This is a genomic window from Pseudomonas sp. BNK-45 (assembly GCF_047456255.1).
In the GTDB taxonomy this organism is placed as follows: Bacteria; Pseudomonadota; Gammaproteobacteria; order Pseudomonadales; family Pseudomonadaceae; genus Aquipseudomonas.
This window is the reverse complement of record NZ_CP179909.1, coordinates 6,283,432-6,339,981: the sequence shown is the minus strand read 5'-3', so window position 1 is coordinate 6,339,981 and position 56,550 is coordinate 6,283,432. Positions and strand designations below refer to the sequence as shown.

50 protein-coding genes (2 of these 50 cut by a window edge) are annotated in these 56,550 nt (G+C 62.6%); 31 read left to right on the top strand and 19 right to left on the bottom strand.

Features of this window, described 5'->3' with window-relative positions:
* The 3 genes from ACMGG8_RS28835 to ACMGG8_RS28825 form a co-directional block, all read right to left on the bottom strand.
* Window positions 1–128, bottom strand: the beginning of a protein-coding gene (locus ACMGG8_RS28835; RefSeq protein WP_016967759.1) for an OmpA family protein. 661 nt of this gene lie to the left of the window's left edge; 128 of the gene's 789 nt are visible here — the first part of the coding sequence; the start codon lies at window positions 126–128; the stop codon falls past the left edge of the window.
* Between the two features lie 50 nt (window positions 129–178).
* Entirely contained in the window at window positions 179–592 is a 414-nt protein-coding gene (locus ACMGG8_RS28830) for a DUF4398 domain-containing protein (RefSeq protein ID WP_016967758.1), read from the bottom strand.
* 284 nt (window positions 593–876) lie between these two features.
* Window positions 877–1,221, bottom strand: coding sequence for a hypothetical protein (locus ACMGG8_RS28825; protein WP_060837735.1), 345 nt, complete (start codon window positions 1,219–1,221; stop codon window positions 877–879).
* 205 nt (window positions 1,222–1,426) lie between these two features.
* Between ACMGG8_RS28825 and ppc the strand changes: the two genes are divergently transcribed.
* The 7 genes from ppc (at window position 1,427) to ACMGG8_RS28790 (ending at window position 8,675) form a co-directional block, all read left to right on the top strand.
* Window positions 1,427–4,057 (top strand): phosphoenolpyruvate carboxylase, encoded by a 2,631-nt coding sequence (gene ppc, locus ACMGG8_RS28820; RefSeq protein WP_060837736.1) that lies wholly within the window; start codon window positions 1,427–1,429, stop codon window positions 4,055–4,057.
* Between the two features lie 289 nt (window positions 4,058–4,346).
* Window positions 4,347–4,994, top strand: coding sequence for an adenylate kinase (gene adk, locus ACMGG8_RS28815; RefSeq protein ID WP_060837737.1), 648 nt, complete (start codon window positions 4,347–4,349; stop codon window positions 4,992–4,994).
* 90 nt (window positions 4,995–5,084) lie between these two features.
* Window positions 5,085–5,759, top strand: coding sequence for a tRNA (adenosine(37)-N6)-threonylcarbamoyltransferase complex dimerization subunit type 1 TsaB (gene tsaB, locus ACMGG8_RS28810; protein ID WP_060837738.1), 675 nt, complete (start codon window positions 5,085–5,087; stop codon window positions 5,757–5,759).
* Window positions 5,760–5,945: 186 nt separating this feature from the next.
* Window positions 5,946–6,242, top strand: coding sequence for a hypothetical protein (locus tag ACMGG8_RS28805; protein ID WP_060837739.1), 297 nt, complete (start codon window positions 5,946–5,948; stop codon window positions 6,240–6,242).
* Window positions 6,239–7,099, top strand: a complete 861-nt coding sequence (locus tag ACMGG8_RS28800; RefSeq protein WP_060841880.1) for a DUF72 domain-containing protein — start codon at window positions 6,239–6,241, stop codon at window positions 7,097–7,099. Before ACMGG8_RS28805 ends, ACMGG8_RS28800 begins: the two co-directional genes overlap by 4 nt.
* A 33-nt stretch (window positions 7,100–7,132) precedes the next feature.
* Window positions 7,133–7,963, top strand: a complete 831-nt coding sequence (locus ACMGG8_RS28795) for an isocitrate lyase/PEP mutase family protein (protein ID WP_060837740.1) — start codon at window positions 7,133–7,135, stop codon at window positions 7,961–7,963.
* Between the two features lie 13 nt (window positions 7,964–7,976).
* A complete protein-coding gene (locus tag ACMGG8_RS28790; RefSeq protein ID WP_060837741.1) occupies window positions 7,977–8,675 on the top strand; it encodes an extensin family protein in 699 nt (232 codons plus the stop codon).
* Window positions 8,676–8,683: 8 nt separating this feature from the next.
* On the opposite strand, the gene ACMGG8_RS28785 is transcribed toward ACMGG8_RS28790, so the two are convergent.
* Entirely contained in the window at window positions 8,684–9,301 is a 618-nt protein-coding gene (locus ACMGG8_RS28785; RefSeq protein WP_060837742.1) for a hypothetical protein, read from the bottom strand.
* A gap of 94 nt (window positions 9,302–9,395) precedes the next feature.
* On the opposite strand from ACMGG8_RS28785, the gene ACMGG8_RS28780 reads away from it, so the two are divergent.
* The gene (locus ACMGG8_RS28780) at window positions 9,396–10,178 is read left to right on the top strand and encodes a class I SAM-dependent methyltransferase (RefSeq protein WP_060837743.1); all 783 of its coding nucleotides are present in this window, start codon (window positions 9,396–9,398) and stop codon (window positions 10,176–10,178) included.
* An 81-nt stretch (window positions 10,179–10,259) separates the two neighbouring features.
* Here the strand turns inward: ACMGG8_RS28780 and ACMGG8_RS28775 are convergent, their stop codons facing one another.
* The gene (locus tag ACMGG8_RS28775; RefSeq protein ID WP_414158845.1) at window positions 10,260–10,895 is read right to left on the bottom strand and encodes a TetR/AcrR family transcriptional regulator; all 636 of its coding nucleotides are present in this window, start codon (window positions 10,893–10,895) and stop codon (window positions 10,260–10,262) included.
* Window positions 10,896–10,988: 93 nt separating this feature from the next.
* Here ACMGG8_RS28775 and ACMGG8_RS28770 point away from each other — a divergent pair, with 93 nt between their 5' ends.
* Both ACMGG8_RS28770 and ACMGG8_RS28765 read left to right on the top strand, forming a co-directional pair.
* Entirely contained in the window at window positions 10,989–12,077 is a 1,089-nt protein-coding gene (locus ACMGG8_RS28770) for an efflux RND transporter periplasmic adaptor subunit (protein WP_060837745.1), read from the top strand.
* Between the two features lie 5 nt (window positions 12,078–12,082).
* Window positions 12,083–15,139: an efflux RND transporter permease subunit gene (locus ACMGG8_RS28765; protein ID WP_414158844.1), complete on the top strand. Its 3,057-nt coding sequence runs from the start codon at window positions 12,083–12,085 to the stop codon at window positions 15,137–15,139.
* A gap of 121 nt (window positions 15,140–15,260) precedes the next feature.
* Here ACMGG8_RS28765 and ACMGG8_RS28760 read toward each other — a convergent pair whose 3' ends face one another.
* From ACMGG8_RS28760 to plsB, 3 genes are read right to left on the bottom strand one after another with little or no spacing between them, the layout of a single operon-like run.
* Window positions 15,261–15,950, bottom strand: a complete 690-nt coding sequence (locus tag ACMGG8_RS28760; RefSeq protein ID WP_060837747.1) for a DUF4197 domain-containing protein — start codon at window positions 15,948–15,950, stop codon at window positions 15,261–15,263.
* 24 nt (window positions 15,951–15,974) lie between these two features.
* Window positions 15,975–16,373: a YbaY family lipoprotein gene (locus ACMGG8_RS28755; protein WP_060842595.1), complete on the bottom strand. Its 399-nt coding sequence runs from the start codon at window positions 16,371–16,373 to the stop codon at window positions 15,975–15,977.
* 51 nt (window positions 16,374–16,424) lie between these two features.
* Entirely contained in the window at window positions 16,425–18,929 is a 2,505-nt protein-coding gene (gene plsB, locus ACMGG8_RS28750) for a glycerol-3-phosphate 1-O-acyltransferase PlsB (protein ID WP_060842596.1), read from the bottom strand.
* 259 nt (window positions 18,930–19,188) lie between these two features.
* Between plsB and ACMGG8_RS28745 the strand changes: the two genes are divergently transcribed.
* On the top strand, window positions 19,189–19,398 hold the full coding sequence (locus tag ACMGG8_RS28745) for a cold-shock protein (protein ID WP_011059510.1): 210 nt from the start codon (window positions 19,189–19,191) through the stop codon (window positions 19,396–19,398).
* A 99-nt stretch (window positions 19,399–19,497) separates the two neighbouring features.
* On the opposite strand, the gene ACMGG8_RS28740 is transcribed toward ACMGG8_RS28745, so the two are convergent.
* From ACMGG8_RS28740 to ACMGG8_RS28725, 4 genes are all read right to left on the bottom strand, one after another.
* Window positions 19,498–19,875 carry a hypothetical protein gene (locus tag ACMGG8_RS28740; protein WP_092320004.1) on the bottom strand — a complete coding sequence of 126 codons (378 nt, stop codon included), beginning with the start codon at window positions 19,873–19,875 and terminating at the stop codon, window positions 19,498–19,500.
* An 87-nt stretch (window positions 19,876–19,962) separates the two neighbouring features.
* Window positions 19,963–20,772, bottom strand: coding sequence for a putative RNA methyltransferase (locus ACMGG8_RS28735; protein WP_060837752.1), 810 nt, complete (start codon window positions 20,770–20,772; stop codon window positions 19,963–19,965).
* A complete protein-coding gene (gene dapE / locus ACMGG8_RS28730) occupies window positions 20,772–21,923 on the bottom strand; it encodes a succinyl-diaminopimelate desuccinylase (RefSeq protein WP_060837753.1) in 1,152 nt (383 codons plus the stop codon). The genes ACMGG8_RS28735 and dapE overlap by 1 nt, the downstream gene beginning before the upstream one ends.
* Window positions 21,924–22,156: 233 nt before the next feature.
* Window positions 22,157–24,748: a glycosyltransferase gene (locus ACMGG8_RS28725; protein ID WP_060837754.1), complete on the bottom strand. Its 2,592-nt coding sequence runs from the start codon at window positions 24,746–24,748 to the stop codon at window positions 22,157–22,159.
* A 211-nt stretch (window positions 24,749–24,959) separates the two neighbouring features.
* On the opposite strand from ACMGG8_RS28725, the gene tcdA reads away from it, so the two are divergent.
* Window positions 24,960–25,775 carry a tRNA cyclic N6-threonylcarbamoyladenosine(37) synthase TcdA gene (tcdA, locus tag ACMGG8_RS28720; RefSeq protein WP_082729180.1) on the top strand — a complete coding sequence of 272 codons (816 nt, stop codon included), beginning with the start codon at window positions 24,960–24,962 and terminating at the stop codon, window positions 25,773–25,775.
* Window positions 25,776–25,899: 124 nt separating this feature from the next.
* On the opposite strand, the gene ACMGG8_RS28715 is transcribed toward tcdA, so the two are convergent.
* The 4 genes from ACMGG8_RS28715 to ACMGG8_RS28700 all read right to left on the bottom strand — a co-directional run bounded on the left by ACMGG8_RS28715 (window position 25,900) and on the right by ACMGG8_RS28700 (window position 29,019).
* On the bottom strand, window positions 25,900–26,310 hold the full coding sequence (locus tag ACMGG8_RS28715) for a SufE family protein (protein ID WP_060837756.1): 411 nt from the start codon (window positions 26,308–26,310) through the stop codon (window positions 25,900–25,902).
* Window positions 26,307–27,512: an aminotransferase class V-fold PLP-dependent enzyme gene (locus ACMGG8_RS28710; RefSeq protein WP_414158843.1), complete on the bottom strand. Its 1,206-nt coding sequence runs from the start codon at window positions 27,510–27,512 to the stop codon at window positions 26,307–26,309. The genes ACMGG8_RS28715 and ACMGG8_RS28710 overlap by 4 nt, the downstream gene beginning before the upstream one ends.
* A gap of 76 nt (window positions 27,513–27,588) precedes the next feature.
* The gene (dapD, locus tag ACMGG8_RS28705; RefSeq protein ID WP_015634328.1) at window positions 27,589–28,623 is read right to left on the bottom strand and encodes a 2,3,4,5-tetrahydropyridine-2,6-dicarboxylate N-succinyltransferase; all 1,035 of its coding nucleotides are present in this window, start codon (window positions 28,621–28,623) and stop codon (window positions 27,589–27,591) included.
* 33 nt (window positions 28,624–28,656) lie between these two features.
* The gene (locus ACMGG8_RS28700) at window positions 28,657–29,019 is read right to left on the bottom strand and encodes an ArsC family reductase (protein WP_011059519.1); all 363 of its coding nucleotides are present in this window, start codon (window positions 29,017–29,019) and stop codon (window positions 28,657–28,659) included.
* A 237-nt stretch (window positions 29,020–29,256) separates the two neighbouring features.
* Between ACMGG8_RS28700 and ACMGG8_RS28695 the strand changes: the two genes are divergently transcribed.
* Window positions 29,257–30,903 carry a Na+/H+ antiporter gene (locus ACMGG8_RS28695; protein ID WP_060837758.1) on the top strand — a complete coding sequence of 549 codons (1,647 nt, stop codon included), beginning with the start codon at window positions 29,257–29,259 and terminating at the stop codon, window positions 30,901–30,903.
* Between the two features lie 72 nt (window positions 30,904–30,975).
* Here the strand turns inward: ACMGG8_RS28695 and dapC are convergent, their stop codons facing one another.
* Genes dapC through map form a run of 3 tightly spaced genes read right to left on the bottom strand, consistent with a single transcriptional unit; the run spans window position 30,976 to window position 35,747 of the window.
* Window positions 30,976–32,175, bottom strand: a complete 1,200-nt coding sequence (gene dapC / locus ACMGG8_RS28690) for a succinyldiaminopimelate transaminase (RefSeq protein ID WP_060837759.1) — start codon at window positions 32,173–32,175, stop codon at window positions 30,976–30,978.
* Window positions 32,176–32,213: 38 nt separating this feature from the next.
* Window positions 32,214–34,916, bottom strand: coding sequence for a [protein-PII] uridylyltransferase (locus ACMGG8_RS28685; protein ID WP_060842600.1), 2,703 nt, complete (start codon window positions 34,914–34,916; stop codon window positions 32,214–32,216).
* A 48-nt stretch (window positions 34,917–34,964) separates the two neighbouring features.
* Entirely contained in the window at window positions 34,965–35,747 is a 783-nt protein-coding gene (map, locus tag ACMGG8_RS28680) for a type I methionyl aminopeptidase (RefSeq protein ID WP_047302039.1), read from the bottom strand.
* A 407-nt stretch (window positions 35,748–36,154) separates the two neighbouring features.
* Here map and rpsB point away from each other — a divergent pair, with 407 nt between their 5' ends.
* The 18 genes from rpsB to tilS all read left to right on the top strand — a co-directional run.
* The gene (rpsB, locus tag ACMGG8_RS28675) at window positions 36,155–36,892 is read left to right on the top strand and encodes a 30S ribosomal protein S2 (RefSeq protein ID WP_011059524.1); all 738 of its coding nucleotides are present in this window, start codon (window positions 36,155–36,157) and stop codon (window positions 36,890–36,892) included.
* Window positions 36,893–37,095: 203 nt separating this feature from the next.
* Window positions 37,096–37,962 carry a translation elongation factor Ts gene (gene tsf / locus ACMGG8_RS28670; protein WP_060837761.1) on the top strand — a complete coding sequence of 289 codons (867 nt, stop codon included), beginning with the start codon at window positions 37,096–37,098 and terminating at the stop codon, window positions 37,960–37,962.
* Window positions 37,963–38,170: 208 nt separating this feature from the next.
* Window positions 38,171–38,914, top strand: a complete 744-nt coding sequence (gene pyrH, locus ACMGG8_RS28665) for a UMP kinase (RefSeq protein ID WP_011059526.1) — start codon at window positions 38,171–38,173, stop codon at window positions 38,912–38,914.
* Window positions 38,911–39,468, top strand: a complete 558-nt coding sequence (frr, locus tag ACMGG8_RS28660) for a ribosome recycling factor (RefSeq protein ID WP_011059527.1) — start codon at window positions 38,911–38,913, stop codon at window positions 39,466–39,468. The genes pyrH and frr overlap by 4 nt, the downstream gene beginning before the upstream one ends.
* Window positions 39,469–39,483: 15 nt before the next feature.
* A complete protein-coding gene (gene uppS / locus ACMGG8_RS28655; protein WP_047302041.1) occupies window positions 39,484–40,239 on the top strand; it encodes a polyprenyl diphosphate synthase in 756 nt (251 codons plus the stop codon).
* The gene (locus ACMGG8_RS28650) at window positions 40,239–41,045 is read left to right on the top strand and encodes a phosphatidate cytidylyltransferase (protein WP_060837762.1); all 807 of its coding nucleotides are present in this window, start codon (window positions 40,239–40,241) and stop codon (window positions 41,043–41,045) included. The genes uppS and ACMGG8_RS28650 overlap by 1 nt, the downstream gene beginning before the upstream one ends.
* Window positions 41,042–42,232 carry a 1-deoxy-D-xylulose-5-phosphate reductoisomerase gene (gene ispC, locus ACMGG8_RS28645; RefSeq protein ID WP_060837763.1) on the top strand — a complete coding sequence of 397 codons (1,191 nt, stop codon included), beginning with the start codon at window positions 41,042–41,044 and terminating at the stop codon, window positions 42,230–42,232. The genes ACMGG8_RS28650 and ispC overlap by 4 nt, the downstream gene beginning before the upstream one ends.
* Window positions 42,233–42,280: 48 nt before the next feature.
* Entirely contained in the window at window positions 42,281–43,633 is a 1,353-nt protein-coding gene (gene rseP / locus ACMGG8_RS28640) for a sigma E protease regulator RseP (protein ID WP_414158842.1), read from the top strand.
* A 74-nt stretch (window positions 43,634–43,707) separates the two neighbouring features.
* Window positions 43,708–46,095 carry an outer membrane protein assembly factor BamA gene (bamA, locus tag ACMGG8_RS28635; RefSeq protein WP_060842602.1) on the top strand — a complete coding sequence of 796 codons (2,388 nt, stop codon included), beginning with the start codon at window positions 43,708–43,710 and terminating at the stop codon, window positions 46,093–46,095.
* A 45-nt stretch (window positions 46,096–46,140) separates the two neighbouring features.
* Window positions 46,141–46,644 (top strand): OmpH family outer membrane protein, encoded by a 504-nt coding sequence (locus ACMGG8_RS28630; protein WP_016964695.1) that lies wholly within the window; start codon window positions 46,141–46,143, stop codon window positions 46,642–46,644.
* A gap of 3 nt (window positions 46,645–46,647) precedes the next feature.
* Window positions 46,648–47,703 (top strand): UDP-3-O-(3-hydroxymyristoyl)glucosamine N-acyltransferase, encoded by a 1,056-nt coding sequence (gene lpxD, locus ACMGG8_RS28625; protein ID WP_060842603.1) that lies wholly within the window; start codon window positions 46,648–46,650, stop codon window positions 47,701–47,703.
* Between the two features lie 109 nt (window positions 47,704–47,812).
* Window positions 47,813–48,253 carry a 3-hydroxyacyl-ACP dehydratase FabZ gene (gene fabZ, locus ACMGG8_RS28620; protein ID WP_007924058.1) on the top strand — a complete coding sequence of 147 codons (441 nt, stop codon included), beginning with the start codon at window positions 47,813–47,815 and terminating at the stop codon, window positions 48,251–48,253.
* Window positions 48,250–49,026, top strand: a complete 777-nt coding sequence (lpxA, locus tag ACMGG8_RS28615) for an acyl-ACP--UDP-N-acetylglucosamine O-acyltransferase (protein WP_060837767.1) — start codon at window positions 48,250–48,252, stop codon at window positions 49,024–49,026. The genes fabZ and lpxA overlap by 4 nt, the downstream gene beginning before the upstream one ends.
* Before the next feature lie 2 nt (window positions 49,027–49,028).
* Window positions 49,029–50,159: a lipid-A-disaccharide synthase gene (gene lpxB / locus ACMGG8_RS28610; protein ID WP_414158841.1), complete on the top strand. Its 1,131-nt coding sequence runs from the start codon at window positions 49,029–49,031 to the stop codon at window positions 50,157–50,159.
* A gap of 11 nt (window positions 50,160–50,170) precedes the next feature.
* Window positions 50,171–50,803 (top strand): ribonuclease HII, encoded by a 633-nt coding sequence (gene rnhB, locus ACMGG8_RS28605; protein ID WP_060837769.1) that lies wholly within the window; start codon window positions 50,171–50,173, stop codon window positions 50,801–50,803.
* Window positions 50,804–50,872: 69 nt separating this feature from the next.
* Complete coding sequence (gene dnaE, locus ACMGG8_RS28600; RefSeq protein ID WP_060837770.1) at window positions 50,873–54,394, top strand: DNA polymerase III subunit alpha; 3,522 nt, start codon at window positions 50,873–50,875, stop codon at window positions 54,392–54,394.
* A 139-nt stretch (window positions 54,395–54,533) separates the two neighbouring features.
* Window positions 54,534–55,481: an acetyl-CoA carboxylase carboxyltransferase subunit alpha gene (locus ACMGG8_RS28595; RefSeq protein WP_016964689.1), complete on the top strand. Its 948-nt coding sequence runs from the start codon at window positions 54,534–54,536 to the stop codon at window positions 55,479–55,481.
* Window positions 55,482–55,617: 136 nt separating this feature from the next.
* A protein-coding gene (gene tilS / locus ACMGG8_RS28590) for a tRNA lysidine(34) synthetase TilS (protein WP_414158840.1) crosses the window boundary here: on the top strand, window positions 55,618–56,550 show its 5' portion. Its footprint extends 384 nt past the window's final position; the window shows 933 of its 1,317 coding nt (coding positions 1–933); the start codon lies at window positions 55,618–55,620; the stop codon falls past the right edge of the window.

Here is a 56,550-nt window from a genome sequence, read left to right as displayed (position 1 = left end):
TGCGGGTTGGCTTGCAGGCCGGAGAAGTTGGTGCGGGCGTTTTCCAGGTTGGCGTTGGGTGGGGTGGAGCACGCCGCCAGGGCTACGCTCATGGCCAACAGGGCAGGGATCATCAGTTGTTTGCGCATAATGGTTCGTCCTTTCAATCAAATACGAGTACGTGGGAATCGGCGGCGGCTTACTGCACGCTGCGCATACCTTCCTGACGCAGTTCCTGAACGCCTTTCTGCGAGTCCTTCAGCGCCTGCTCGGCCTTGGCGGCCTGGGCCTTGCGCTCGGCGACACGGGCATCCCACTCGGCTTGTTCGGCCAGGCGGCGGGCTTCGTCGTACTTCTTGTCGTGCATGGCAATCTCGGCTTGCTTGAGCTTGTCCTGGGCCGACTTCATTTCCACGGCGGCGAACTCGGTGCCGCCTGCGCTCACTGCGCTATTGACCGCAGATTGCGTGACCGCGTACTGCTCGGAAGGCGGGTTACCGGCACAACCGGCCAGTACCATGCTGCTACCGAGGGCCAGCGCGGCCAGCTTCAGCCCGCGCAGAGAGGTGAACGAGGATTTGGCAGTGCTGATCTTCATGGTCTTCAACTCCATTGGGTAACTCCTGGAAAACATCAATGTCCATCCCGGTCCTGGCGCCGTGGTGCTGAGTGACGAGCGCTGATGGCAAAATTTGAAACGGCCGTTCCAGTGATGGCTACTGGGTGTGACCCGAGGCTTTTTTGAATAGTTCAGAGAAAGATGGCGATTGGCCGGAAAAAAACTGACGACTCGGACAAGGCTCTAAATCCGGAACTTTTGCCGTGCAGCGGGGTATCCCCGACCCTGTTCAGGGCCGGGGACGATGAAGTTCAACGGGAGTTGGAGAGGGCGCCGACTCAGTGCTTCGGCTTGTCGGACTGGCTGGCCATGAGCTGCAGATGCTGGCGTGACAGGGCCAGGAAGCGCGGGGTCGGACCGATATCCTCGTAGAGCGGATCGCCTTCCTCGTCGGTGGCCACCACCTGCCGACCCTGGATGTAGGGGAAGCTGGCTTCCAGCTCTTCCAGGGCGGCGCCAATCAGTTCGCCGAGCAGTTCCTCGGTCTGGCGTTTGGGGTACATCTCGGAGAGGGCGGCCAGGCGGGCGGCGGCTTCCACGTCCAGGTGAATCCGGTAGGCGGTTTTGCTCAGGCGCCCCTTGGCGTTTTCTTCCCAATGTTGTGCCAGTTCACGGATTTTCATGTTGACCTCGATGAACGCCTGCTTGTGGCAGGTTGGGTTGAGTAACCGGCCGGGGCCGGTGCGTGGCCCTTGTGCGGCCTACCCTTGAGACTAGTCCCATCGGCCAGGGTTGGCCCGGGGTGAGGTTGCACGCTTGCTAAGGCAGGCGTGCAAGCGGCACTCTTGAGCCTTCCGTGCCGCCTTGAGTCTGCTGGAGACCACCTCGATGACCGATATTGATGCGCGCTTGCGCGAAGACGTTCACCTCTTGGGAGAACTGTTGGGCAATACCATCCGAGATCAGTACGGGGAGGCTTTCCTCGATAAGATCGAGCAGATCCGCAAGGGCGCCAAGGCCGATCGCCGGGGCTCGCCCGGTGCCGAATTGAGCGCCAGTCTCGATTCGCTGAGCGAAGACGAACTGCTGCCGGTGGCCCGGGCCTTCAACCAGTTCCTCAACCTGGCGAACATCGCCGAGCAGTATCAGTTGATTCACCGTCGCGACGAGTCGCAACCGGCGCCCTTCGAAGCCCGGGTACTGCCGGAGCTGCTGGCGCGCCTGCGGGCCGAGGGCCACTCCGCCGATGCCCTGGCCCGGCAATTGGCGCGTCTGGAGATCGAGCTGGTGCTCACCGCTCACCCCACCGAAGTGGCGCGCCGCACCCTGATCCAGAAGTACGATGCGATAGCCGCGCAGCTGGCGGCCCAGGACCATCGTGATCTCACCAGCGCCGAGCGCGGGCAGATTCAGGAGCGCCTGCAACGGCTGATCGCCGAGGCCTGGCACACCGAGGAAATCCGCCGCACCCGGCCGACCCCGGTGGATGAGGCCAAGTGGGGGTTTGCGGTGATCGAGCACTCGCTGTGGCAGGCGATCCCCAATTACCTGCGCAAGGCCGACAAGGCGCTGTTCGAAGCCACCGGCCTGCGTTTGCCCCTGGAGTCCGCGCCGATCCGTTTCGCTTCGTGGATGGGCGGCGACCGTGACGGCAACCCCAATGTCACTGCCAGCGTGACCCGCGAAGTCCTGCTGCTGGCGCGCTGGATGGCCGCCGATCTGTATTTGCGTGACGTCGATCACCTGGCCGCCGAGCTGTCCATGCAGCAGGCCAGCCCGGCCCTGCTGGCCAAGGCCGGGGACAGTGCCGAACCCTACCGTGCGTTGCTCAAGCAACTGCGCGAGCGCCTGCGGGCCACCCGCAACTGGGCCCAGGCGGCGCTTGGCGCGGCCGTGCCGGCCGGGCCCGAGGTGTTGCAGAACAACCGCGAGCTGCTTGAGCCCTTGCAGCTGTGCTACCAGTCGCTGCATGAATGCGGGATGGGCGTGATTGCCGATGGCCCGCTGCTCGATTGCCTGCGCCGGGCGGTGACGTTCGGCCTGTTTCTGGTGCGTCTGGATGTGCGTCAGGACTCCAGCCGGCATACCTCGGCCATGACCGAGATCACCGATTACCTGGGCCTGGGGCGCTATGCCGACTGGAGCGAAGAGGACCGCATCACCTTCCTCAATCGCGAACTGGCCAGCCGGCGGCCGTTGCTGCCGGGCTACTTCAAGCCTTCGGCGGACACTGCCGAAGTGCTTGCCACTTGCCGCGAGATCGCCCAGGCGCCGGCGGCGTCCCTGGGTTCCTACGTGATTTCCATGGCGGGGGCGGCCTCCGATGTGCTGGCGGTGCAGTTGCTGCTCAAGGAGTCCGGGGTCCTGCGGCCGATGCGCGTGGTGCCGCTGTTCGAAACCCTGGCGGACCTGGACAACGCCGGCCCGGTGATGGAGAAACTGCTGCACTTGCCGGGCTACCGCTCGCGGCTGCAGGGGCCTCAGGAGGTGATGATCGGCTACTCGGATTCGGCCAAGGACGCCGGGACCACCGCGGCCGCCTGGGCGCAGTATCGGGCGCAGGAGCGGCTGGTGGATATCTGCCGTGAGCAACAGGTGGAGTTGCTGCTGTTCCACGGCCGCGGCGGTACTGTGGGACGCGGCGGTGGTCCGGCCCACGCGGCGATCCTGTCGCAGCCGCCGGGTTCGGTGGCGGGGCGCTTCCGCACCACCGAACAGGGGGAAATGATCCGTTTCAAATTCGGCCTGCCGGACATTGCCGAGCAGAACCTCAACCTCTACCTGGCCGCCGTGCTGGAGGCGACCCTGCTGCCGCCGCCGCCACCGGAACCGGCCTGGCGTCACCTGATGGACGAACTGGCCAGCGACGGGGTCCAGGCCTATCGCGCGGTGGTGCGCGACAATCCGCAATTTGTCGAGTACTTCCGCCAGTCCACCCCGGAGCAGGAGTTGGGCCGCCTGCCCCTGGGCAGTCGCCCGGCCAAGCGCCGGGCCGGTGGGATTGAAAGCCTGCGGGCGATTCCGTGGATCTTCGGCTGGACCCAGACCCGCCTGATGCTGCCGGCGTGGCTCGGCTGGGAGGCGGCCTTGAGCAAGGCGCTGGCCCGGGGCGAGGGTGAGTTGCTGGGGCAGATGCGTGAACAGTGGCCGTTCTTCCGCACCCGCATCGATATGCTGGAAATGGTGCTGGCCAAGGCCGATGCGGACATTGCCCGCTCTTATGACGAGCGCCTGGTGGAGGCGGAACTGCTGCCATTGGGTGCGCATTTACGCGACCTATTGTCGCAGGCCTGCGCGGTGGTCCTGGGGTTGACCGGACAGTCGCAATTGCTGGCCCACAGCCCCGATACCCTGGAGTTCATCCGCCTGCGCAATACCTACCTGGATCCGCTGCACTTGCTGCAGGCGGAGCTGCTGGCGCGCTCGCGCCAGCAGGAGGCGCCGCAAGGAAGCCCCGTGGAACAGGCGTTGCTGGTCTCCGTGGCCGGTATCGCCGCCGGTTTGCGCAACACCGGCTGAGGCGGCAGAGGGCTGTTTGCCTGCTCTGGCGCAGCCCTGATCAGGACAAACCCAAGGTGTCGCTCAGATTCATCTGGCGACACTTTGTTATGGGGTTGCGACTTGTTCTACCCGGTCAAAGTGGCATAAAAAGGCCGGGTTCCTCCGACTTTCGACTGCTTGTGCGGGCTGTGTCGGCTGTGTATCTTGATCAGCCTTTGGCCGTTTGGGCGGTCATCACCCTATTTTTGAGATTGGCCCCACGAGGCGAATCCGAGCGTTTCTAAATAAAAAATTGAGGAGCACATCGATGCGCGTAATTCTGCTGGGAGCTCCCGGGGCCGGTAAAGGTACTCAGGCAAAGTTCATCACCGAAAAGTTCGGCATTCCACAGATCTCCACCGGCGACATGCTGCGTGCTGCGGTCAAGGCCGGCACCGAGCTGGGCCTGAAGGCCAAGAGCGTGATGGACAGCGGCGGCCTGGTGTCCGACGACCTGATCATCAACCTGGTCAAGGAACGCATCAGCCAGCCTGACTGCGCCAAGGGTTTCCTGTTCGACGGTTTCCCGCGCACCATTCCTCAGGCCGAAGCACTGGTCAAAGCCGGTGTGGAACTGGACAACGTGGTGGAAATCGCTGTCGACGACGAAGAGATCGTCCAGCGTATCGCCGGTCGCCGTGTACACGAGGCGTCGGGCCGTGTGTACCACACCGTCTACAACCCGCCGAAGATTGCCGGCAAGGACGACATCACCGGTGAAGACCTGGTGCAGCGCAAGGACGACACCGAAGAAACCGTGCGTCATCGCCTGTCGGTCTATCACTCCCAGACCAAGCCGCTGGTGGAGTTCTACCAGCAACTGGCCTCGACCCAGGGCAAGCCGAAGTACAGCCACATCCCGGGTGTGGGTTCGGTGGAAGTGATCACTGCCAAGGTACTTGAAGCCCTGAGCTGAATTACCTGATCGTTTGATCGTTCAACGGCCCGCTTGCGGGCCGTTGCTGTTTATAATGCGTCACTTTTTTCAATGCCGATGGAACCCCGAATGAGCACCTTGCTGGCCCTGGACACCGCGACTGAAGCTTGCTCCGTTGCTTTGCTGCATGACGGCAAGGTCACGAGCCATTACGAGGTGATCCCGCGCCTGCATGCGCAGAAGCTGTTGCCGATGATCAAGGAACTGCTGGCCAATGCCGGTACCACCTTGCAGGCGGTGGATGCCATTGCCTTCGGCCGTGGGCCGGGCGCCTTTACCGGTGTGCGCATCGCCATTGGCGTGGTGCAGGGGCTGGCCTTCGCCCTGGAGCGTCCGGTGCTGCCGGTGTCCAACCTGGCGGTGCTGGCCCAGCGCGCCCTGCGTGAGCACGGTGCGACTCAGGTGGCCGCGGCCATCGATGCGCGCATGGATGAAGTCTATTGGGGCTGTTATCGGGAAACGGCCGGCGAGATGCGCCTGGTCGGGGCCGAAGCCGTGCTGGCGCCGGAAGTCGCGAGCTTGCCGGCAGGCGCCAGTGGTGACTGGTTTGGCGCGGGCACGGGCTGGGGGTATGGCGAGCGCATTGCCGTCACGCTCAGCGCTCGGGATGCGGGCATGCTGCCCCATGCCGAAGACCTGCTGACCCTGGCGAAATTTGCCTGGGAGCGGGGCGAGGCGATCGTCGCCGACGAGGCTCAGCCGGTCTATCTGCGGGATAAGGTGGCCACGCCCAAAGCCCGTTGAGGGTGCTCCAAGTGTTTGCGGTTGTTCAGATTTTTTCTGCCGACAGCCGCCAATCGTCTGTTTTTCAGCATCCTTCCTGCCCGGTTTTAAACCTTTTGGCTTTTCTGTGTTCTAGTTATCACTCGGGCATTTGCTAAGTCGCAGCAGTGCCGCTAAATTGCCATCATTGATCCCGGGCTTTTCAGTATGCGCATAGACGGCATCTCCTCGCAGTCCTACCCCATCAAGCGCAAGCCTCGCAAAGGCCCGGTGCTGGTAGACGAGTCCCTGGACGATGCCGATGCGGTCGAAGTCCAGCCCGAATCCCAAAGCCGTTCCCAGGCTTCTGCCTCCCGCACCGGTAATCTCCCCGCCCGTCCTCAGGACATGATCTTCCAGCGCGCGATGAAAAAGAGCGTGGCCAATGCTCTGGCCAGCTACTTGACCACCGCCGGCTTTGTCGATTGGGACCTGGAAGTGGTAGGGCTCGACCTGCACATCTGATGCTGCCTTATTTCCTCGGTTGTCCTTCCTGGAGCGAAAACGCCTGGCGTGAGTACCTGTATCCGCAAGATGCCCGAGCGAATGATTTCCTCGGCCTGTATTCCCAGGTCTTCAACGCCGTCGAAGGCAACACCACCTTCTATGCCCGTCCCGCGCCAACCACGGTGCAGCGCTGGGCCGAGATCATGCCCGAGCACTTTCGCTTCACCGCCAAGTTTCCCGGCGATATCAGTCACGGCGGTGACCTGCGCCAGCAGTTGAGCGCAGCCGAGACCTTTGTTCAGTTGCTCAGCCCGTTGGGTGAGCGGGTCTCGCCCCTGTGGTTGCAACTGCCGGCCAGCTTCGCGCCCCAGCGCCTGGCGGAGCTGGCGGGGTTTATCGATGGTCTGCAGCGGCCGCTGGCGGTGGAGGTCCGGCACCCGGAATTCTTTGCCAAGGGCGATGCCGAGCGCAGGCTCAACCGATTGCTGCGCGAGCGGGGTGTCGAGCGCATCTGCCTGGATCCGCGGGCCCTGTTCAGTTGTACGTCCAGCGCTCCGGCAGTGCTGCATGCACAGTCGAAAAAGCCCCGTGTGCCGCCACGGCCGGCGGCCTTCACGCAGTTTCCCCAGGTGCGCTTTATCGGCCATCCGGAGCTGGAGGCCAACGATCCGTTCCTGCTGCCCTGGATCGACAAGGTCGCCACCTGGATCGAGGAAGGGCGCACGCCCTATGTGTTCCTGCACACCTCGGACAACCGCCTGGCAGCGGAACTGGCCCGACGTTTTCACGCTCGGCTGATGCAACGTTTGCCTGGCTTGCCCGCGTTGCCTGAGTTATACAGAGAGCCCGCCGCGGAGCAGCTCGGCCTGCTCTAAGGCGGTTTCACCGCCTTTTTCAGGAGCGAGCAAATGGACGCGCAATCCCTTCGAGCCAACGTTTTCAAGGCCCTGCACGAGCGTGCCGGAGCCTTTGTCATCCCCAATCCCTGGGATGCCGGTTCCGCGAGGATGCTGGTCGGCCTCGGTTTCGAAGCGCTGGCCACCACCAGCGCGGGCAACGCCTTCTCTCTGGGGCGCCCGGATGCCGAGGGCGCGGTCAGCCTGGAAGACACCTTGAACAACGTCCGCGGGATCGTCGACGCCAGCAGCCTGCCGGTGGCGGCGGACCTGGAAAACGGGTTTTCCGACAGCCCTGAAGGCTGCGCCCAGGCGCTGTTGCTGGCCGCGGCCAGTGGCGTGGTGGGCGGTTCGATCGAGGATGCCAGCGGGCGTGCCGACGAGCCCATTTATGACTTCAATCTGGCCGTGGAGCGCATCGAGGCCTGTGTCGTGGCAGCCCGTAGCCTGCCATTTCCCTTCACCCTGACGGCTCGGGCGGAGAATCTGCTCCACGGTCGTGACGATCTGCCTGACACCATCCGCCGTTTGCAGGCCTTTGCCGAAGCCGGGGCCGATGTGCTCTATGCGCCGGGGTTGCGCAGTGCCGAGGAAATCCTGCAAGTGGTGCGGGCCGTGGCCCCCAGGCCGGTGAACGTGCTGATGTCCGGCGGCCTCAACCTGAGCGTGGCGCAACTGGCGGAGCTGGGGGTCAAGCGCATCAGCGTCGGTTCCGCCCTGGCTCGGGCAGCCTATGGCGCCTTCTACCGCGCGGCTGAGGACATTCGCGATCACGGCCGCTTCGATTTTGCCGAGCGGGCGATGCCGTTTAGGCAGATCAATCAATTGTTCAAGCAGCCATGAACAGGGGGGGCATGTGCGGAGGCTGAAAGTATTGGGCGCCGTGTTGCTGTTGTGCGCCCTGTTGTTGCTTGGCATCCGCTTGGGCTGGTTGCCGGTGGCTGATGCGTGGAACCCCTGGGCGCCGTTGGATGTGCAAGCCAAGCCCAATCTGCTGACCCGTTTCAAGCTGGCGCGGCTGCGGGACGATCCGCAGCTGTGCGATGAGGTGCTGGGGCGCTCCGGTTTGCGCACCAGTCGCCAACCCGACAGTCGTGGCGATGTCGCCTGTCCGCTGAGCAATACCTTGCGGGTGCAAGGTGGATCGGTGGCGTTGAGCAGCAGCTTTCTCGCCAGTTGTCCGCTGGCGGTGGCGTTTGCCCTGTACGAGCGCCATGGACTGCAGCCGGCGGCGCAGGCGGTGTATGGGCAGCGAGTGGCGCGGGTCGATCATCTGGGCAGCTTTGCCTGCCGCAATATGTACAGCCGCGAGAAAGGGGCGCGCAGTCAGCATGCCAGCGCCAACGCCCTGGATATTGCCGGCTTTCGTTTGAGCGATGGACGCAGTATCAGCGTGCTGCGGGATTGGCCCAAGGACAGCAGTGAAGGGCGCTTCTTGCGATTGGCCCGGGACGGCGCCTGTGATGCGTTCAATGTGGTGCTGGGGCCGGACTACAACAGCGCGCACCGCAACCATTTCCATCTGGATGTGGGGCCTTGGTGGGTGTGTCGCTAAACAGCGGCTCAGGCGGCGATGCGCAGGTTCTGCAGAATCAGCGGGCGTGCCCAGCCGATGTCGAAATCCATCTGCCGTTGCTGTTCGATGAGCTCCTCCGGCGGGAACGGTTCGGCCGGCTTGTCCAGCAGATCCAGCTCGAATTCGGCAATCGGCAGGTGCAGCGGGCGCGGCTCCGGCGCAGGACCTGGAGCAGGCACTGGCTGACCGGCGTTGAGCACGAGCGGCCGTACCCAGCCACTTTCGAAATCCTGCTGGCGTTGCTGGGCGACGATTTCTTCTGGCGGGAAAGGCGTAGCGGGTTTGTCCAGCAGCTCCATTTCGAATTCGGCAATCGGCAGGAACAGCGGCTCGGGAGGGCGAACTTCGGTTTCCTGCACGTCGCAGTGGCGCTGATTGACGATCTGCGCCAGCACGTCGCTACCGCCCGCCGGTTCTACCGGTCCATCGACGGCAACCGCCGGCAGCCCTTCAACGCTCGCGCCATCTCCCCGTTGCTCGGCCAGGGCCTGGGCAAAGAAGTCCTGCCACAGATGGCTGACGCCGCTCAGTGCCTGGGAGTTGCGTAGGCCATAGTCGCCGTGGCGAGAGATATAACCTATCGATGTGCGTTGAATGTCTGACATTGCTCTCGGTCGACGCTTGAGCTCTGGCAAAATGGCCGATAGTTCTGTTATCGGCAGTTTTTGCCGATCATTAATTTTTTGAGTGTGGTTTCAGATGAATGAGCAACCCGCGGCCTGCCGCATCCAAGTCGAGGCCCTGGGCGCTGGCTTCGAGCCCCTGGCGCGGCAATGGGCCGAGCGCCTGGGCCTGCCCTTGCAGATCGACGAGCCGGAGTTCGCGCTGCAGGTCGGTGAGCAGGGCCTGCAATTGCAGCAGTTGGGGGCGGATGCGCCGGGGCCGGTACGGGTCGACTTCGTCGAAGGCGGCGCAGCCCATCGACGCCTGTATGGCGGCGGCAGCGGACAGATGATCGCCAAGGCGGTTGGGGTGGCTCAAGGCGTGCGCCCCCGCGTGCTGGATGCGACGGCGGGGTTGGGCAAGGACGGGTTTGTCCTCGCCACCCTGGGGTGCGAGATGAGCCTGATCGAACGTCAGCCATTGATTGGCGCGCTATTGGAGGACGGCCTGGCCCGTGCCGCGCTGGACGCCGAAGTGGCGCCGATCGTGGCTCGCATGCATTTGCTAAAGGGCAACTCCATCGAACTGATGCGCAACTGGGAAGGCGAGCCGCCTCAAGTGATCTACCTCGATCCGATGTTTCCCCATCGGGAGAAAAGCGCGCTGGTGAAAAAGGAAATGCGCCTGTTCCGCCCGCTGGTGGGGGACGACAACGATGCGCCGGCGCTGCTGGCGGCGGCCCTGGCCCTGGCCAGCCACCGGGTGGTGGTCAAGCGCCCGCGCAAGGCCCCGTGCATTGACGGGCCCAAGCCGAGCCACGGGCTGGAGGGCAAGTCCAGCCGCTACGACATCTACCCGAAGAAGGCCCTCAAGGCCTGATCCCCCCTGGGCCCGGCTTGCCGGCGAAGGCTGTCTTCACGGCCCGTTCGCTGGCAGGCCAGGGCCTGCTCAACCCAGCTGCTACGGCCTGTAGGCGCGGATGAACAGCGCCACCACTTCCTGCACGTGCTCTTCCGCCGCGTCGCCCCTCAGCGGCTCGCCGCAGCCATAGAGCAGGCGGAAGTTCGCCCCGCCCTTGAGCATGCAGAAGAAGTGCTCGGCGGCATTGCGCGGCTTGTCGATGTGCAAGGTGCCCAGCTCATTGATTCGCCTCAGCAGCCGTTCCATGCCTTGCAACACGCGTTCTGGGCCGGCTTCGATGAACATCTGCGAGAGCTTGGGATCCTGACTGCCCAGGGCCATGATCAGGCGATGCAGGTTCACCGACTCGTCGCTGTTGATCAGTTGGTGAAAGCCTCTGGCGATGTTCAGCAGGACGCTTTCCACCGATGTGTCGGGCGTCAGTTCGTAGATCAGCGTCGGCAACTGCTCTTCGCACTTGGCCACCACCGCGGCGGTGAACAGGGTCTCCTTGTCATTGAAGTGGCTATACACCGTGAGCTTTGAAACGCCGGCTTCGGCGGCGACCGCATCCATGCTGGTACTGGCGTAGCCATTGCTCAGAAACAGGTTTTTCGCTGCATCGAGAATGGCCTGGCGCTTGGCCAGATCTTTGGGCCTGCCTGGCCCAACGTTTGCGGAAAGATTGTCGGACATTTTTCGCTGTTAATACTGGACTGGTGAGTTTGCTATTAATAACATACCGGCCAGTATAATTATTCAAAGCACCATTAGCGAAGGGTCGCCGCCATGTTCCGCTATGCCTTGCCAGTCAGCCTGGCTTTTTTTCTGTCTGCTTGTGGGCACGAAGAGCCCGTTCAAATTGGCATCCGACCGGCCATGGTGGTCCAGCCAGAGCCTTCGGCACGGGCTTCGGACAGTTATCCCGGCGAGGTGCGCGCCCGTTACGAACCCGAGCTGGCATTCCGCATTGGCGGCAAGGTCAGTCGACGACTGGTTGAGGAAGGCGAGCGGGTCAAGGCCAATCAACCCCTGGCCGAACTCGACCCGCAGGACGTGCGCCTACAGCTTGAAGCCACCCGGGCCCAGGTCACGGCGGCCAGCGCCAACCTCAATCTGGTGCGTGCCGAGCGCGATCGCTACAAGACCCTGCTGGACCGGCAGATGGTCAGCCGCTCCCAGTACGACAATGCCGAAAACCTCTACCGCGCCGGTGAAGCGCGGCTGAAGCAGATCAAGGCCGAGTTCGACGTGGCCAACAACCAGGCCGGCTATGCCGTGCTGCGTGCGCCGCAGGACGGCGTGGTGGCCAAGCGTGCGGTGGAAGTGGGGCAGGTGGTGGCGGCCGGGCAGACGGTCTTCACCCTGGCCACCGATGGCGAGCGCGAGGTGCTGATCAGTTTCCCCGAGCAGAATTACGGTCGCTTCAAGGTCGGCCAGCCCGTGTCGGTCGAACTCTGGACCCAGCCGGGCCAGCGCTTCGACGGACGTATCCGCGAGCTGTCGCCGGCTGCCGATCCCAAGTCCCGGACCTTCGCCGCGCGCATTGCCTTCACTGCCGGCAAAGTGCCCGCCGAGCTGGGCCAGAGCGCCCGGGTGTTTATCCAGAACGCCGATGCGCTGTCGCTGTCGGTGCCGTTGTCGGCCTTGACTGCTGAAGGTGGCGCGACCTTCGTCTGGCGGGTCGATGCCAACAACACCCTGCACAAGACCCCGGTGCGGGTCGGCGCCTTTGGCGAGAAGAGCGTGCCGGTGCTCGAAGGCTTGAGTGCCAGCGATTGGGTGGTGGCTGCCGGCGTGCATGTGCTCCATGAGGGCTTGCAGGTGCGCCCGGTGGATCGTGACAACCGTATGGTTAACCTGGCGGCCAAGGAGTAGTCCCGATGGGTTTCAACCTTTCCGCCTGGGCGTTGCGCAATCGCCAGATCGTCCTGTTCCTGATGCTGTTGCTGGCCATTGTCGGCGCCTTGTCCTACACCAAGCTGGGCCAGAGCGAAGACCCGCCTTTCACCTTCAAGGCCATGGTGATCCGCACCAACTGGCCCGGGGCCACGGCCCAGGAAGTGTCGCGCCAGGTCACCGAGCGCATTGAAAAGAAACTGATGGAAACCGGCGAATACGATCGCATCGTTTCCTTCTCCCGCCCCGGGGAATCCCAGGTGACCTTCATCGCCCGGGACTCGATGCATTCCAACGAGATTCCCGATCTCTGGTACCAGGTACGCAAGAAGATCAGCGATATCCGCCAGACCTTGCCGCCGGGCATCCAGGGTCCGTTCTTCAACGATGAGTTCGGCACCACCTTCGGCAATATCTATGCGCTGACGGGCAAGGGCTTCGACTACGCCGTGCTCAAGGATTACGCCGACCGCATCCAGATCCAGCTGCAACGGGTCAAGGACGTGGGCAAGGTCGACCTGCTGGGCCTGCAGGACGAAAAGATCTGGATCGAACTGTCCAACGTCAAGCTGGCGACCCTGGGACTGCCGTTGGCGGCGGTGCAGCAGGCGCTGGAGGAGCAGAACGCCGTCTCCACCGCCGGGTTCTTCGAAACCCCCAGCGAGCGGGTGCAATTGCGGGTATCGGGCAATTTCCAGACGGTGGAGCAGATTCGCAATTTCCCGATCCGGATCGCTGACCGTACCTTCCGCATCGGCGATGTGGCGGAGGTGCGCCGTGGTTTCAATGATCCGCCGGCACCACGCATGCGCTTCATGGGCGAAGACGCAATCGGCCTGGTGGTGGCGATGAAGGAAGGCGGCGACATCCTGGTGCTGGGCAAGGCCCTGGAAGGCGAGTTTTCGCGCCTGCAGAACAGCCTGCCGGCAGGGATGGAGCTGCGCAAGGTGTCCGACCAGCCGGCGGCGGTGAAGACCGGGGTCGGCGAGTTCGTGCGGGTGCTGGCCGAGGCGCTGATCATTGTGCTGCTGGTGAGCTTCTTCTCCCTCGGTGTGCGTACCGGGATGGTGGTGGCCCTGGCGATTCCCCTGGTGCTGGCGATGACGTTCGCCACCATGTACTACCTGGGGATCGGTCTGCACAAGATCTCCCTCGGTGCTCTGGTGCTGGCCCTGGGGCTGTTGGTGGACGACGCGATCATCGCGGTGGAGATGATGGCGATCAAGATGGAGCAGGGCTTCGACCGGATCAAGGCCGCCAGCTTTGCCTGGACCAGTACCGCCTTCCCCATGCTCACCGGCACCCTGATCACCGCCGCAGGCTTTTTGCCGATTGCCACGGCCCAGTCCGGCACCGGCGAGTACACCCGCTCGATCTTTCAGGTGGTGACCATCGCCCTGGTGGCCTCGTGGATCGCCGCCGTGGTGTTCGTCCCCTACCTGGGAGAGAAGCTCCTCCCGGACCTGGCCAAGATCCATGCCGCCAAGCACGGCGCCGAGTCCAACCCCCACGGCACGCCGTTTTATCAGCGCGTGCGCCGCGTGGTCGGCTGGTGTGTGGAGCGGCGCAAGACCGTGATCGTCCTGACCATCCTGGCGTTTGTCGGCTCGGTCGTGCTGTTCCGCTTCGTGCCGCAGCAGTTCTTCCCGGCCTCGGGACGCCTGGAACTGATGGTCGACCTGAAGCTGGCGGAGGGCGCGTCCCTGAGCAATACCGCCGACGAGGTCAAGCGTCTGGAGGCGATGCTCAAGGATCACCCGGGCATCGATAACTACGTGGCCTATGTGGGCACCGGTTCGCCGCGTTTCTACCTGCCGCTGGACCAGCAACTGCCGGCCACCAGCTTTGCCCAGTTCGTGGTGCTGGCCAAGTCCATCGAGGAGCGGGAAAGCCTGCGGGGTTGGCTGATCTCCACCCTCAATGAACAGTTCCCGGCCCTGCGCTCGCGGGTCACGCGGCTGGAAAACGGTCCGCCCGTGGGCTATCCGGTGCAGTTCCGGGTCACCGGCGAGCACATCGAGGAGGTTCGCGCTCTGGCCCGCAAGGTGGCGGCCAAGGTGCGGGAGAACCCCCATGTGGTCAACGTGCATCTGGACTGGGAGGAGCCGAGCAAGGTGGTTTACCTGAACGTCGATCAGGACCGGGCCCGGGCCCTGGGCGTCAGCACCGCCAACCTGTCGAAGTTCCTGCAGAGCTCACTGATCGGCTCCACCGTCAGCCAGTACCGCGAGGACAACGAGCTGATCGAGATCCTCCTGCGGGGTACCCGGCAGGAGCGCACCGAACTGGCATTGTTGCCGAGCCTGGCGGTGCCTACCGACAACGGCAAGAGCGTGTCGCTGTCCCAGGTCGCGACCCTGGAGTACGGCTTCGAGGAAGGGGTGATCTGGCACCGCAACCGCCTGCCCAACGTCACGGTACGGGCCGATATCTACGGCAAGGAACAGCCGGCGACCCTGGTGCAGCAGATTCTGCCGACCCTGGAGCCGATCCGCGCCGAACTGCCGGATGGCTACCTGCTGGAGGTGGGCGGCACCGTCGAGGACTCGGCCCGTGGCCAGAACTCGGTGAAGGCGGGCGTGCCACTGTTCATCGTGGTGGTGCTGACCTTGCTGATGATCCAGCTGCGCAGTTTCTCGCGCACGGCCATGGTGTTTCTCACCGCGCCCCTGGGGCTGATCGGGGTCACCCTGTTCCTGCTGGTGTTCCGCCAGCCGTTCGGCTTCGTGGCCATGCTCGGGACCATTGCCCTGTCGGGAATGATCATGCGCAACTCGGTGATCCTGGTGGACCAGATCGAGCAGGACATCAAGGCCGGGCACACGCCCTGGGATGCGATCATCGAAGCCACGGTACGGCGTTTCCGGCCCATCGTGCTGACGGCCCTGGCGGCGGTGCTGGCGATGATCCCGCTGTCGCGCAGCGTGTTCTTCGGGCCGATGGCGGTGGCCATCATGGGCGGGCTGATCGTGGCGACGGCGCTGACCCTGCTGTTCCTGCCGGCACTTTATGCGGCGTGGTTCCGGGTCAAGAAAACCTAGCAAGCGCTACGCAGGGTTGCATCCAGCAGGAGCCGGCTTGCCGGCGAAGAGGCCTTGAGGCCGGCGTCTGTCGGCAGACGCCTTCGCCAGCTAGCTGGCTCCTGCGGGTGAGGGGAAGGTCTTACAGGGTGCCGAAGACTTTCTTGGCCAGGCTGGTGGCCGCGGCCGCCGGGTTCTGGCGAATGGCTTCTTCCTGCTTGCCGATCATTTCGAACAGGCCATTGAGGGCTTGCTCGGTCACGTAGCTTTCGATGTTGGCGCTCTTGGCATCCAGCACACCCAGGGTCGCGGCCTGGCCGGCGAAGGAGTTGTACTGCTTGGCCAGACCCACCTGGTCGGTGGCTTGCTTGACGATAGGCAGGAACTTGGCGCGGATCTGCTCGCGGCTGCTCTTGTCCAGGTACTGGGTGGCAGAGTCCTTGCCTCCGGCGAGAATGCCCTTGGCGTCCGCCACGGTCATTTTCTTCACCGCATCCACCAGCAGCGCCTGGGCTTGCGGCACTGCCGCTTCGGCGGCCTTGTTCATGCTGGTTTCCAACTGATCGACCTGGTCACCCATGCCGAACTGTTTCATTTTCTTCGCCACTTTGCCGAGGTTGCCCGGCAGTTCGATGCGCACATCGGGGTTGTTGCTGAAACCGCCAGGGGTCCCCAGCTGTTTCACGGCGATCTGCGCGCCTTGGGTCAGGGCGTCCTTGAGGCCGCCGCTGGCGTCACCCTGGGACAGGTCGCTGAGGGACAGGGCCAGAGCACTGGCGGAGATCATCAGGCCAGCGCACAGGCTGGTGAAGCGGAGCGAAGTACGGAGCATGGCGGCTTCCTTGGACAATGAGAGTTAACGTACAGCGTCGACACGGAGTTTCAGCGGCTGGGGATCCTTGCCGTCCAGATTGACTCCGTTGTGTTCGGTGGTGATGAACATCAGCTTGCCGTCCAGTTCGATCCGCGCGCTGACCGCGTAGCGGTGGCCTGGCTTGACCTGGGCCGGGTCGTAGCTGAGGTGGAAGGGCAGCGGCACCTGGCCCTTGATCGGACCGCTCTGCTCGGCCAGGACTTGCGCCGGCGCATCTGCCAGGGACACGTCCTGCAGGCTCACGCTCAGGGTGGCGGTGGGCGGCAGGGCGATGCGCTGCAGGTAGAAGACTTCACCATCGAGGCTGGCCTTGGCCGCAGGCTGCATGGCTTGGCAGGCGCCGAGCAACGCAGTGGCTGCCAGCAGGGTGAGTTTTTTCATTGCGGATCTCCGTATCGGGGGCGCCGCAGATTCTGCGGCGCCGATAAGAATCTAGTCGCTTTGCACCGGTGCCGCGAGCTGCTCGGCGGCATCTTCGCTGCGGTGCAGGGCGACCTGGCGGATCGACAGGCGAATCTCCGCCGGCAGCACGCGCTTGGCGGCGCCTTCGGCCAGGTCCCCCAGCAGTGGGTGGTAGCTCAGCTTGCCGGCTTCGTCGCGGCGCAATACGCCCTGGTCCAGCAGGGTCTGGATGAAGTGGCGGAACAGACTCTTGTCGAAGAACTCCGGGGCATTGAGGCCATGCAGGATCGACAGGCGCTGGGCCATGACCGTGCACAGGTCTTCCAGCTCCTCGGCGCTGATGCTGTTCTGGCCGCTGTTGAGCAGCAGGGAAATGGCCATGTAGAAGCGTTGCAGGGTCTGGGCGATGCTCTTGGACAGCAGCGTCAGCAGGACAAAATGCCGCGAGCTGGGGGCCGGGCGCAGGTACAGGTCCTTCTCGAAACGCAGCAGGCCCTGTTCGACGAAGGCCTCCAGCCATTGATCCACCACCGCGTCGAGTTCCTCCAGCGACCAGCGAATGAACAGCTCCGCCTGCAGGTAGGGATACAGCGCCCGGGTGTAGCGCAGGATCTGTTCGCGGCTCATGCGCGACGAACTCTGGAAGAAGCTCGCCAGCAGGGCCGGCAGGGCGAAGATGTGCAGCACGTTGTTGCGGTAGTAGGTCATCAGGACGGCGTTCTGCTCGTCCAGGTAGAGGATCTTGCCCAGGGCGTCGCTTTGCTCGGCCAGCAGGTCCATGTCCTTGACGTGCTGGATCAGCGCCCGGCCATCGCCTTCCGGCAAGGTGGTGTGGGGCGAGTAGGGCACGCGGCGCAGCAGTGCCAGGTACAGGTCCAGGACCCGGGCCATGGCGCGTTCGTCCAGGGCCAGGCGGCTGGTGGAGAGCAGGGCCAGGGCCACCAGGTTCACCGGGTTGATCGCCGCGGCTTCATTGAGGTGCTGGGCCACCCGCTCGCCCAGGCGGTTGGTGGTTTCGTTGAGCCAGGCCGGGCGGTACTGCGGGCCCAGCTCCTGGGAGCGCCAGTCTGGTTGCTCCTGGTCGAGGAACTCCGCCAGCTTGATCGGTTCGCCGAAGTTCACCGCCACCTGGCCGAAGCGCTGCTTGAGGGCACCGATGACCTTGAAGATGTCGAAGATCGACTCCTTCTTCTTGCTCGCGCCGCGTAGCTCGCCCAGGTAGGTGCGGCCTTCCAGGACCCGCTCATAGCCGATGTACACCGGCACGAAGACGATGGGCATGCGCGACGAGCGCAGGAAGCTGCGCAGGGTGATGGCCAGCATTCCGGTCTTGGGCTGCAGCATGCGCCCGGTGCGCGAACGCCCGCCTTCGACGAAGTACTCCACCGGGAAGCCCTTGGTGAACAGGGTGTGCAGGTATTCGTTGAACACTGAGGTGTACAGCGGGTTGCCCTTGAAGGTGCGGCGCATGAAGAAGGCCCCGCCGCGGCGCAGCAGGCTGCCGATCACCGGCATGTTGAGGTTGATCCCGGCGGCGATGTGCGGCGGCGTCAGGCCGTTGCGAAACAGCAGGTAGGACAGCAGCAGGTAGTCGATATGGCTGCGGTGGCAGGGCACGTAGATCACTTCGTGACCCTGGGCGATCTTCTGCACGCCTTCCAGATGGTTGACCTTGATCCCGTCGTAGATCTTGTTCCAGAACCAGCTGAGCACCACTTCCAGGAAGCGGATCGCGGTGTAGGTGTAGTCCGAGGCGATCTCGTTGCCGTAGCGCAGGGCCTGGGCCTTGGCTTTTTCCGGGGAGATCTTCTCGCGCTCGGCCTCGTCGAGGATCGCCTGTTTCACCAGGGGCTGGTTGAGCAGGCCCTTGACCAGGTTGCGTCGGTGGGAAATGTCCGGGCCGATGACCGCGGCCTTGAGGTTGCGAAAGTGCACCCGCAGGATGCGCTGGGCCATGCGCACGGTGCGTTCGTGGCCCTTGTTGTGTTCGATCAGTTCCCGCAGGTTGATCGGCGCGGAGAACTGCACCCGGGTCTTGCGCCCCAGGATCATGATGCTCAGCAGCCGGCGCAGGCGCCCGGTGACTGCCCAGCTGTCGGCGAACAGCAGTTTCCACGGGCTCGATTCACTGTCCGGGGACTGGCCCCAGAACACGCTGACCGGAATGATCTGCGCGTCTTCGGCGGCGTTCTGGGCCAGGGCGCTGACCAGTCGGGTCAGGGTCGGCGGCGCGCCGCGCTTGTCCTGGCGGCCGAGCCAGTCGGGCTCCGGGGTCAGGTAGAAGAAGGCCGCAGGCTCCAGCAGATTGCCCACCGACACCGGCAGCACCGGGCGTGGCAGCCCGGCCTTGGTGCATTCGCTATCGACCACGGCCAGGTCAGTCAGGGACGGGTTTTGCAGGACGTAGAACACCGGCCGGCTGCGGTCGAGGTCGAGGGTGAAGGACGACTGGTTGATGGTTTCCGAGCGCACCCAGAGGTACAGCAGGCGGCGCAAGGTGCCAAACACGAGACGGCGGATCGGGGAGCGGGTCATACGGCTTCTGCGTGAGTGAATATGTGGATGAACACAAAACCGAGCAACTGCTCGGGGCCGGTAGTGTGCCGGATTCGCCGAAAATCGGCAAAAAAGCGCCGAAACAAGATTGAGTTGAGAGTTTTTACGCCTGTCATATACTCGGCCGACTCTCTCGCGGCCGTGTTGCCTCCTGTCATAGAGACACAGGTCGGGGGAAAGTTCTCAAGGTTTGGTTGCAGTGCGCCAATCCAATAATAAAAAAATGAGGTATGGATTCATGACTACTCGTGAGACCGGCAACGTGAAGTGGTTCAACGACGCCAAGGGCTACGGCTTTATCCAGCGTGAAGGTGGGGCGGACGTGTTTGTCCACTATCGAGCGATCCGTGGCGAAGGCCACCGCTCCCTGACCGAAGGCCAGCAGGTGGAGTACGCCGTGGTCGAAGGCCAGAAAGGTCTGCAAGCCGAAGACGTCGTCGGCCTGTAACCAACCCGGTAGGAGCTGGCTTGCCAGCGAACAGGGGCACTGGCGATGCAAGCTTTGGCGGCGCCTTCGCCGGCAAGCCGGCTCCTACGGGTTCAATGTTCAGGCGGTGCGCCAGGTAATCTCTTCTTCACCGTCGGCGCTGATGCGAATCCAGCGATCGGCGGACTCTTCACCTTCTTCCTCGACCCAGCTGCCCGGTGCGCAGCGCACTTCCACGTTCAAGGCGGCAAAGGCGGCGCGGGCGCAGGCGATGTCGTCATCCCATGGGGTCTGGTCGCTTTCCAGGTACAGGCTGTTCCACTTGCCCACCGCTTTGGGCAGCCAGGTCACTGGCACGTCGCCTGCGCTGCATTTGTAGGTCTGGCCTTTCTGCACCCAGTCGCTGCAAGGGCCGAGCACGGCACCGAGCCAGGCGGCGATGGCCTTGTAGTCGACGTCGGCGTCTTTCAGGTAAATCTCGATATCGGGCTGGCGCATGGATGTCCTCATTGCCGGTCTGAAAAATCCATTCGCGGATTTCTTCGACCCCGGGCCGCTGCCCGAAGTCGTGGGTTCTAGTGGGGTTTATTGCAGCACGAAGTAATCGTAGCGCATCGACACGCTGACCTCGAAAGGCTCGGCCTGCTCGATCACCGCGGCCCGGCGTTCGGCGCTGGCGCGCCAGCCGTGAGGGGTCATGGCCAGCAGGTTGGCGCGATCTTCCGGGCGTTCCAGGCACAGCTTGAACGCCAGGGTTTCGCTGTGGGCCAGGGCCATGCCTTCAGGTACCAGGGCCAGGTGCTTGTCGTCGGTGTACTCGCGCACCTCGTCGTACAGGCGCTCGCGCAGCTCCATCAGGTGACCGCTGGTGGGGCCGACTTTCATCAGCCCGCCGCCGGGGCTCAGCAGACGCTTGGCTTCCTGCCAGTCGAGGGGGCTGAAGACGCTGGCGAGGAACTGGCAGCTGGCATCGGCCAACGGAATGCGCGCCATGCTGGCGACCATCCAGGTCAGTTGCGGCGCGCGGCGGCAGGCGCGTTTCACCGCTTCCCGGGAAATATCCAGGGCATACCCGTCGGCGCCAGGCAAGGCCTCGGCCAGTTGCGCGGTGTAGTAGCCCTCGCCACAGCCGATGTCGACCCAGCGCTGGGGCGCGCGTTCCGCCGCCAGCTCTGCCAGGCGCCGGGCCACCGGGGCGTAATGCCCGGCGTTGAGGAAGTCGCGGCGGGCCTCGACCATGGCCTGGTTGTCACCCGGGTCACGGCTGTTCTTGTGCTGCACCGGCAGCAGGTTCAGGTAGCCCTGGCGGGCCCGGTCGAAGCGATGCCCGGCCGGGCAGGCCACGCCGTTGTCCACGGCATTCAGCGGGGCGCTGCAAAGAGGACAGGCGAGCATCAGGCAAGCAACTTGACGAGAGTCTGGTAGTAGATCTCGGTCAGCACATCCAGGTCGCTGGCCAGGATCCGCTCGTTGACCTGGTGGATCGTGGCGTTGACCGGGCCCAGTTCCACCACTTGGGTGCCCAGGGTGGCGATGAAACGACCGTCGGAAGTCCCGCCGCTGGTGGATGCCTTGGTCTCGCGGCCGGTGACCTGCTTGATGCTGGCCGAAACCGCGTCCAGCAGGGCGCCGGGTTCGGTGAGGAATGGCAGGCCGGACAGGGCCCAGTCCACGTGCCAGTCCAGGCCGTGCTTGTCGAGGATCGCCGCGACCCGCTGCTGCAGGCCTTCCACGGTGGATTCGGTGGAGAAGCGGAAGTTGAACACCGCCACCAGATCACCGGGGATCACGTTGGTGGCGCCGGTGCCGGAGTTGAGGTTGGAGATCTGGAAGCTGGTGGGCGGGAAGAAGGCATTGCCGTCGTCCCAATGTTCGGCCGCCAGTTCCGCCAGGGCCGCTGCCGCCAGGTGGATCGGGTTCTTGGCCAGATGCGGGTAGGCCACGTGGCCCTGTACCCCGCGGACCGTGAGCTTGGCGCCGAGGGAGCCGCGACGGCCGTTCTTGACCACGTCGCCCACCAGGCTGGTGCTCGAAGGCTCGCCGACGATGCACCAGTCCAGGCGCTCCTTGCGTGCTGCCAGGCGTTCCACCACCGCCTTGGTGCCGTGGTGCGCCGGGCCTTCTTCGTCGCTGGTGATGAGGAAGGCCACCGAGCCCTTGTGGTCCGGGTAGTCGGCGACAAAGCGCTCGGCGGCCACCAGCATGGCGGCCAGACTGCCTTTCATGTCCGCCGCGCCACGGCCGCAAAGCATGCCGTGTTCATCGATCAGGGCTTCGAACGGATCGTTCTGCCAGGCCTGGACCGGACCGGTGGGCACCACGTCGGTGTGCCCGGCGAAGCACAGCACCGGGCCGTCATGCCGGCCATGGGTGGCCCAGAAATTGTCCACGTCCTCGATGCGCATCGGTTCCAGCTTGAAGCCGGCATCGCCCAGGCGCTGCATCATCAGCTTCTGGCAGTCGGCGTCGACCGGCGTCACCGAGGGGCGGCGGATCAGATCACAGGCAAGTTGCAGGGTCGGCGAAAGCTCGGCGTGGGCCGTCATGGGAAACTCCGGTGCAAGGCAAGATCAGGCGCGGCTCTTTTCTTGTTGTAGCAGCGAGCAAGCTCGCGATGGACTCAAGAGCGGCGCAGAGCCTCAGGTGCTTGCGTCATTCTTGACATCTATCGCGAGCAGGCTCGCTCCTACAGGGAGAGCTGCGGGCTAGGCGCGCAAAATGGCGGATATCTTAAAGCAAAACGGCGGCCTGAGGCCGCCGTTTAGTGCTTTGCATCGATTTAGGCGGCTGGAGCCGGCTCGGGGTGTTCCGCAGGTTTTGGCAGCGACGAAAGGAAGGCCATGACCAGTGCCGCCACATAAGGCAGCGACTGCACCAGGAGCATGGTCACCCAGAAGCGCATGTCGTTGCTCGGCAGGCCCTGCACCAGGAAGATCCCCAGCGCCGCGCCCCACAACAGCAGCATGATGAACAACTCTTCCCGGGCTTCGGAGATCGCCACCCAGAAGCCGTGGTTATCGGCGTTCTTCGGGGTGCGGAAGAACGGGATGCTGCTGGTGAAGAAGCCGTACAGCACCGCCTTGGCGATGGTGTGGGACAAGGCCAGGCCCGCCAGGGCCGCACAGAACGCGTCCTTGAGGTTGACCCCCACGGCCCGGCGGTAGAGGAAGATGATCTTGCCGACCTTGAACACGAACAGCGCCAGCGGCGGGATCGCGAAGATCAGCAGCGGCGGGTCGACCCGTTGCGGCACGATGATCATCGCCGCCGACCACAGCAGGGCGCCGACGGTGAAGAAGATGTTCATGCCATCCGCCACCCACGGCAGCCAGCCCGCGAGGAAGTGGTAGCGCTGGCCGCGGGTCAGCTCGGTGTCCTTGCCGCGCAGCAGGCTGGCGGTGTGGCGCTTGATGATCTGGATCGCGCCATAGGCCCAGCGGAAGCGCTGCTTCTTGAAGTCGATAAAGGTGTCGGGCATCAGGCCCTTGCCGTAGCTTTCGTGGTGGTACGCCGCCGACAGGCCCTTCTCGAACACCCGCAGGCCCAGCTCGGCGTCTTCGCAGATGCACCAGTCGGCCCAGCCCAGCTCTTCCAGCACTGTGCGCCGGGTCATGGTCATGGTGCCGTGCTGGATGATCGCGTCACGGTCGTTGCGGGTGACCATGCCGATATGGAAGAAGCCCTTGTACTCCGCGTAGCAGAGCTTCTTGAAGGTGCTTTCGTTCTGGTCGCGGTAGTCCTGGGGCGACTGCACGATGGCGATCTTCGGATCGGCGAAGTGCGGCACCATGTGTTTGAGCCAGTTGCGGTCGACGCAGTAGTCGGAGTCGATCACCGCGATCACTTCGGCATCCTTGGCGGTGTGCGGCAGCAGGTAGTTCAGCGCACCGCCCTTGAAACCGGCCAATGGCGCGACGTGGAAGAACTTGAAGCGCGGGCCCAGGGTCTCGCAATAGGCCTGCACCGGCTCCCAGACCGCCGGGTCCTTGGTGTTGTTGTCGATGATCAGGACTTCGAAGTCCGGGTAATCGAGGTTGGCCAGGGCATTGAGGGTCTGTTTGACCATCTCCGGCGGCTCGTTGTAGCACGGCACGTGGATCGAGACTTTCGGCCGGTAGCTGGAGTCGCCTTCCACCGGCAGGAACTCGCGCCGGCGCTTGTGGATCCACACCGCCTCGGCCAGCTCATGGGCCTCGGTGAGCAGCACGATGAACACCCCCAGCGCACCGAGCGCGAGGAGAAAGCCCACGGTCAGGCTGAACCAGGTGCTGTATTGCTGGCTGTAGTCGTAGCCGATCCACACCAGCACCGAACCGCAGAGGAAGGCGATGAAGGTCAGGAAGGTGCGGCCACGCTGGCGCAGGGCCGAGCCGTCGATCATCAGCAGGGTCAGCGACAGCAGCGCCAGCACCACCGAGCCGATGGCCAGCACCCGCCATTGCGGGATCGCCACTACCGGGCCTTCGAAGTTGAATTTCTGCTGGCGCGCGGCGTTGAACACGCCCCAGTAGGCGCCCACCGAACCTTCGTCGCTGGCCTTCCACGGCTGGTCGAAGGCTTCGATGACGAAGTAGTTGTAGCCCTGGCGGTTGAGCTTGTTGACCAGGGTGCGCAGGTAGATCGCCTGGTCCGCCGGACTGGCGTCGGCGCCACCGCGCATGCGGCCGTTGCTCGGCCAGCCCACTTCGGACAGCAGCAGCGGCTTTTTCGGGAACATCTTCTTCAGGTCGCGGGCGCGATCGAGGACGAACTGCTGGGCCTTGTCCACCGGGATGAACTCCCAGTACGGCAGGATGTGCGCGGCGATCAGGTCGACGTGCTTGGCCAGCTCCGGGTGTTCTTCCCAGACGTGCCACTGTTCCGAGGTGGTGACCGGGACTTTCACCGCAGCGCGGACCCGGTCGAGAATCACCGACAACTGGTCGGCGGTGATTTCCTTGCGGAAGATCGCTTCGTTGCCCACCACTACCCGCACCACGCTGCGCGAGCTGTTGGCCAGTTCGATGGCGCGCATGATTTCCCGCTCGTTGCGCTCCAGGTCCGGGCTGATCCAGATGCCCAGGGTCACGCGCAGGCCGAACTCTTCGGCCAGCTTGGGAATATCCTGCAGGCTGCCATCCACCGAATAGGTACGGATGTTGTCCGTCAGCTTGCTCATGATCTCCAGGTCGCGACGCATTTCATCGTCGGACGGGTACTGGTCCTTCTGCGGGAACTGGCCCTGCTGGAAAGGCGAGTATGAAAAACCGGAGATCTGTTCCGGCCAGTCGGGGGCCGAGACCGGGCGATTGATCAGCGCCCAGAAGCCGGTGAACAGCGCGGCAATGGCCAGCACTATCACCAGGTTGAGTCCAAATTTACGCGATGACATAGCTATTTCGGGTTCCAAAGGGTGTGGAACGAGGGAAGGGTTGGCAGGCGCCAAACGGCGGGCATCCTACACCGGCCCTCAACTGAGCGTACAGCGCACAGAGGAAAGCCAGACCTTGGGCACTGTAATTGCGTTTAAGTTCTTTACTTGTAGCTGGCGGCTTAAAACTTGTCGCTTCCCAGCCCTATAATGCGCGCCGGTTTTTTAGGTGATGGTCATGAGTACAGAAGATCCACGGTTTGCCGGCGTCGCTCGTTTGTATGGCATTGAAGGCTTGGAGCGGCTGCGGGCGGCCCATGTGGCGATTGTCGGGGTCGGCGGTGTCGGTTCCTGGGCGGCGGAAGCCATTGCCCGCTGCGGGGTGGGCGAGATCTCGCTGTTCGACCTCGACGATGTCTGCGTCAGCAACAGCAACCGGCAACTGCATGCCCTGGACAGCACCGTGGGCAAGCCCAAGGTCGAGGTCATGGCCGAGCGCCTGCGCGGCATCAATCCGGACTGCCGCGTGCATGCGGTGGCGGATTTCGTCACCCGCGAGACCATGGCCGAATACATCACCCCGAACATCGACTGCGTGATCGACTGCATCGATAGCGTGAATGCCAAGGCGGCGCTGATCGCCTGGTGCAAGCGGCGCAAGATCCAGATCATCACCACCGGCGGTGCCGGCGGGCAGATCGACCCGACGCTGATCCAGGTCTGCGACCTGAACCGCACCTTCAACGATCCATTGGCCTCCAAAGTGCGCTCCACGTTGCGCCGCGACTATGGTTTCTCGCGCACCGTGACCCGGCACTACAGCGTGCCCTGCGTGTTTTCCACCGAGCAACTGCGCTACCCGAAGCCGGACGGCAGTATCTGCCTGCAGAAAAGCTTTGTCGGTGATGGGGTCAAGCTCGACTGCGCCGGCGGTTTTGGCGCGGTGATGATGGTGACCGCGACCTTCGGCATGGTGGCGGCGACCAAGGCGGTGGACAAGATCGTCGCCGGCGTGCGCCGCCCGTCCGAGCGCAGCAAGCCCCTGTAGCCGCTGCCGCAGGCGGCGAGCGGCCCGGCGGCCCGTGGGGGCTTGAGGCCGCTAGGGGGGCTGGCGGGAGAGCGCCAGGCAAGGTCCTGCGGACCTTTTCGCAGCCTCGCAGGCTCGACAGCGGCTACAGGGGGCCGGCCAGTTCGTTCATGCGCTGCAGCACCGCGTTCAGGCCGTTGCTGCGCGATGGCGAGAGCTGGCGCGACAGGCCCAACTGATTGAACCAGTCCGCCAGGTCCACCTCGCGCAATTGCTGCGCCGTCAGGCCGTTGACCCGCGCCAGCAGCAAGGCGACCAGGCCGCGAATCAGCCGCGCGTCGCTGGCGGCGGCAAATTGCCAATGATCATTTTCCAGGCTCGCCACCAGCCAGACCTGGCTTTCGCAGCCGTGCACCCGATTGGCTTCGACCTTGTCGGCCTCGCTCAGGGCTGGCAGGCGTTCGCCCCATTGCATCAGCAGGCGTGCCCGCTGTTCCCAGCCGGCAGCGCCCTGGAACACCTGCAGGGCGGCGACGGCATCCGCCGGCAGGCTCATCGCAGCAACTCCAGGGCCTGATCCAGGGCCTCGAAGAAGCGCTCCAGGTCTTCGGAGTCGTTGTACAGCGCCAACGACACCCGGATCGCTCCGGCCAGCCCCAGGCTTTTCATCAGCGGCATGGCGCAGTGATGCCCGGCCCGCACGGCAATGCCCTGTTCGGTCAGCAGGTGCGCCAGGTCGGCGTTGTGCACGCCGTCCACGACGAAGCTGACCAGGGCCAGTTGCGGGGAGCCCAACAGGCGGATGCCGTTGCGTGCCTGCAAGCCCTGCAACAGATAGGCGTGCAACGCGGCTTCGTGCGCGGCCACTGCCGACTGATCCAGGCCGCCGAGGTAATCCAGGGTCGCACCCAGGCCGATGACCCCGGCAATCGGCGGGGTGCCGGCCTCGAAGCCCAGCGGCGCCGGGCGGAAGCTGGCGTGATGGTAGTCGGCGTTCTGGACCATCTCGCCACCAAACTGCCAGTGGCGCAGCCCCTTGAGCGCCTCGTGGCGGCCAAAGAGCACACCGACCCCGTCCGGGCCGTAGAGTTTATGGCTGGAGAACACATAGAAGTCGCAGCCCAGGGCCTGCACGTCATGGCGGCCATGCACCACGCCCTGGGCGCCGTCGATCACGGTCAGTGCGTCCCGGGCCCTGGCCATGGCCAGCAGCGGGCTCAAGGGCTGCCATGCACCGAGCACGTTGGACAGCTGGCTCAGCGCCAGCAGCCGCGTTCTTGGGCCGATCAGGTGGCCGGCCGCCTCGATATCGATGATTCCGTCGGCATCCAGCGGCAGGACGATCAGCTTGAGTTGACGACGTTCGGCCAATTGCTGCCAGGGCAGCAGGTTGGCGTGGTGTTCCAGGGCGCTGATGACGATTTCATCGCCCGCTGTGAATTGGTGTTCCAGGCCGTAGGCCAGGAGGTTCAGCGCGGAAGTGGCGCCGTGGGTGAAGACGATCTGTCCGCTGTCACCGGCATTGAGCCACTGGCCGACCTTGCTGCGGCTGTCTTCGAAGGCCTGGGTGGCGTGGGCGCCGGGCAGGTGTTGCGCGCGATGCACATTGGCCGCGCCATTGGCGTAGTAGTGGGCCAGGGCGTCCAGCAGGGCTCGGGGTTTTTGCGTGGTGGCGGCGTTGTCCAGGTACGTCTGGTCCTGGCGATGCAGGGCGGCGATGGCCGGGAAGTCGGCGCGCCAGGGGGAGGCTACAAGCATGGTGGCAGAACTCGTTTGAACAGGCCGGGCGCCGATGATAAGCGCCCGGCCGGTTCCAGTGAAACCGAATCGCTGCTTAGTTGTGAGCGTGCAGCGCTTCGTTCAGCTCGATGGCCGACTTGTGGGTCTTGCACTCCACGGCGCCGGTTTCCGAGTTGCGACGGAACAGCAGGTCCGGCTGGCCGGCCAGTTCCCGGGCCTTGAGCACCTTGACCAGCTGGTTGTTCTCGTCCAGCAGCGCCACCTTGGTGCCGGCAGTCACGTAAAGGCCCGACTCCACGGTGTTGCGGTCGCCCAGGGGAATGCCGATACCGGCGTTGGCGCCGATCAGGCAGCCTTCGCCGACCTTGATCACGATGTTGCCGCCACCCGACAGGGTGCCCATGGTGGAGCAGCCACCGCCCAGGTCCGAACCCTTGCCGACGAACACGCCAGCCGATACACGGCCTTCGATCATGCCCGGGCCTTCGGTGCCGGCGTTGAAGTTGACGAAGCCTTCGTGCATCACGGTGGTGCCTTCGCCGATGTAGGCGCCCAGGCGGATCCGCGCGCTGTCCGCGATGCGCACGCCGCTCGGCACCACGTAGTCGGTCATTTTCGGGAACTTGTCCACCGAGAACACTTCCAGCAGCTCGCCGCGCAGGCGGGCTTCCAGTTGACGCTCGGCCAACTCGCCCAGATCGATCGCACCCTGACTGGTCCAGGCCACGTTCGGCAGCAGCGGGAACACGCCGGCCAGGCTCAGGCCGTGTGGCTTGACCAGGCGATGGGACAGCAGGTGCAGCTTCAGGTAGGCCTCTGGGGTGGAGGTCAATTGAGCGTCTTCGGCCAGCAGGGTGGCTACTAGCGGCTTGTGGCTTTCGGCCAGGCGGGTCAGCAGGGCAGCCTGGGTGGCGTCGATGCTCTTCAGCGCATCGGCCATCTGCGCGGCCTGGGCGGTGGTGAAGGTGATGGCCTGGTTGCCTTCGCTGTAGCCGAGGATCGGTGCGACAGCGGCAACGATTTCGGCGGCAGGATTGAGCAGTGGCGATGCGTAGAACACTTCCAGCCAAGCGCCTTGACGATTTTGGGTGCCGACACCGAATGCCAGGCTGAACAGGGTAGTGGACATGCAGTTACCTCTTGCGAAATTGAGTGAGCAGGCTTACTTGAGCGCCGCTGCGTAAAGGTCTGGCTTGAAGCCAATCAGGGTCTTGTCTCCGAGATCGAGCACCGGGCGCTTGATCATCGAAGGTTGCGCGAGCATCAGTTCAACGGCTTTCGCCTGGTCGAGATCGGCTTTGCTTTCGTCATCGAGTTTGCGAAAGGTCGTGCCTGCGCGGTTCAACACCACCTGCCAACCGTGCTCGTCGCACCATTGGTTCAGGTGCTCACGGTCAATGCCGGAGGTTTTGTAATCGTGGAAGTCATAGCTGACAGCGTGTTCATCGAGCCAGGTGCGCGCCTTTTTCATGGTGTCACAGGCTTTGATGCCGAAAAGGTGCAACGTTTTACTTGAAGCGGTCAAGGAATTGCCCCCTTTGGAGATGCTGGAGATCAAAGGTCACGGATTATGCCACGACCGCAGCGCTTCGGCGCCGGCCTGAAATCGGCTTTGTCGCAGGTTGTTGCGTGGCAGGGTGCGGGGCTTGCGACTTATGTGCAGCGGTCAGCGCCAAGTTTAAGCGGCTAATATGGCACTTCGTCGGCGATTCTCAGCTGAGATGCGTACGATTTTTCCTGTTGAGCCTTGGATTTTCGCTTTATGCAAACCGCCTATACCGTCCTCATCCTGCTGATGCTGGTGAGTCTTTCGCGACTGGTCGGACGGGTGATTCCGCTGCCCTTGCCCTTGCTGCAGATTGTCGCCGGCGCCTTGCTGGCCTGGCCGACCCTGGGATTGCACGTCGCCCTGGACCCGGAGCTGTTCCTGTTCCTGTTTCTGCCGCCGCTGCTGTTTTCCGATGGCTGGCGCATGCCCAAGCGCGAATTCTGGCGTCTGCGGGGACCGATTCTGACCCTGGCGGTGGGTTTGGTGCTGTTTACCGTGGTCGGTGCCGGCTACTTCATTCACTGGCTGTTGCCGACCATTCCTCTGCCGGTGGCTTTTGCCTTGGCGGCCGTGCTGTCGCCCACCGACGCCGTGGCGGTGTCGGCGATTTCCCAGAATCGCCTGCCGACCCCGCTGATGCACATGCTCCAGGGCGAGGCCCTGATGAACGACGCTTCGGGCCTGGTGACCTTCAAGTTCGCCCTGGTGGCGGCCGTGACCGGGGTGTTTTCCCTGGCCAATGCCAGCCTGACCTTTGTTCTGGTAGCGGTGGGCGGGCTGGCGGTCGGCGTGGCCCTGAGCTGGTTGGTGGGGCGCCTGCGGGCCTGGATGATCGCCCGCGGCTGGGACGACCCGGCGACCCATGTGGTGTTCATGCTGCTGTTGCCGTTTGCCGCCTATGTGCTGGCCGAGCGCCTGGGGGCCTCGGGCATTCTCTCGGCGGTGGCGGCGGGGATGATGCAGAGCTGGCTCGACCTGCTGCCGCGCCAGACCAGCACCCGGCTGCTCAATCGCAGTGTCTGGTCGCTGCTGGAGTTTGCCTTCAACGGCCTGATTTTTCTGCTCTTGGGCCTGCAATTGCCGGACATCGTCAAGGCCGTGGTCAGTCACGAGACCTCGCTCTGGCCGACCCTGTTCTATCGCTGCCTGGATGTGCTGGCGATCTTCCTGGTGTTGTTGGTGTTGCGCTTTATCTGGGTGCAGAGTATCTGGCGTCTGTCCGGGCTGCTGCGGCGCTGGCGCGGCAAGGGCGAGCTGACCCTGGTGCCCACGGCGCGTTCCTGCTGGTTGCTGACCGTGGGTGGGGTACGTGGGGCAGTGACCTTGGCCGGTGTGATGTCGGTGCCTTTGTTCCTGGGCGCCGGGGAGGCATTTCCCGAGCGTGACCTGCTGATCTTTATCGCCGCCGGAGTGATTCTGCTGTCCCTGGTGGCGGCCTGCATTGCCCTGCCGCTGCTGTTGCGCGGCATTGTGAAGAGCCCCGACGACAAGCGCCGCGGGGAAGTGCGCGATGCCTGGCGCAAGACTGCCGAGGCAGCGATCCATGCCCTGGAAGCCGAGGAGGTGGCCGAAACCAGTGAGGTTCCGGACGCGGCGCAAGCGGCGCTGGCCACCGAGCTCAAGGGGCGCTTGATGGCTGAGTACCGGCATCAGTTGGAGGTCTACAACGACTCCGCCGAGGCCCAGGCCCTGGCCTTGCAGATGGACTTGCTGGAGCGCCGCCTGCGGCTCAAGGCCCTGCGTGCGCAACGGCTGGAGCTGTACCGCCTGAGCCGACATCACCAGATCGGTGACGATGTGCTGCGCGAGGTGTTGGCGGACCTGGATTTGAGCGAGGCGAATCTGGGGCTGGTGAAGTGAACGGATGACGCTTTTGCCGGCAAGCCGGCTCCTGCAGGGAGGGTGCAGGAGCCGGCTTGTCGACGAAGGGGCTCAGGCCCGACGCAACACGAAATCGCGAATCCGCTCGGCGGCTTCCACGCATTCCGCCAGCGGCGCGACCAGCGCCATGCGCACCCGTCCGGCACCCGGGTTGGTGCCGTCCACATCCCGCGACAGGTAGGAACCCGGGACCACGGTCACGTGTTCCTGCTCGAACAGGTCGCGGCAGAAGGCGGCGTCATCCCCGGCCACGTTCGGCCACAGGTAGAAGCTGCCGTCCGGGCGTTGTACGTCCATCACGGGGGCGAGGATCGCCAGCACCGCGTCGAACTTCTCGCGGTACAGCGCGCGGTTGGCGCGCACGTGCACTTCATCGTTCCAGGCGGCGACGCTGGCCAGTTGGGTCTGCACCGGCATGGCGCAGCCGTGGTAGGTGCGGTACAGCAGGAAACCCTTGAGGATCTCGGCGTCGCCGGCAACGAAGCCGGAGCGCAGGCCCGGCAGGTTGGAGCGCTTGGACAGGCTGTGGAACACCACGCAGCGCTTGAAGTCCTTGCGGCCCAGTTCGACACAGGCGCTGAGCAGGCCCGGCGGTGGGGTCTGCTCGTCGAAGTACAGCTCGCTGTAGCACTCGTCGGCGGCGATCACGAAGTCGTGTTCGTCGGCCAGGGCGATCAGTTTTTTCAGGGTGTCCAGCGGGATCAGCGCGCCGGTGGGGTTGCCCGGGGAGCACAGGAAGAGGATCTGGCAGCGCTGCCAGATCTCGGCCGGTACGGCGTCGAAATCCGGGTTGAAGCCGTTTTCATCCAGGCACGGCAGGTAGTGCGGCTTGGCTCCGGCGAGGAAGGCGGCGCCTTCGTAGATCTGATAGAAGGGGTTGGGACTGACCACCAGGGCGTCTTCGCCGCGGTTGACCACGGTCTGGGTGAAGGCGAACAGGGCTTCGCGGGTGCCGTTGACCGGCAATACGTTGCGCGCCGGGTCGATCCAGCCGGTCGGCACGCCGAAGCGGCGCTCGCACCAGGCACCAATCGCTTCACGCAGCGCCGGGATGCCCAGGGTGGTGGGGTAGACCGCCATCTGATCGAGGTTGCTGGCCAGGGCTTCGGCGACAAAGCTCGGCGAGCGGTGCTTGGGCTCGCCGATGGACAGGGCGATCGGGCGCTTGTCCGGGTTGGGCGTCACGGTGCCGAGCAGGGCCCGCAGCTTTTCGAACGGGTAAGGCTGCAACTGGTTCAGAGCGTTGTTCATCGGTGCGTTTTCTCACTCAAAGCGGCGGTTCAGACCTGTCAGATGCTCAGGCGGGTCGTTTCGATAGTCGGTTCGTGGCTGACACTCAACTGTTCGACGATCGCATCCTGCAAGCGGCTGCACAGCTGTGGGTCGGAAAGGGGCTGGTTGTGCGCATCGGTAATGAAGAACACGTCTTCCACGCGCTCGCCCAGGGTGGCGATCTTGGCATTCTGCAGCGACAGGTCGAACTCCAGGAAGATCTTGCCGATCCGCGCCAGCAGGCCCGGGCGGTCCGGGGCGCTGAGCTCGAGCACGGTCACCGGACGCTGGGCGTCGTTGTGGATGGTCACCTCGGGCTCGAAGGCAAAGTGCTTGAGCTGGCGCGGCACCCGGCGCTGGATGATGGTCGGGTAGTCGTCGGGGTTGCGCAGGGCGTCGGTCAGGCCCTTGCGGATCTGTTCGACCCGCTGCGGGTTGTTGCCGATCGACTCGCCGTCGTTGTCCAGGACGATGTAGGTGTCGAGGGTGAACTGGCTGCTGGAGGTGATGATGCGTGCGTCATGGATGTTCAGGTTGAGCTGGTCCATGGCGGCCACGGTCACCGCGAAGAAGTCGTGCTGGTCCGGGGCGTAGATGAAGATCTGGGTGCCGCCCTCGAACTCGCGCTGGGTGATTTCCTTGATCAGCACCAACGGGCCGCCGTCCGCCGGCTGCTGGAGGATCGCGTCGCTGTGCCAGGCCACATCGCCGGCGGTGTGGCGCAGGAAGTAGTCGTCGCCCAGTTGCGACCAGAGTTGTTCCACTTCGTCCGGGTCGGTGCCGTTGCGCACCAGGATGTCCAGGGCGGCGCTCTGGGTCTGGCGGATCTGCTCTTCGCGGTCCACCGGGTTTTCCAGGCCGCGGCGCAGGGCGCGCTTGGTTTCGGTGTAGAGCTGGCGCAGCAGGCTGGCGCGCCAGGAGTTCCACAGGGTCGGGTTGGTGGCGTAGATGTCGGCGACCGTGAGTACGTAGAGGTAGTCGAGGCGGGTCTGGTCGACCACGGTCTGGGCGAAATCGTGGATCACCTGCGGGTCGGACAGGTCCTTGCGCTGGGCGGTGGTGGACATCACCAGATGGTTCTGCACCAGCCAGACGATCAGCCGGGTGTCCCATAAAGGCAGTTGGTGACGCACACAGAAGGCTTCGGCATCCACCGCGCCAATCTCCGAGTGGTCGCCGTGGCGGCCCTTGCCGATGTCGTGATACAGGCCGGCCAGGTAGATCAGCTCGGGCTTGGGCAGCTTGCCCATGAGCTTGCTGGCCAGGGGGAATTTCTCGGAGATCGGCGTGTACTGCATCTTGCGCAGGTGCTTGATCAGATTCAGCGTGTGGGCGTCCACGGTATAGATGTGGAACAGGTCGTGCTGCATCTGTCCGACGATGAAGCCGAACTCCGGCAGGTAGCGTCCGAGGATGCCGTAGCGGTTCATCCGCCGCAGGTTGCGGTGGATGCCGATCTCGCACTTGAACAGCTCGATGAACAGGCTGGTGTTGCGGATGTCGTGGCGGAAGTCGTCGTCGATCAGGTGCCGGTGTTCGCGCAGCAGGCGGATGGTGTCGGCGCGCACGCCCTTGATCTCCGGGTGCTGGGCCATCAGCACGAAGATCTCCAGCATGGCGAACGGGGTGCGCTTGAACACGTTGTCGTTGATCGCCTCGATATAGCCGTCATGCAGCTGGAAGCGGGCGTTGATCGGCTGCGGCGGGGCTTCGTCCTCGGGGGCGAGGATCACTTCCTCGAAGTGCTGGATGATCAGGTCGCTCAACTGGGCGATGCTCATCACCACCCGGTAGTACTGCTGCATGAAGCTTTCTATCGACTGCTTGACGTCTTCACCGCTGAACCCCAGCAGCTCGGCGATGGAGCGCTGGTGGTCCAGCAGCAGGCGGTCTTCGGCGCGCCCGGCAAGCATGTGCAGGGCGTAGCGGACCTTCCACAGGAATTCCTGGGAGGAGGCCAGCAGGGCGTTTTCGCTTTCCACCAGGAAGCCTTCGCCGGCCAGGGCTCGCAGGTTCAGGGTGCCGTATTGGCGCCGGGCCACCCAGAGAATGGTCTGGATATCCCGCAGGCCGCCGGGGGAGCCTTTGACGTTGGGCTCCAGGTTGTATTCGGTGTCGTTGTACTTGTGGTGACGGGCCTTCTGTTCGGCGCGCTTGGCCAGGAAGAAGTCCTTGCTCGGCCACATGTGTGCGGTGCTGGTGACGTCCAGCATGCGCTGGCGCAGGTGCTCGGGCCCGGCGATGGTGCGGCTTTCCATCAGGTTGGTGATCACCGTCAGGTCGGCCCGGGCCTCCTCGGCGCACTCGTCCACCGAACGCACGCTTTGTCCGACTTCCAGGCCAATGTCCCAGAGCAGGGTGAGGAAGCGTTCGATGGAGTCGCGAAAGATCTCGTGATCGGCGTTGTCCAGGAGGATCAGCAGATCGATGTCGGAGTAGGGGTGAAGCTCGCCGCGGCCGTAGCCGCCGACCGCCACCAGGGCGATGTCGGCCTCGGTGCTCCAGTTGAACTGGTCCCAGGCCTTTTGCAGGATGTTATCGATGAACCAGGCGCGGTCCTCGATCAGCCGGCGGATTTCCCGTCCGCTGCGAAAGCGGTTGTCGAGCACTTCCCGTGCCTGGCGGATGGCTTTCTTGAAGGCGGCGATGGGGCTGGCCTTCAGTGCCAGTTCCGCCTGGAACTGGCCACGGTCGAAGAGTTCGGGATCCACCTGCGGCATCGATTGGCTTTCCTTTCTATCTATAAGGTCGGGACGCGGCGTTGTGGATCAGGCAGATACCCGGGGGATGGTGTCATCGCTGCGCAGGGTGAAGATTTCGTAGCCGGTCTCGGTGACCAGCAGGGTGTGTTCCCACTGCGCCGAGAGCTTGCGGTCCTTGGTAATGGCGGTCCAGCCATCGCCCAGCACCTTGGTGTCGGCCTTGCCCTGGTTGATCATCGGCTCGATGGTGAAGGTCATGCCGGCCTTGAGTTCCATGCCGGTGCCGGCGCGGCCGTAGTGCAGGATCTGCGGCTCTTCGTGGAATACCTTGCCAATGCCGTGGCCGCAGAATTCGCGCACGACCGAGAAGCCGTTCTTTTCCGCGTGCTTCTGGATCACTTCGCCGATGTCGCCCAGGCGGCAGCCCGGCTTCACCAGTTCGATGGCCTTGTACATGCATTCCTGAGTGATCTGCGACAGGCGCTCGGCCCAGACCGGCACATTGCCGACGTGGAACATGCGGCTGGTGTCGCCGTGGTAGCCGTCCTTGATGACGGTTACGTCGATGTTCAGGGTGTCGCCATCCTTCAGCGGCTTCTCGTTGGGGATGCCGTGGCACACCACGTGGTTGATCGAGGTGCAGATGGACTTGGGAAAGCCCTTGTAGTTCAGCGGGGCCGGGATGGCGCCCTGCACGTTGACGATGTAGTCGTGGCAGATGCGGTCCAGTTCTTCGGTGGTGACCCCGGGTTTGACATGCTCGGCAATCATTTCCAGCACTTCGGCGGCCAGTTTGCCGGCGACACGCATTTTGGCGATGTCCTCGGGAGTTTTGAGGGTGACGGTCATACAGGCTCTCTTGACGCTCAGTGGCGCGATATACACGGAATGGCTTGAAAACCTGCCCCGGCAAGGCTGGCGCCGGGGTGGAAGCAGGAAGGTTTTCGGAAGCCGCAAAGGAGCGATTCTAACAGACGCTCAGCGCAAATCTGAGGTTCTGCTGGCGCTTGTCTCCATACAATGGTGCATTCTGGGCCGATTCCAGCAACAGGGCAAAAACTCCAAGGATCGGCGGATGTGAATCCGGGTTCCGTTTTGCCCCTCGCTGTGGTATAAAATGCGCCGCTTTCCGGGGATGCCCCGAAAAGCCCAAACCCACACACGTGTCGACACGATGACCTGGGTGCCCTCAGCGCAGGCTGTTGGTTGGTCATTGGGATACGTGGAGGCCTAACCCGACTTATTAAGGAACTATCATGTCCCAAGTCAACATGCGCGATATGCTGAAGGCCGGTGTGCACTTCGGTCACCAAACCCGTTACTGGAATCCGAAAATGGGCAAGTACATTTTCGGCGCGCGCAACAAGATTCACATCATCAACCTTGAAAAAACCCTGCCAATGTTCAACGAAGCTCTGACTTTCGTAGAGCGTCTGGCCCAGGGCAAAAACAAGATTCTGTTCGTCGGCACCAAGCGTTCCGCTGGCAAGATCGTTGCTGAAGAAGCAGCACGTTGCGGTTCGCCGTACGTCGATCACCGCTGGTTGGGCGGCATGCTGACCAACTACAAAACCATCCGTGCTTCCATCAAGCGTCTGCGTGACCTTGAAGTGCAAGCAGAAGACGGCACCTTCGCCAAGCTGACCAAGAAAGAGGCGCTGATGCGCACTCGCGATCTGGAAAAGCTGGATCGTTCCCTGGGTGGTATCAAGGACATGGGCGGCCTGCCTGACGCACTGTTCGTGATCGACGTTGATCACGAGCGCATCGCGATCACCGAAGCCAACAAGCTGGGCATCCCGGTCATCGGCGTTGTCGATACCAACAGCAGCCCGGAAGGCGTTGACTACATCATCCCAGGCAACGATGACGCCATTCGCGCCATCCAGCTGTACATGGGTTCGATGGCTGACGCTGTGATCCGTGGTCGCAACAACGTTGCTGGCGGCACCGAAGTGTTCGAAGAAGCAGCAGCACCGGCGGCTGAAGCCTGAGTAACTGACGCTTAGCGTTTACTCAGTACGCAAAAAGGGGGCTTGGCCCCCTTTTTGCCAACTCGAAAATCATTTCGTCGTCGCGCCCCGACAGATTCTGTAATCCGGGGCTGTTATGAAGTGAATTCGGGGCAGCGCCCAAGAATTGAACGCCCGTTCGATCGGGTGGAATGGTTGAAAACCTATCCAAGAGGATTTTGAAAATGGCAGAGATTACTGCAGCGTTGGTCAAAGAACTGCGCGAGCGTACCGGCGAAGGCATGATGGATTGCAAAAAGGCCTTGACCAAGGCCGGCGGCGACATCGAAAAAGCCATTGATGACATGCGTGCTTCCGGCGCCATCAAGGCTGCCAAGAAAGCAGGCAACGTGGCTGCTGAAGGCGCTATCGCCATCAAGGACGACGGTAAAGCCGCTGTCCTGCTGGAAGTGAACTCGCAGACCGACTTCCTGGCTCTGCAGGACGACTTCAAGGCATTCGTTGCTGCCAGCGTTGAAAAAGCGTTCGCTGACAAACTGACCGACGCCGCTCCGTTGATCGAAGCTCAAGAAGCCGACCGTCTGATCCTGGTGGGCAAGACCGGCGAGAACGTCAACATCCGTCGTCTGGCTCGCGTTGAAGGTGACGTGGTCGGTACTTACCTGCACGGTAACAAGATCGGTGTTGCGGTTGTCCTGAAGGGCGGTTCCGTTGACCTGGCCAAAGACATCGCCATGCACGTAGCGGCAAGCAACCCTGAGTTCCTGCTGCCTTCGCAAGTTTCCGCCGAAGCCATCGAGCGTGAAAAGGGCGTGTTCCTGCAGTTGAACGAAGACAAGATGAAAGGCAAGCCTGCCGAAATCGTCGAGAAGATGATCGCTGGCCGTATCAGCAAGTTCCTGGCTGAAGCCAGCCTGGTTGAGCAAGCCTTCGTCAAGGATCCAGAAATCACCGTAGGTGCTCTGGCCAAGAAAGGCGGCGCTGAAATCGTTTCCTTCACTCGTTTCGCCGTAGGCGAAGGCATCGAGAAGAAAGAAGACAACTTCGCTGAAGAAGTAGCTGCACAACTGGCTGCTGCCAAGCAACAGTAAGACGGTTTTTCAACTGTCGCCCAGAAGAGGCTGCCCGCTCACGCGCGCAGCCTCTTTTCAAATGGGCAGGGCAATTTTGTTGTGTGACCTCGGAACCGGTTTACAAAGTCGTGTTCTGATGGCGCTGTGACAGCGTCAAGCTAGAGTGAACGCAGGCTGAAAACAGCCCGCAAAGAATTTTTAAAATACGCCGCAGGAGAGATTCGCAATGGCTCAGCAGGGCAGTGGTTATCAAGCTCGCTATAAACGCATTCTACTCAAGCTTAGCGGCGAGGCCCTGATGGGCTCGGAAGAGTTCGGGATCGACCCCAAGGTGCTGGATCGCATGGCGCTGGAAGTCGGCCAACTGGTTGGCATCGGCGTCCAGGTAGGCCTGGTGATCGGTGGTGGCAACCTGTTCCGTGGCGCCGCATTGAGCGCTGCCGGGATGGATCGGGTCACGGGCGACCACATGGGCATGCTGGCCACTGTGATGAACGCCCTGGCCATGCGCGACGCTCTGGAACGTGCGAATATCTCGGCCATCGTGATGTCCGCCATTTCCATGGTGGGCGTGACCGATCACTATGACCGTCGCAAGGCCATGCGCCACCTGAACTCCAAAGAGGTGGTGATTTTCGCGGCCGGCACCGGCAACCCGTTCTTCACTACCGACTCCGCAGCCTGCCTGCGCGCCATCGAGATCGATGCCGATGTCGTGCTCAAGGCAACCAAGGTCGACGGTGTTTACACTGCAGACCCGTTCAAGGACCCGCATGCCGAGAAGTTCGATCATCTGACTTACGATGAAGTGCTGGATCGCAAGCTGGGAGTGATGGACCTGACGGCCATCTGCCTGTGCCGCGACCACAAGATGCCGCTGCGGGTATTCAACATGAACAAGCCCGGCGCCCTGCTGAATATCGTGCATGGTGGCGCTGAAGGAACCCTGATCGAGGAAGGCGAACAATGATCAACGAAATCAAGAAAGACGCCCAGGAGCGCATGAAAAAGTCCCTGGAATCGCTGGCGCATGCATTCGGCCAGATCCGTACCGGCAAGGCCCACCCGAGTATCCTGGGCAGCGTGATGGTGCCTTACTACGGTACCGACACGCCGTTGAGCGGCGTTGCCAACGTTACCGTGAAGGATTCCCAGACCCTGCAGGTCGTGCCATTCGAGCGCAACATGCTCGGCGCCATCGACAAGGCCATTGGCAGTGCCGGTCTCAACCTCAACCCGACCAACCTGGGCGAGCTGCTGCTGATCAAGATGGCGCCGCTGACCGAGGAAACCCGCAAGGGCTTCACCAAGCAGGCGCGCGCCGCGGCCGAAGATGCACGGGTTGCCGTGCGCAACATCCGTCGCGACGCCCTGGGCGAGTTGAAGAAACTGACCAAGGACAAGGAAATCAGCGAAGACGAAGAGCGTCGTGGCAGCGCCGAAATCGACAAGCTGATCAAGGACTTTGAAGCTCAGATCGCCAAGGCGACTGAGGAAAAAGAAAAGGACTTGATGGCCGTTTAAGGGTCAGGCGTTTTCATGGAAAAGACCAAGCAGTCCGTGTTGTCCTCGGTGCCGCGCCATGTCGCGATCATCATGGACGGAAATAACCGCTGGGCAAAAAAACGCTTTATGCCGGGTGTTGCCGGGCATAAAGCGGGTGTCGATGCCGTGCGTGCGGTGATCGAGGTGTGCGCTGAGGCCAAGGTCGAGGTGCTGACCCTGTTTGCCTTTTCCAGTGAAAACTGGCAGCGCCCGGCTGATGAAGTCAGCGCCTTGATGGACCTGTTCTTCAAGGCGTTGCGTCGTGAGGCCAAGCGCCTCAACGAGAACAACATCAGCTTGCGGATCATTGGCGATCGTTCGCGCTTCCATCCCGAGCTGCAGGCGGCGATGCGCGAGGCGGAAGCCATTACGGCCGGTCCCGATCGTTTCATCCTGCAGATTGCCGCCAACTATGGCGGGCAGTGGGACATCGCTCAGGCTGCCCAGCGCCTGGCGCGTGAGGTTCAGGCCGGTCATCTGCGCCCCGAGGACATCACGCCGGGTCTGTTGCAGACCTGCCTGGCAACCGGCGATCTGCCGTTGCCGGATTTGTGCATTCGTACCGGTGGCGAGCATCGCATCAGTAACTTCCTGTTGTGGCAACTGGCCTATGCCGAGTTGTATTTCTCCGACCTGTTCTGGCCGGACTTCAAACACGAAGCCATGCGCAATGCGCTGGCCGATTACGCATCTCGCCAGCGGCGCTTCGGTAAGACGAGCGAGCAGGTCGAGGCTGGAGCCCGGGTTTAATGCTTAAACAACGAATCATTACGGCACTGATCCTGCTGCCGATCGCTTTGTGCGGGTTTTTCCTGCTGGAAGGTTCGGGGTTTGCCCTGTTCATCGGTCTGGTGGTGAGCCTGGGAGCCTGGGAGTGGGCGCGCCTGGCCGGTTTCGAGGCGCAGCCGGCTCGGGTCGCCTTCGCCTTGGTGGTGGCGGCGATGTTGCTGCTCATGCACCTGGTGCCGGGCGTTGCTCCTTGGGTGCTGGGCGCTGCAGTGCTGTGGTGGGCGTTGGCGACCTTCCTGGTGCTGACTTATCCGCGTACCAGCGAGCACTGGTCGGGCGTCGCGCCCAAGCTGCTGATCGGTCTGTTGATCCTGTTGCCGGCCTGGCAGGGCCTGGTGTTCATCAAGCAGCTGCCACTGGGCAACTGGTTGATCATGTCGGTCATGGTGCTGGTGTGGGGCGCGGATATTGGCGCCTATTTCTCCGGCAAGGCTTTTGGCAAGCGCAAGCTGGCGCCTCAGGTCAGTCCTGGCAAGAGCTGGGAAGGTGTGTATGGCGGCCTGGCCTTGAGCCTGGTGATCACCGCGGTGGTCGGGCTGGTGCGTGACTGGAGTGCCGGGCAGATCCTGCTGGGGTTGCTGGGGGCGGCCATCGTGGTGTTTATTTCCGTGGTCGGTGATCTGACCGAGAGCATGTTCAAGCGTCAGTCGGGCATCAAGGACAGCAGCAACCTGTTGCCGGGCCATGGTGGCGTGCTCGATCGGATCGACAGCCTGACGGCGGCTATCCCGGTGTTTGCGGTACTGCTGTGGATGGCCGGACTGTGAGTGCTGTCCAGCAGGTAACGGTTCTGGGGGCTACGGGCTCCATAGGGCTGAGTACCTTGGACGTTATTGCCCGTCATCCGGATCGCTACCAGGTGTTTGCCCTCACCGGGTTCAGTCGCCTGGCCGAGTTGCTGGCATTGTGCATTCGCCACGTGCCGCGCTTTGCGGTGGTGCCGGAGGCGGCTGCCGCCAGTCGTTTGCAGGAAGAGCTGCGGGCTGCCGGTCTCTCGACCCGGGTTCTGGTGGGTGAGCAAGGTTTGTGTGACGTCGCGTCGGCGCCTGAGGTCGATGCGGTGATGGCGGCGATTGTCGGGGCGGCCGGTTTGCGTCCGACCCTGGCAGCCGTTGAGGCCGGCAAGAAAATTCTGCTGGCCAACAAGGAAGCATTGGTGATGTCCGGCGCGCTGTTCATGCAGGCGGTGGGCAAGAGTGGTTCGGTGCTGCTGCCCATCGACAGCGAGCACAATGCAATCTTCCAGTGCATGCCTGCCGACTTCTCCCGGGGGTTGGGGGCAATCGGGGTGCGACGGATTCTGCTGACAGCCTCGGGTGGTCCGTTCCGTCAGACGCCGCTGGCCGAGCTTGAGCGTGTCTCGCCCGAGCAGGCTTGTGCCCATCCGAACTGGTCCATGGGACGCAAGATCTCCGTGGACTCGGCGAGCATGATGAACAAGGGCCTGGAGCTGATCGAGGCCTGTTGGTTGTTCGATGCCAGGCCTTCACAGGTTGAAGTGGTGGTGCATCCCCAGAGCGTGATTCACTCCCTGGTGGATTATGTCGACGGTTCGGTGCTGGCGCAGTTGGGTAATCCCGATATGCGCACGCCGATCGCCAATGCCCTGGCCTGGCCGGAGCGTATCGACTCTGGTGTTGCGCCGCTGGATCTGTTTGCGATTGCCCGCCTGGACTTCGAAGCACCCGACGAGCAGCGGTTTCCTTGCCTGCGGCTGGCGCGTCAGGCTGCCGAGGCGGGAGGCAGTGCGCCGGCGATGCTCAATGCGGCCAACGAAGTGGCGGTTTCGGCGTTTCTCGAACGGCGCATCCGTTACCCGGAAATCGCGAGTATCATCGACGAAGTTTTAGTCCGTGAACCTGTGGTCGCAGTCAATGAACTCGATGCGGTGTTTGCGGCGGACGCCAAGGCCCGGAGCCTGGCGGAACAATGGTTGCAGCGTAACGGGCGATAGGATGCGCGACCGCGCGAGTGGCGGCGAACAGGATTGCGGAGAAAGTAGATGAGCGCGCTCTATATGATTGTCGGCACCCTGGTAGCCCTGGGCGTGCTGGTCACCTTCCACGAATTCGGCCACTTCTGGGTCGCCCGCCGCTGTGGCGTCAAGGTGCTGCGCTTCTCCGTAGGCTTCGGCATGCCGCTGCTGCGCTGGCACGATCGTCGTGGCACCGAGTTCGTGATCGCCGCCATTCCGCTGGGCGGCTACGTGAAAATGCTCGATGAGCGTGAAGGCGAAGTGGCCGTCGAGGAGCTGGATCAATCCTTCAATCGCAAGTCGGTTCGCCAGCGCATTGCCATTGTTGCCGCGGGGCCGATTGCCAACTTCCTCCTGGCGCTGGTGTTCTTCTGGGGTCTGGCGATGCTGGGCAGCCAGCAGGTGCGGCCGGTTATCGGTGATGTCGAGGCGGGCAGTATTGCGGCGCAGGCAGGCCTTGCTGCCGGTCAGGAAATCGTCGCCATCGACGGTGAGCCGACCACTGGCTGGGCAGCGGTCAACCTGCAGCTGGTGCGTCGTTTGGGTGAAAGTGGCGCGTTGCAGGTGTTGGTGCGCGAGCAGGGCGCGACTGTGGAGTCGCCCCGTCAGCTGGTACTGGACAAGTGGCTCAAGGGGGCTGATGAGCCGGACCCTATCCGCTCCCTGGGGATTCGCCCATGGCGGCCGGCGTTGCCGCCGGTGTTGGCCGAGCTGGACCCGAAAGGCCCGGCCCAGGCGGCTGGCCTGAAAAGCGGTGATCGTCTGTTGGCCCTTGATGGGCAGTCGCTCAATGACTGGCAGCAAGTGGTCGATTGGGTGCGGATGCATCCTGGCAGCAAGATTGTGCTGCAGGTGGAGCGCGATGGTGCTCAGATCGAGATCCCGGTGACTTTGGCCAGTCGCGGTGAAAGCAAGGCGCCCAGCGGTTATCTTGGGGCCGGGGTGAAGGCGGTAGACTGGCCGCCGGAGATGCTCCGCGAGGTCAGTTATGGTCCGCTGGAGGCCATTGGCGAAGGGGCCCGGCGGACCTGGACCATGAGCGTCCTGACCCTGGAATCACTGAAGAAAATGTTGTTCGGCGAGCTCTCGGTAAAAAACTTGAGTGGACCGATAACCATTGCTAAAGTGGCGGGCGCTTCTGCCCAGTCGGGCATTGCTGATTTCTTGAATTTCCTTGCTTATCTGAGTATTAGCCTGGGTGTTCTGAATTTGTTGCCCATCCCGGTACTGGATGGGGGGCATTTGTTGTTCTATCTGATCGAGTGGGCGCGTGGTCGTCCCTTGTCGGATCGGGTGCAAGGTTGGGGGATACAGATCGGTATCAGCTTGGTGGTCGGAGTCATGCTGCTTGCTCTGGTCAACGATCTGGGTCGTCTGTAACGCTTCGCTGAATTGCGAATCTGCCGCATTTTGCGGCAGTTTGTTTATTGCCAGTTGGAATAAGAAAGGACTTCATGAAACGTCTGCTGCTAACTGCGGTTCTCACCGTATTGATGATCGCCGAAGTTCACGCCGAGTCCTTCACTATCTCCGATATCCGCGTCAACGGCCTTCAGCGCGTTTCCGCGGGTAGCGTCTTTGGTGCCTTGCCGTTGAACGTCGGCGAGCAGGCGGACGACCGTCGCCTGGTGGAATCCACTCGTGCGCTGTTCAAAACCGGTTTCTTTCAAGACATCCAGCTGGGCCGCGATGGCAACGTCCTGGTCATTACGGTAGTCGAGCGGCCGTCGGTTGCCAGTATCGAGATCGAAGGCAACAAGGCGATCTCTACCGAAGACCTGATGAAGGGCCTGAAGCAGTCTGGCCTGGCCGAAGGCGAAATCTTCCAGCGTGCGACTCTCGAAGGCGTGCGTAACGAACTGCAGCGTCAATATGTCGCCCAGGGTCGTTACTCGGCCACCGTTGAGACCGAAGTGGTGCCGCAACCACGCAACCGCGTTGGCCTGAAGGTCAAGATCAACGAAGGTACGGTCGCTGCCATCCAGCACATCAACGTGGTGGGCAACACGGTTTTCCCTGATGAAGACCTGATCGGCCTGTTCGAACTCAAGACCACCAACTGGCTGTCGTTCTTCAAGAACGACGACAAGTACGCTCGTGAAAAGCTGTCCGGTGACCTGGAGCGTCTGCGCTCCTACTACCTCGATCGTGGCTATATCAACATGGATATTGCTTCGACCCAGGTGTCCATCACTCCGGACAAGAAGCACGTCTATATCACTGTCAACGTCAACGAAGGCGAGAAGTACAGCGTTCGTGACGTGAAGCTCAGCGGCGACCTGAAGGTCCCTGAAGACCAGGTCAAGGCGCTGTTGCTGGTGGAGAAGGGCCAGGTGTTCTCGCGCAAGCTGATGACCACCACTTCCGAACTGATCACTCGTCGTCTCGGTAACGAGGGTTACACCTTCGCCAACGTCAACGGCGTGCCTCAGCCGCATGATGAAGATCACACCGTGGACATCACCTTCGTGGTGGACCCGGGCAAGCGTGCCTACGTCAACCGCATCAACTTCCGTGGCAACACCAAGTCCGAGGACGAAGTGCTGCGTCGCGAAATGCGTCAGATGGAAGGTGGCTGGGCTTCGACCTACCTGATCGACCAGTCCAAGACTCGCCTGGAGCGCCTGGGCTTCTTCAAGGAGGTCAACGTCGAGACTCCGGCTGTTCCGGGTGTCGATGACCAGGTTGACGTGAACTACGCGGTGGAAGAACAAGCGTCCGGGTCGATCACCGCCAGCGTCGGTTTCGCCCAGAGTGCCGGTCTGATCCTTGGTGGTTCGATCACTCAGAACAACTTCCTGGGTACTGGTAACAAGGTCAGCATTGGCCTGACCCGCAGTGAATACCAGAGCCGCTACAACTTCGGCTACGTTGACCCCTACTGGACCGCCGATGGCGTGAGCCTGGGCTACAACGCCTTCTATCGCACCACTGACTACAAAGACCTCGACGTCAACGTGGCCAGCTATGCGGTGGACAGCCTGGGTGCCGGTGTCAGCGTGGGTTACCCGATCAGTGAGACTTCGCGTCTGACCTTCGGCCTGACTGCGCAGCAGGACAAGATCAAGACAGGTCTGTACACCGTCGATGAGATTTTCGACTTCGTGAATCAGCAGGGCAGCAACTACCTGAACTTCAAGGCATCCGCCGGCTGGTCCGAATCGACCTTGAACAAAGGTGTGCTGGCCACCCGAGGCCACTCTCAGAGTTTGGTCTTGGAAACCACTACCCCAGGTAGCGATCTGTCGTTCTTCAAGCTTGATTACCGTGGCCAGATGTTCCAGCCGCTGACTGAAAACTACACCATGCGCTTCCATACCGAGCTGGGCTACGGTGATGGCTACGGTTCAACCGACGGCTTGCCGTTCTACGAGAACTACTATGCTGGTGGTTTCAACTCGGTTCGTGGTTTCAAGGACAGCACTTTGGGGCCGCGCAGTACCCCGAGTCGTGGTGCTGGTGTAACGGGCAACGTCGGAACTGCAGCCGACCCCGATCAGGATCCGCTGCCGTTCGGTGGTAACGTCTTGATCCAGGGTGGTGCCGAACTGTTGTTCCCGCTGCCATTCGTCAAGGATCAGCGTTCCCTGCGGACGTCGGTGTTCTGGGATGTGGGTAACGTGTTCGATTCCAAGTGCTCGAACGTGAAAAATACCAACGGCATTTCTTCCAAGACGCAGTGCAATGACATCAGCCTCAGCAACCTGGCCAGCTCCGTGGGCGTCGGTGTGACTTGGGTTACGGCCCTGGGTCCATTGAGCTTTGCCCTGGCGATGCCAGTGAAGAAACCGAATAACGCTGAGACCCAGGTGTTCCAATTCTCCCTCGGTCAGACTTTCTAATAGCCTGACCCAAGATAACGACAATGGATTTTGTAGGAGTGCATCGTGCGTAAGTTGACTCAATTGGTTCTCCTGGCCTCCGTTCTGGTCGCGAGCCCGGCGTTTGCCGAAATGAAAATTGCCGTTCTGAACTATCAGATGGCACTGCTGGAATCCGACGCGGCGAAGAAGTACGCAGTGGACGCCGAGAAAAAGTTCGGTCCGCAACTGACCAAGCTGAAAACCCTGGAAAGCAGCGCCAAGGGTATCCAGGATCGCCTGGTGGCCGGTGGCGACAAGATGCAGCAGGGCGAGCGTGAACGTCTGGAGCTCGAGTTCAAGCAAAAGGCCCGTGACTTCCAGTTCCAGTCCAAGGAACTGAACGAAGCCAAGGCTGTTGCTGACCGCGAGATGCTCAAGCAACTGAAGCCGAAGCTGGACAGCGCAGTTGAAGAAGTCATCAAGAAAGGCGGTTTCGATCTGGTCTTCGAGCGTGGCGCAGTGATCGATGTCAAACCTCAGTACGACATCACTCGCCAAGTTATCGAGCGCATGAATCAGCTGAAGTAAGCCATGACCGCGATTATAAAACTCGGCCAGTTGGCCGAGTTCCTCGGCGCCACCTTGCGTGGCGACGCGGAGAAGGAAATCACTGGGCTAGCCACCTTGCAGGAGGCTGGCCCAGCTCAGTTGAGCTTTTTGGCAAACCCGCAATATCGCAAGTACCTGGTGGACTGCCAGGCCGGTGCGGTGTTGCTGAAAGCCGCTGATGCCGAGGCCTATGCCGGCGACGCATTGGTGGTGGCCGATCCTTACCTGTCCTATGCCCGAATTTCCCATCTGTTCGACCCCAAGCCCAAGGCCCCGGCTGGCATTCACCCATCCGCGGTAATTGCCGTTGATGCGCAGGTGGATCCAGCGGCCAGCATTGGCCCGTTTGCGGTGATCGAGAGTGGTGCTCGCATCGGTGCCGGAGTGACCATCGGCGCTCATTGCTTTATCGGTGCCCGCTGCGAGATCGGCGAGGGCGGCTGGCTGGCGCCAAGGGTCACCCTGTACCACGACGTACGCATCGGCAAACGAGTGGTTATCCAGTCGGGCGCGGTGCTGGGGGGCGAAGGCTTCGGCTTTGCCAACGAGAAAGGCATCTGGCAGAAGATCGCGCAGATTGGCGGCGTGACCATCGGTGACGATGTCGAGATTGGCGTCAACACCGCGATCGATCGTGGCGCCCTGGCCGACACCGTCATCGGCAATGGCGTGAAGCTCGATAACCAGATTCAGATCGCCCACAACGTTCAGGTCGGTGATCACACCGCCATGGCCGCTTGTGTGGGGATCTCCGGCAGCACCAAGATCGGCAAGCACTGTATGCTCGCCGGCGGTGTGGGGCTGGTCGGGCACATCGATATTTGTGACAACGTATTCCTCACTGGAATGACCATGGTGACTCACTCGATTACCGAGCCGGGTGCCTACTCTTCCGGTACGGCCATGCAACCTGCTGCCGAGTGGCGCAAGAGCGCGGCACGCATCCGTCAGCTCGATGATCTTGCGCGACGCCTGCGTCAGTTGGAAAAGCGCGTTGGGGGCGTGACCCCTGACGGCAATGCTTCATCAGATGGCTGATACCATTTCCATATCAAGTGTGCACAGCCGCTAGACGGCCTCCTTGATTTGCTAGAGGGGCGTGCGTTAGTCGCGCGCTCCCACTCTTTACTACAGGCTTCCCCCCGAAATGATGGACATCAACGAGATTCGCGAATACCTGCCTCACCGTTACCCTTTCCTGTTGGTGGATCGGGTAGTGGACCTGGATGTTGAGGGCAAGTGCATTCGTGCCTACAAGAATGTCAGCATCAACGAACCGTTCTTCAATGGTCACTTTCCTGCGCATCCGATCATGCCGGGCGTACTGATCATCGAAGCCATGGCTCAGGCTGCGGGCATTCTCGGTTTCAAGATGCTCGACGTGAAGCCAGCCGATGGCACCCTGTATTACTTCGTCGGTTCCGACAAGCTGCGCTTCCGCCAGCCAGTGCTGCCGGGCGACCAGCTGATTCTTGAGGCCAAGTTCATCAGCTGCAAGCGCCAGATCTGGAAGTTCGAGTGCCAGGCCTCGGTCGACGGCAAGCCGGTGTGCTCTGCTGAAATCATCTGTGCGGAACGCAAACTATGAGTTTGATTGACCCTCGCGCAATCATCGATCCGACGGCCATCCTGGCCGACGACGTTGAGGTTGGCCCGTGGTCGATCATCGGCGCTGGTGTGGAAATCGGCGAGGGTACAGTGATCGGGCCCCATGTCATTCTCAAGGGCCCGACCCGGATCGGTAAGCACAACCGCATCTACCAGTTTTCTTCGGTAGGTGAGGACACCCCTGATCTGAAGTACAAAGGCGAGGAAACCCGCCTGGTCATCGGTGACCACAACGTGATCCGCGAAGGCGTGACCATTCACCGTGGCACCGTCCAGGACCGTTCCGAAACCACCTTGGGCGATCACAACCTGATCATGGCCTACGCCCACATCGGTCATGACAGCGTCATTGGCAACCACTGCATCCTGGTCAACAACACAGCGCTGGCCGGCCATGTGCATGTTGACGACTGGGCGATTCTTTCCGGATTCACCCTGGTGCATCAGTACTGCCATATCGGCGCCCACAGCTTCTCCGGCATGGGCACCGCCATCGGCAAGGATGTACCGGCGTTCGTAACGGTGTTCGGCAACCCCGCCGAAGCCCGCAGCATGAATTTTGAAGGCATGCGCCGTCGGGGCTTCAGCGAGGACGCGATCCACGCACTGCGGCGCGCCTACAAGGTGGTTTACCGTCAGGGTCTGACCGTGGATCAAGCCTTGGCTGAACTGGCCGAAGCGGCGGTTGAGTTCCCGGAAGTCGCGGTGTTTCGTGACTCGATCCAGTCTTCGACTCGCGGCATCACCCGTTAATCATGAACACTCTGCGTATTGCGCTGGTGGCTGGCGAAGCCTCCGGCGACATTCTCGGCGCCGGTCTGATGCGAGCCCTCAAGGCTCAGCACCCGGCTGTCGAATTCATTGGCGTCGGCGGTCCGCTGATGCAGGCCGAAGGTCTGACCTCTTACTTTCCCATGGAGCGCCTGGCGGTCATGGGCTTGGTCGAGGTGCTTGGGCGACTGCGTGAGTTGCTGGCGCGACGCAAGAAGCTGATCCAGACCCTGATTGCCGAAAAGCCGGATGTATTCATCGGTATCGATGCTCCGGATTTCACCCTGAATATCGAACTCAAGCTGCGTCAGGCCGGGATCAAGACCGTGCATTACGTCAGTCCGTCGGTCTGGGCCTGGCGCCAGAAACGGGTGCTGAAGATTCGCGAAGGGTGCGACCTGATGCTCACGCTGTTTCCCTTCGAGGCCCGGTTCTACGAAGAGAAAGGCGTACCGGTGAAGTTCGTCGGCCACTCTCTGGCCGATGCCATTCCGCCGCAGGCGGACCGAGAGGCGGCGCGTGCCGAACTGGGTCTGCCGGACGGGCCTCTGGTGGCCTTGATGCCCGGCAGTCGTGGCGGTGAAGTGGGGCGCCTGGGGGCCTTGTTCCTGGATGCCGCACAGCGCTTGCGTACCCTGCGTCCCGGCGTGCGCTTCATCATGCCGTGCGCCAGCCCGGAGCGTCGGCTCCAGCTCGAAGAACTGCTGGCCAGTCGTGACCTGCCGCTGACCTTGCTCGATGGCCAGTCCCACAAGGCCCTGGCCGCCTGTGACGCGGTGCTGATCGCTTCTGGCACCGCGACACTCGAAGCCTTGCTCTACAAGCGTCCAATGGTGGTGGCCTACCGTTTGGCGCCGCTGACCTTCTGGATTCTCAAGCGCATGGTCAAGAGTCCGTACATTTCCTTGCCGAACCTGCTGGCCCAGCGCCTGCTGGTGCCGGAGCTGTTGCAGGATGACGCCACCGCCGAAGCCCTCGCGCAGACCTTGTCGCCGTTGATCGAAGGCGGGGAAGAGCAGACCCGCGGTTTTGACGAGATCCACCGAACCTTGCGTCGCGACGCGTCCAACCAGGCCGCGCAAGCGGTGCTTGAGCTGATCGGCAAATCACAATGAGTAACGCGAAGATGCAGATGGGCCTGGACTTCACCCTGGTGGCGGATGCCGAGGATCTGGTGGCCGGTGTCGATGAGGTCGGCCGTGGCCCCTTGTGCGGAGCCGTTGTCACTGCGGCGGTGATTCTCGATCCGAAACGGCCGATTCTTGGTCTCAATGATTCGAAGAAACTCACCGAGGCCCGTCGCGAGAAGCTGTTCGACGAAATCTGCGAAAAAGCCTTGAGCTGGTGCATTGCCCGGGCTGAAGTCGAGGAAATCGACGAACTGAATATCCTCCACGCCACCATGCTGGCCATGCAGCGGGCGGTGGAGGGACTGAGCGTGACCCCGAAGCTGGCAATGATCGATGGCAACCGCTGCCCCAAGCTGGCCATGCCCGCCGAAGCGGTGGTCAAGGGCGATAGCAAGGTTCCGGCGATTGCCGCGGCATCGATTCTGGCCAAGGTCAGCCGCGACCGCGAGATGGCTGCCTTTGAGCTGATCTACCCGGGCTATGGCATTGGCGGCCACAAGGGCTATCCGACGCCGGTGCACCTGGAGGCCCTGGCCCGCCTGGGACCGACCCCGATTCACCGGCGCTCGTTCGCCCCGGTGCGACAAGCCTATGAGGCCCTTGAGGCGCGGGGCGAGATTCCGTCCTGAGGCTGATGTTTTAGTCGAGGCCCGGTACAATCCGGGCCTTGTTGTTTTCGCGCTTATTACAGGATCACTATGCCGGCTTCATTCGTTCACCTGCGCCTGCACACTGAGTACTCCCTGGTCGACGGCCTGGTGCGGATCAAACCGCTGGTCAAAGCCCTGACCGGCATGGGCATGCCTGCGGTAGCGGTTACCGACCAGAACAACATGTGTTCCCTGGTCAAGTTCTACAAGGCCAGCATGGGTGCCGGGATCAAGCCGATCTGTGGTGCCGACCTGTGGCTGTCGAACAAGGACCCGGACAATGCCCTGAGCCGCATCAGTCTGCTGGTGATGAATGCCGTGGGCTATCGCAATCTCACTGAGCTGATTTCCCGGGGCTTTATCGATGGCCAGCGCAACGGCCAGATCATCATCGAACGCGAATGGGTCGCGGAAGCCGCGGAAGGCCTGATCATGCTCTCGGCGGCCAAGGAGGGGGAGATCGGCATGGCGCTGATCGCCGGTGACCTGGAGGTCGCCGAGACCCTGGCCCGGGAGTGGATGACGGTATTCCCGGACCGTTTCTACCTGGAAGTGCAGCGTACCAACCGGCCCAATGATGAAGAGCAACTGCACGCCGCCGTGGCCCTGGCCGACAAGATTGGCGCGCCGCTGGTGGCTACCAATGATGTGCGCTTTATCAAGCAGGAAGACTTCGAAGCTCACGAGACCCGGGTCTGCATCGGCGAAGGCCGCGCCCTGGACGATCCGCGACGCTCGAAGAACTACAGCGACCAGCAGTACCTGAAAAGCGCCGAGGAAATGGCCGAGCTGTTCAGCGACCTGCCCGAGGCCCTGGAAAACACGGTCGAGATCGCCAAGCGTTGCAACATCGAGGTCAAGCTGGGCAAGCACTTCTTGCCCGACTACCCGATTCCCGATGGCATGACCATCGATGAGTACTTCCGCAAGGTTTCCTTCGACGGCCTGGAAGAGCGCCTCAGCGTGTTGTTGCCCAGGGACACCACCGAGGACTACGAGGCCAAGCGCCAGGTCTATGTCGACCGCCTGAACTTCGAGCTGGATATCATCATCCAGATGGGGTTCCCCGGTTACTTCCTGATCGTGATGGACTTTATTCAGTGGGCCAAGAACAACGGCGTGCCGGTAGGTCCCGGCCGGGGGTCGGGTGCCGGTTCCCTGGTGGCCTACGTGCAGAAGATCACCGACCTCGACCCGCTGGAATACGACCTGCTGTTCGAACGTTTCCTTAACCCGGAACGGGTATCGATGCCCGACTTCGACGTCGACTTCTGCATGGATGGCCGTGACCGGGTGATCGACTACGTGGCCGAGAAGTACGGCCGCAACGCGGTGAGCCAGATCATCACCTTCGGTTCCATGGCGGCCAAGGCGGTGGTCCGCGACGTGGCGCGGGTCCAGGGCAAGTCCTATGGTCTGGCCGACCGTCTGTCGAAGATGATCCCCTTCGAAGTCGGCATGACGCTCGAAAAAGCCTACGAGCAGGAAGAGATCCTGCGGGACTTCATCAAGGTCGATGAAGAGGCGGCGGAAATCTGGGAAATGGCGCGCAAGCTCGAAGGCGTGGTGCGTAACGTCGGTAAACACGCCGGTGGCGTGGTGATCGCGCCGACCAAGCTCACCGACTTCTCGCCGATCTACTGCGACGAAGAAGGCGGCGGCCTGGTAACCCAGTTCGACAAGGATGACGTCGAGGCGGCCGGTCTGGTGAAGTTCGACTTCCTCGGCCTGCGGACCCTGACCATCATCGATTGGGCGCTGAAAACCATTAACCGCGACCGCGCCAAGGTGGGCGAGGAACCGCTGGATATCGCCTTTATCCCGCTGGACGACAAGCCGACCTACAGCCTGTTGCAGAAAGCTGAAACCACCGCGGTATTCCAGCTTGAATCCCGGGGCATGAAGGAGCTGATCAAGAAGCTCAAGCCCGACTGCCTGGAAGACCTGATCGCACTGGTGGCCCTGTTCCGTCCGGGGCCGCTGCAATCGGGGATGGTGGATGACTTCATCAACCGTAAGCACGGTCGCGCCGAACTGGCCTACCCGCACCCCGACTATCAGTACGAGGGCCTGCGCCCGGTGCTGGCGCCGACCTACGGCATCATCCTGTATCAGGAACAGGTGATGCAGATCGCCCAGGTCATGGCCGGTTACACCCTCGGCGGTGCGGACATGCTGCGTCGGGCCATGGGTAAGAAGAAACCCGAGGAAATGGCCAAGCAGCGTGGCGGTTTCATTGAGGGTTGCGCCAGCAACAACATCGACGCCGACCTGGCGGGCAACATCTTCGACCTGGTGGAAAAGTTCGCCGGTTACGGCTTCAACAAATCCCACTCCGCCGCCTACGGCCTGGTGTCCTACCAGACTGCCTGGCTCAAGGCGCACTACCCGGCGCCCTTCATGGCGGCGGTACTGTCTGCGGATATGCACAACACCGACAAGGTCGTGACCTTGATCGAGGAAGTGCGGACCATGAAGCTGCGCCTCGATGCGCCGGATGTGAACACTTCCGAGTTCAAGTTCACGGTGAACGACGAAGGCCGCATCGTTTATGGCCTTGGTGCGATTAAAGGGGTGGGCGAGGGTCCGGTGGAAGCCATCACCGAAGCCCGTGTCGAGGGGCCGTTCAAGGACCTGTTCGATTTCTGTGCCCGGGTCGACCTCAAGCGCATCAACAAGCGGACCCTGGATGGTCTGATTCGCAGTGGCGCCCTGGACCGCCTCGGCCCGCACTTCTTCGATGAGCCCAAGGCTTATCAGGCCAACATCGATCAGAATCGTGCCGTGTTGCTGGCGGCCATGGAAGAGGCGATCAAGGCGGCGGAACAGACCGCTCGGACCCACGACAGTGGTCACGCCGACCTGTTCGGCGGAGTGTTTGTCGAGGAAGACGCGGACGTCTATGCCAACCACCGCAAGGCCAAGGAACTGACCCTCAAGGAGCGCCTGAAGGGCGAGAAAGATACCCTTGGGCTGTACCTGACCGGGCACCCGATCGATGAGTATGAAGGCGAGATCCGTCGTTTCGCCCGTCAGCGCATCATCGATCTGAAGCCGGCCCGGGATACCCAGACGGTGGCGGGGATGATCATTGCCCTGCGGGTGATGAAGAACAAGAAGGGCGACAAGATGGGTTTCATCACCCTCGACGACCGCTCGGGACGGATCGAGGCCTCGTTGTTTGCCGATGCGTTCCATTCGGCGCAATCGCTGTTGCAGACCGATGCCATGGTGGTGGTGGAAGGCGAGGTGAGCAACGACGACTTCTCCGGAGGCCTGCGCTTGCGGGTCAAGCGGGTGATGAGCATGGAAGACGCGCGGACCAACCTGGCGGAAAGCCTGCGCCTGAAAGTCCATACCGATGCCCTCAAGGGCGATCAGCTACGCTGGCTGGGTGAGTTGTTCAAGCGCCACCGCGGCGCGTGCCCGATCACCATGGAGTACAGCCGTAATGACGCCAAGGCCCTGCTGCAGTTTGGCGAGAACTGGCGGATCGACCCGGCGGACAGCTTGATTCAAGCCCTGCGTGACCAGTTCGGGCGAGACAACGTCTTCCTCCAATACCGTTGACGGAGAGGCGCCATCATTGCGCCTTGTCGTCACCTGAATTTTTAATCTCGACCTCAACGCGTCCGTCCCTTAAGGTAGGGCGCGAATAGACAACCGGCCGGCCCAAGCCCCCTTGGACGTCGAGCCCAGACGGACGCCTATGAACCCGAATTTTCTTGATTTCGAACAGCCGATCGCCGACCTGCAAGCCAAGATCGAAGAGTTGCGCTTGGTCGGTAATGACAATTCGCTGAATATCGGCGATGAGATTTCCCGCCTGCAGGACAAGAGCAACACCCTGACCGAGGACATCTTCGGCAAGCTCACCAGCTGGCAGATCGCACGTCTGGCACGGCACCCACGTCGTCCATACACCCTGGACTACATCCAGCACATCTTCACCGAGTTCGACGAGCTGCATGGCGATCGCCACTTCTCCGACGACGCGGCGATTGTCGGTGGTGTTGCCCGCCTGGACGAGCAGCCGGTGATGATCATCGGTCATCAGAAAGGCCGCGAAGTACGCGAGAAAGTGCGTCGCAACTTCGGCATGCCGCGTCCGGAAGGTTATCGCAAGGCCTGCCGCCTGATGGAAATGGCCGAACGCTTCAAGATGCCGATCCTGACCTTCATCGACACCCCGGGCGCCTATCCGGGCATCGATGCTGAAGAGCGCAACCAGAGCGAGGCCATTGCCTGGAACCTGCGGGTCATGGCGCGCCTGAAGACCCCGATTATCGCCACCGTGATCGGTGAGGGCGGTTCCGGCGGCGCATTGGCCATCGGCGTCTGCGACCAGTTGAACATGCTGCAATATTCCACTTATGCGGTGATTTCGCCGGAAGGCTGCGCCTCGATCCTGTGGAAAACCTCGGAAAAGGCTGCCGATGCGGCCGAGGCCATGGGCATCACCGCAGAGCGTCTGAAAGGCCTGGGCATTGTCGACAAGGTCATCAGCGAGCCACTGGGCGGCGCCCACCGTGATCCGGCGGCGGCTGCCGCTTCGATCCGTGCCGAGCTCAGCTCGCAGCTGGCGATGCTCAAGGAAATGGATAACGACACCTTGCTGGCCCGTCGTTATGACCGCCTGATGAGCTACGGTCTCTGATCGACTAGCGCTTTCCCCGTTAGGGGCACGCTCGTTCGCGACCCAGGCGCCGCCATCGATTCGATGGCGGCGTCGTTGCTTATAGCGGGGCAAGTGACTGCGCCAGCCGGCCGCTCCTACAGGTTTTGATCGCTGCATGAACGCTCTCAGCACCCAATTGCTGCACAGTCTGAGGCCCTGGCTCGATGCCAAGGTCTGGCGTGTCGCCCTCTCCGGTGGTCTTGACTCCACTGTCCTGCTGCACCTGCTTGCCAGTCTGGCGCACCGGCAACGCCTGCCGACACTGCAGGCTGTGCATATCCACCATGGGCTGCAAGAAGCGGCGGATGCCTGGCCGGAGCATTGCCAGGCGATCTGTGATGCCCTGGGCGTGCCCCTGAAAGTGATTCGCGTGCAGGTGCAGGCTGGTGCCAGTCTTGAACAGGCCGCCCGTGAGGCTCGATACGGGGCGTTCGCGGCGCTCACCGCGGCGCATGAACTGCTGCTGACGGCGCAGCACCGTGATGATCAGGCCGAAACCCTGCTGTTTCGTCTGTTGCGCGGAGCCGGGGTCCGGGGCTTGTCGGCAATGCCGATGTGCCGGCCTCTGGGGGGCGGGCAGTTGCTGCGACCTTTGCTTGGCGTGTCGCGTCAGGAGCTTGAGCGCCATGCCGCCGAGCATGGCCTGAGTTGGGTCGAGGACCCTTCGAATGCCGATCATCAGTATTCGCGCAACTACCTGCGGCATCAGGTCATGCCCTCTTTGCTGGCCCGCTGGCCTCAGGCCGCTACCTGCATGAGTCGCAGCGCCGCGCACCTGAGGGAGGCCCAGGGCCTGCTCGACGAGCTGGCGGCGCTGGACCTGTCGGCTGCTGAGGGCGGGGACTGTTTTTCCTGGCTTGGCCTGCCGTCGCTGGCCCTTGCGCCGTTGCAGACCCTGTCCCCGGCCCGCCAGCGCAATGCCCTGAGCCATTGGCTGGGTGGTTTTGGCCGTTTGCCCGATACCGATCATTGGCACGGGTGGGAGAACCTGCGGGATGCCGGCGCCGATGGCCGGCCGCTGTGGCGCCTGGCCGATGGTGAGCTGCAT

Coding starts and splice junctions, on each gene's coding strand:
- ACMGG8_RS28695 (WP_060837758.1), top strand. CDS start 29,257: ATGCAAACCGCCTATACCGTCCTCATCCTGCTGATGCTGGTGAGTCTT.
- ACMGG8_RS28770 (WP_060837745.1), top strand. CDS start 10,989: ATGTTCCGCTATGCCTTGCCAGTCAGCCTGGCTTTTTTTCTGTCTGCT.
- fabZ (WP_007924058.1), top strand. CDS start 47,813: ATGATGGACATCAACGAGATTCGCGAATACCTGCCTCACCGTTACCCT.
- uppS (WP_047302041.1), top strand. CDS start 39,484: ATGGAAAAGACCAAGCAGTCCGTGTTGTCCTCGGTGCCGCGCCATGTC.
- plsB (WP_060842596.1), bottom strand. CDS start 18,929: ATGACCCGCTCCCCGATCCGCCGTCTCGTGTTTGGCACCTTGCGCCGC.
- ACMGG8_RS28745 (WP_011059510.1), top strand. CDS start 19,189: ATGACTACTCGTGAGACCGGCAACGTGAAGTGGTTCAACGACGCCAAG.
- rpsB (WP_011059524.1), top strand. CDS start 36,155: ATGTCCCAAGTCAACATGCGCGATATGCTGAAGGCCGGTGTGCACTTC.
- ACMGG8_RS28795 (WP_060837740.1), top strand. CDS start 7,133: ATGGACGCGCAATCCCTTCGAGCCAACGTTTTCAAGGCCCTGCACGAG.
- ACMGG8_RS28650 (WP_060837762.1), top strand. CDS start 40,239: ATGCTTAAACAACGAATCATTACGGCACTGATCCTGCTGCCGATCGCT.
- dnaE (WP_060837770.1), top strand. CDS start 50,873: ATGCCGGCTTCATTCGTTCACCTGCGCCTGCACACTGAGTACTCCCTG.
- ppc (WP_060837736.1), top strand. CDS start 1,427: ATGACCGATATTGATGCGCGCTTGCGCGAAGACGTTCACCTCTTGGGA.
- tsf (WP_060837761.1), top strand. CDS start 37,096: ATGGCAGAGATTACTGCAGCGTTGGTCAAAGAACTGCGCGAGCGTACC.
- adk (WP_060837737.1), top strand. CDS start 4,347: ATGCGCGTAATTCTGCTGGGAGCTCCCGGGGCCGGTAAAGGTACTCAG.
- lpxD (WP_060842603.1), top strand. CDS start 46,648: ATGACCGCGATTATAAAACTCGGCCAGTTGGCCGAGTTCCTCGGCGCC.
- ACMGG8_RS28775 (WP_414158845.1), bottom strand. CDS start 10,895: ATGTCCGACAATCTTTCCGCAAACGTTGGGCCAGGCAGGCCCAAAGAT.
- tsaB (WP_060837738.1), top strand. CDS start 5,085: ATGAGCACCTTGCTGGCCCTGGACACCGCGACTGAAGCTTGCTCCGTT.
- ACMGG8_RS28830 (WP_016967758.1), bottom strand. CDS start 592: ATGGAGTTGAAGACCATGAAGATCAGCACTGCCAAATCCTCGTTCACC.
- pyrH (WP_011059526.1), top strand. CDS start 38,171: ATGGCTCAGCAGGGCAGTGGTTATCAAGCTCGCTATAAACGCATTCTA.
- rnhB (WP_060837769.1), top strand. CDS start 50,171: ATGCAGATGGGCCTGGACTTCACCCTGGTGGCGGATGCCGAGGATCTG.
- ACMGG8_RS28595 (WP_016964689.1), top strand. CDS start 54,534: ATGAACCCGAATTTTCTTGATTTCGAACAGCCGATCGCCGACCTGCAA.
- ACMGG8_RS28825 (WP_060837735.1), bottom strand. CDS start 1,221: ATGAAAATCCGTGAACTGGCACAACATTGGGAAGAAAACGCCAAGGGG.
- ACMGG8_RS28765 (WP_414158844.1), top strand. CDS start 12,083: ATGGGTTTCAACCTTTCCGCCTGGGCGTTGCGCAATCGCCAGATCGTC.
- ACMGG8_RS28735 (WP_060837752.1), bottom strand. CDS start 20,772: ATGCTCGCCTGTCCTCTTTGCAGCGCCCCGCTGAATGCCGTGGACAAC.
- bamA (WP_060842602.1), top strand. CDS start 43,708: ATGAAACGTCTGCTGCTAACTGCGGTTCTCACCGTATTGATGATCGCC.
- ACMGG8_RS28710 (WP_414158843.1), bottom strand. CDS start 27,512: ATGCTTGTAGCCTCCCCCTGGCGCGCCGACTTCCCGGCCATCGCCGCC.
- tcdA (WP_082729180.1), top strand. CDS start 24,960: ATGGTCATGAGTACAGAAGATCCACGGTTTGCCGGCGTCGCTCGTTTG.
- lpxB (WP_414158841.1), top strand. CDS start 49,029: ATGAACACTCTGCGTATTGCGCTGGTGGCTGGCGAAGCCTCCGGCGAC.
- ACMGG8_RS28725 (WP_060837754.1), bottom strand. CDS start 24,748: ATGTCATCGCGTAAATTTGGACTCAACCTGGTGATAGTGCTGGCCATT.
- ACMGG8_RS28805 (WP_060837739.1), top strand. CDS start 5,946: ATGCGCATAGACGGCATCTCCTCGCAGTCCTACCCCATCAAGCGCAAG.
- rseP (WP_414158842.1), top strand. CDS start 42,281: ATGAGCGCGCTCTATATGATTGTCGGCACCCTGGTAGCCCTGGGCGTG.
- ACMGG8_RS28780 (WP_060837743.1), top strand. CDS start 9,396: ATGAATGAGCAACCCGCGGCCTGCCGCATCCAAGTCGAGGCCCTGGGC.
- lpxA (WP_060837767.1), top strand. CDS start 48,250: ATGAGTTTGATTGACCCTCGCGCAATCATCGATCCGACGGCCATCCTG.
- ACMGG8_RS28715 (WP_060837756.1), bottom strand. CDS start 26,310: ATGAGCCTGCCGGCGGATGCCGTCGCCGCCCTGCAGGTGTTCCAGGGC.
- ACMGG8_RS28785 (WP_060837742.1), bottom strand. CDS start 9,301: ATGTCAGACATTCAACGCACATCGATAGGTTATATCTCTCGCCACGGC.
- ACMGG8_RS28755 (WP_060842595.1), bottom strand. CDS start 16,373: ATGAAAAAACTCACCCTGCTGGCAGCCACTGCGTTGCTCGGCGCCTGC.
- dapE (WP_060837753.1), bottom strand. CDS start 21,923: ATGACGGCCCACGCCGAGCTTTCGCCGACCCTGCAACTTGCCTGTGAT.
- ACMGG8_RS28740 (WP_092320004.1), bottom strand. CDS start 19,875: ATGCGCCAGCCCGATATCGAGATTTACCTGAAAGACGCCGACGTCGAC.
- dapD (WP_015634328.1), bottom strand. CDS start 28,623: ATGTCCACTACCCTGTTCAGCCTGGCATTCGGTGTCGGCACCCAAAAT.
- ACMGG8_RS28760 (WP_060837747.1), bottom strand. CDS start 15,950: ATGCTCCGTACTTCGCTCCGCTTCACCAGCCTGTGCGCTGGCCTGATG.
- frr (WP_011059527.1), top strand. CDS start 38,911: ATGATCAACGAAATCAAGAAAGACGCCCAGGAGCGCATGAAAAAGTCC.
- ACMGG8_RS28685 (WP_060842600.1), bottom strand. CDS start 34,916: ATGCCGCAGGTGGATCCCGAACTCTTCGACCGTGGCCAGTTCCAGGCG.
- map (WP_047302039.1), bottom strand. CDS start 35,747: ATGACCGTCACCCTCAAAACTCCCGAGGACATCGCCAAAATGCGTGTC.
- dapC (WP_060837759.1), bottom strand. CDS start 32,175: ATGAACAACGCTCTGAACCAGTTGCAGCCTTACCCGTTCGAAAAGCTG.